The following is a 57,671-nucleotide window of genomic DNA, read 5'->3' on the forward strand; positions in this document are numbered from 1 at the left end:
TGTCGGCAATTTCGGTGTAGCTGTCATTTTCAAAAAGGGCAGCATAATACCATCCCGGCTGGGTAAGCCCGTTGGTAAAGGTATGCGTGCCGCTTACCTGCCCGCCAGTATATGTCCACAATTGCGCAGGGCTTGACGATCCCGGGGTTTGGTCGTTGCGGTACAGGCCTATCCAGTCGGTATTGTTTCCCGGCGTGTCTGAAAAGGAAACGATAATCGGCACATTCGGAAGATACGCCAATGTATCCAGCTGGATTTGCGTATTGGCAAATGTACTGTTGATCACATTAAAGGATTTCACCTCGCTCCATTCGCTCCAGTTCAGGTTGCGGTCGCGGTGGCGTGCCTTTACAAAATACTGGCCGTTCGGCATATCGCCGTTTGCCAGCGTAAGCTTGGTTATATCAACATTCAGGTTGACGTTAGCCGTTGTATCTACCTGTGTGCCTACAGGGCCAAAAAGGTCTTCAAAATCACGGTACACGTCTTTTTCGACGATGCTGAAATCCTGCGTTTTGCCGATCATGAATTGTGTAGAGTTCAGTTCCTGGTTGCTTTCTGTAGCATACGGCGTTGTCTGAAGGGTAAGCGGCAGCTCAACGTCGTTGCCCGTCAGCTCATTGATTATTTGCGGCTGTGTTGGTGATTCCAGGCCAAGGTAGCGGTGGAATTCATCCATCAGCTGGTTATTTTTCCATTGGTACACACTGCCTATAGAGTAGGCTTCCACATCAAACGTGCCGTTGTTCACATCAATATCGATAATCTGGTAAATCCAGTTGGAAATCGTTTTTTGCACGTCGTCAAAATTCTCCTCCACGGCCATGCCCCAGTACTGGTCCCATGCCACACCGCCGGAAATGATCTGGTATGTTGGCGTATTTTTAAGCTGCCCCCTGTGGTACAGGTGGTGGTGCGCGCCTATGTGCAATATGTGTTTGGATGAAGCGGTAAGCAATGGCATGGCGTTGTTGCGCACCCATGGCGAAATGTCGCCCACATACTGCTCTGCCTGGTAAGGCCTGTGGCCAAGGGAAATGATCCAGTCTACCGTATCATCATTATCGGCAGCTTCTACAACCTGGGCTACCCAGGCCAGCTGTGCTGCACCGGTATGCTCGGTATCCATTGCGATGAACAGGGTGTTACCCACCTGGTTGGCGTAGTAATTCTCGGTACCTGATGTTATGCCCTGGTACGACATACCGTCGAGGATGTAGTGGTCATAGTAGGCCTGCATGGCTAGAGTACCGTAGGTTTCGTGGTTGCCCACAAGCGTTTGGATAGGCAGGTAGCCGGACAACCCTTTGTTCTTTTTAAAGTGTACGTTCTCGTAGTGGTCAAGGGTACCCACATCTACCTGGTCGCCCACCATTACTGTAAGGGCAATATTATCGGCAGGGTCGTTTGCGGCACCCCATTTTTCGGCAATTTTCCTTTTGGCAGCCGAAACCAGCGAGTCGAACCTCGGTTCGTTGCGCATCTGGTTGTCGCCCAGCACCAGGAAACGCAGGTGACCGTCGGCAGTTGCAGCCTGGCCCGGAAGCGGAAGCGTTTTAAAGCTGTAGACCGCCGAAGTTTCATTGCCTGTCCTGATGCGGTAATAGTACTTGGTGTTGGCAGTAAGCCCCGTTACCTGCACGGTGTGGTAAAAATAGTTGGCCGGGTAGCCCGTGTCCGACATAATGGTGTTGGTACCGTTTACCGTGTTGGTAAGCGCATTGGCCGCAGCGCCATATTCCACTACGGATTCGGGATTGGACGATGTCTTCCAGTTGACATAAATGGAAGTTTGCGATGGCGCCTGGAGGTACGGGAATAAAGTTTGGGCCTTTACACCTATACCACAAAGCACCATGAGGAATAAATAGAACTTTTTCATGGATGTTGTGTGTTTTATTAATAGGCACAAAAGTATCCCGAATGAAAAAGAAGGCTATTAAGTAGTATTTATGTTTACTAACCGCCAATGCTAATAAAAAGCGCCCTGTGTTAAATTTTATTCATTTAACATCAAAAGGGCTTTCAGGACTCAGAAAAAATTTTAATAGGTATTCTCCCCGTTTTTATCAGGAACAATAACATAGTTGTAAATCACCGGCGGAAGCTGTGGCGGGCTCAGTATCTCATAATCCACGACTTCAATATCTTCCGGTTTTGGTGGATTTACAAAATTGCCATGCTCATCAAAACGTTTCATGAAAGGGTCCTGTTTCGGATCGAAACCGGGCTGCTGCCATGGATAAACCAGTTCCTTTTTATAATCGGGTGTCTTATATATTTTTGAAAAAAGCAGCCCTGTGACAAGACCGCCCAAATGCCCTTCCCACGATATATCCTGCTCTCCGGCATCAGGGAATACATACCATATCATGCCGCCGTACAGCATTATTACCAACAGCGAAAGCGCCACAAGCCGGTAATAGCCTGTTTGTATGCCTTTAAAAAAAATAAAGCTGACAAGCACATAAATAAGTCCGCTTGCGCCTATGTGGTACGATTCGCGGCCTATGAGCCAGGTAAAGAATCCCGAAAGCAAAATACCGTAGGCAATAACCTGAAACGATTGTTCCCTGTAGAAATAACGCAGCGCAGCAATTAACACCAAAAGGGGTATGGAGTTATTATAAAGGTGCTCCAGGCTTCCGTGAAGGAATGGGCTGAAAACAATTCCACGAAGTCCGCTTAGTGTGCGTGGCAATATGCCGTAATCGTTAAGGTAGATGCCAAATTTCACTTCCGCCCAATATACTATCCACAGCGTAAGCACAAAATACAAAGGCCACGCAAGTACCGACGGGGAAAATTTAAACTGGTTATCATCCATGTGGTAGTTATGTCAAAAACACAACCAAAAAGATTTTCCTGTTAAATTGTCAGAGTCGAATAACTATTGTTTTAACCCTATTTGGCAATTCCTTTATTAGAAAATAAATCAATAATCCGTAATTTTACGCTATGGAAGCACCTTTAGCCGAACGCATACGCCCGCAGCATTTATCCGAATACATAAGCCAGCAGCACCTTGTGGGTCCTGACGGCTCACTGACGCACCAAATAGCGAAGGGCATTATCCCGTCGCTGATATTATGGGGGCCACCCGGCACCGGGAAAACTACGCTGGCACAGATAATGGCGCAGGAAAGTAATCGCCCATTTTATGTGCTGAGTGCAATCAACGCAGGAGTAAAAGACGTACGCGAGGTTATTGATAAAGCCAAGCAGAGCGGGGGTTTGTTCACCGCTAAAAACCCGATCCTGTTTATCGATGAGATCCACCGCTTCAGCAAGTCGCAGCAGGATTCGCTATTGGCGGCCGTAGAAAAAGGATGGGTAACACTGATAGGCGCTACAACCGAAAATCCGAGCTTCGAGGTGATCCCCGCCTTATTGTCAAGATGTCAGGTATATGTGCTCAATCCTTTTACAAGAGAAGACCTCGAAGCATTGCTGCACCGTGCCATGGAAGCAGATGCCATGCTAAAGACCAAAGATATTAATCTAAAAGAAACCGAGGCACTGCTTAGGCTTTCGGGTGGTGATGGCCGAAAGCTCCTGAATATTTTTGAGCTTGTGGTAAATGCCAGCGAAGGTGACAGTATCGAAATTACCAATGATAGAGTGATGCAGCTGGCACAAAAGAATACTGTGCTTTATGACAAGACCGGCGAGCAGCATTATGATATAATTTCAGCCTTTATAAAATCGATGCGGGGGAGTGATCCTAACGGGGCGGTGTACTGGCTGGCACGAATGATAGAAGGCGGCGAAGACCTGAAGTTCATTGCACGCAGGATGCTTATACTTGCCTCTGAAGATATTGGCGTTGCCAACCCTACCGCGCTTATTTTGGCGAATAATGCTTTCCAGGCAGTTTCAACCATAGGGTATCCCGAATCACGCATCATATTAAGCCAGTGTGCGGTTTATTTAGCAACATCACCTAAAAGCAACGCCACCTATATGGCTATTGGTAAAGCGCAAAGCATAGTAAAGCAAACCGGCGACCTGCCCGTACCGCTGCACCTGCGCAACGCACCAACGAAACTGATGAAGGAATTAGGTTACGGCGACGATTATAAATATGCACATGACTTCGACAATAATTTTGCCGAGCAGGAATTCCTGCCGGACGCTATAAGCAATACCGCTTTTTACGAACCCGGTAATACCAGCCGCGAAAATGCCGACAGGGAATTTTTAAAGAGAAGGTGGAAAGGGAAGTATGGGTATTGATTGAGAAGTTGCAAAGTTTCAAAGTCGAAAGTTTCAAAGTCCTGCAATCTTGACTTTACAACTTTAAACTTTATGACTTTATAACTTAAAATTTAATATTCAGCTTCTCGGAAACCAGTTTATCATTTTGGTAATATTCAAAAAACCATTCGTTGCCTTTTTTGAATACAACACCATTTTTACCATCTCCCTGTGCTGTATAATTATCCTGTTGTGACGTCTTATACATTTTCAGTACCACTTTTGGCGTCATGTCAACCAGTTGGTAACCATTAGCAATTGGCTGTGCAAAAAGCTGGCTTTGGTTACTAACTTCAACCGGCTTTGCAACACTATTCTCTACAGGCATAGCATCCTGGGTTGGCGTTGATTTCATTTCATTGGCAACAGTCACAATATCATTACCCGAATATTGGTAATTAAGTGATTCAAGCGACCCAGCCGCCTGCCTCAGGGCGTCATAATAAGCCTGCTTAAAATCTTTTATCTTGCTTACGCCTCTTTGCGATTTAAACACAACCTTTCCGTCACAGTCCCTAATGGTTACATAAAGGGCAGTACTCAATACCCCTGAATCGGATTCTAAGGTACCATATAGCGCTTTGCACTTATTGAGCGCTACTTCATCAGGCAATTTCTGGTCTGACATGTAGGTCACGAAGCCGTATTTTTCAAACATTATTTTTGTAAGCGTATTCAGGTTGTATTTATTTTCCTCTCTCAGGAAATCAAATTTCACCGGAACGACCATGTACTTATAATCGTTTATATTTTGCGAAAAGCAAACGCCCGATAATAGCATCGAAAGCAGCAGTAGTGTTTTTTTCATAATTTAAAGTAAATCCTTAAGTTGCAGCAAATGGTGGACCTGTGTTACTGAGGGGTGCGCCTCTTTCCTGAATTCATTAAAATAAATAGCGTCAAGGCCAAAATCTATTGCGCCCTGCACATCGGCCTCAATGCAATCACCTATCATGATGCTATGGCCCTTCTCCGCATTGGCAGCCTTTAGGGCATATTCGAATATACCGGCGTGTGGCTTTTTGCAGCCCGCCATATCCGAATTGGTTATGGTTTCAAAATAATGTTCGATATTGGAATTCTTCAGTTTTCCTGCCTGTACTTCATGAAAACCGTTTGTGATGATGTGAAGGCTGTATTTCGGCTTCAGGTATTCCAGTATTTCTATAGCACCTTCAAAAAGGTGGTTGCTTTCGGGCAGCTGCCTGATATATTCGGTGGCAATTGTGTGCAGCAATTCGTCATTTGCTTCAAACCCAATTGCGTCAAAGCCCGCCTTCAGCCTGCCGTATCGCAGTTCTTCCTGCGTGATAAGGGCATCCCGGAAAAGTTTCCAGTACCTCTCGTTTATAGGCACATACAACTCTATAAACCTTTCATGGTCTAAATTTAGATTGTGCTTTGCAAAAATAGTCCTGAATGTGATTGCAGAATTTTTCTCGAAGTCCCAAAGTGTGTGGTCGAGGTCGAAAAAAACAGCTTTTTTACCGGCTATCCTCATTAGTTGCCTTTTGTAATAACAGCATTATCTACGTGGTAGATCCAATCGTCGACATCCGAATCATTGTACCTGAATGTGCCCGTGATAGTAACATACTGGTCGGTTTTCAGTTTCGTTGCCGGGTTTTTAAAGTGGAGGCCCATAATGGTTTCCGGACCTGCCTGCCCGCAAAAGAAGCATGATGCAAATACATTTTTGCTCAATGCGTAATTTTTGTTGTCAATAGGAATAATAAAGCCGCTCATTATTACCTGCTTTTTATTTTTTGCCTTAAGAGTAGTATTCACCACCGGATACATCACTCCTTCGGGATAATCGGCGCTTGGCTTTTTGATGTATTTTATCTGGCCCAGCAGCTTCCATGTAAGGGTGTCGGAAACGGGAGCAGTAGTGTTCTTTTGTATAGCGCTATTATCAGAAGGCGAACCAACAGAGGCCAGGAAAAATCCTGACAGTAAAAGTGCTGCAATGAAAAATGTCTTACGCATTTGCAAGTGTTTTTGAAATATTTAATCCGTATGCTTTTACAGCCGGTATAACCGCCGCTAAAATTCCCACAAAGATAGTGAGCAGAAATAAATATCCCTCTTTTTCCCATACAAACTCGAAGGGATTAAAGGACATTTTAAATTCATCTTCAGACGAGCCGGATATCAGGCTTAACGCTATCCTACCAACAATCGTTCCAAAGATGAACCCGGTAACGCACAAAAGCAGGCTTTCTATAAGCACCAGCGAAAGCAGTTGCAGGCGGCTTGCACCATTAACGCGAAGCAGGGCAAATTCATATTTTCTCTCTTTTAATGTATTGTACAACGCAATGAATATGCTGATACCACTAATAAGCATGATGCCGTATGCAAGATATTGCAGCGCATCCAGCCCGATACCGAACAGCGTGAACAACCTGTTGATCTCTATAGCCGGCGATGCTGCCTGCATTTTTGTATTTTGTGCAATAAGGCGCGGCCAGGTTACGATACCCATTTTGCTACGGAATTTTACCAGCACTGCCGTGATCTCTTTGCCTTCCTCGCTTATCTGTACTTCTTTATGGTCATGGCCATGTTCGGTAGTGGCTACGGCATCGTGGTCATGGCCATCTTCATCGTGATGCTCCACCCCTTCTTCGGCTGCGTGGTCGTGCTGGTCATGGTCATGCGCCTCCTCGGCAGTACCTTCATGGTCATGTCCTTCTTCTCCTTCAGCATGCTCATGGTCGTGCATTGCCCATACGCTTTGGATATTGCTAAGTATAAGGTTGTCGACCACTTTTCCTGTTGATGAAGCGATACCTGTCACTATATAGGCGTGATCTTCGTGCAGCTCTCCTTCGGCAGAATCACCGTGGGAACCGAAGAACTTATCTCCTACTTTCAATTTCATTTTTTCAGCGACGGCACTTCCAACAACTACATCAAAATTCTTTTCGAATGGTTTTCCATCGGTTATTTTAGCGCCGTATTTCGTTAGGTAATCGTGTGTAGTACCCACAATACGGAAGCCCCTGTAGTTGTCACCAAAAGCTAAGGGGATGGCAGTTTCCACCATACGGTTTTTCATCCATTTTTTTGCTTCGGTATAATCGATGTTACCCGTCGGGGCATCCACCTGGTAAACCGATGAGAGTATTAACTGCAACGGACTTCCCTGTGCACCAAGCACCAGGTCGATACCATCAATATTATCACTGAATTTCTTTTCAAATTGTTCCTCCAACAAGATGAGCAATGTTATAATGGCTACGCTCGCGGTAAGTAATATAATGCTGAGGGCGGTATTAAGCGGCTTGAACCAAATATTTTTCCAGGCTATTTTAGTGATCATGACAGGGAGATTTGGTTAGGAAAACGGTCTTTAAGCCTTTGGTCGTGGGTAACAATAACCAGTGCGGTTCCGTATTGCTTTGCAAGCGAATCGAGCATATCAGCCACCTTGAAGGCATTCTCGTCGTCAAGGCTGGACGTAGGCTCATCGGCCAAAAGCAGTTTCGGCTCATTGATGAGCGCCCTTGCGATAGATACCCGTTGCTGCTGTCCGATACTTAGTTGCGTAGGGAGCTTATGAAGATGTTCTGTAAGGCCAAGCTGCGCTAAAAGTTCTTTCGCTTTTTGGGTCGCCTGCTTTCCTGTAGCCAGCCACGACGCCAGTACTACATTCTCGAGCACATTGAGCGATGCAACAAAATATGCCTGTTGTAATACAAGCCCAATGTTCCTGCCCCGGAAATGGTCGAGTTTTTTCTCTGAAAGCGTGGCGATATTGGTATTCTCAATAATCACTTCGCCCTGCTGCGGACGAAGCAGGCCACCCAAAAGGTGGAGCAGTGTGGTTTTTCCCTTGCCGGAACCACCTGTTATCAGGAGGCTTGAACCGCCAGAAGCAGCGATGTCGGGAAAATTGAAATCGGTGCCTTTCCCATAGGAAAAGCGTATGTTTTTTGTGCTGATCATGCAAATGGTTATATGCCCTGCAAGTTAACGAAATTAAGGCAATTACAAAACAGCAATAGTGTTAACGCAAAGCGTAAAGCGGCCGGTGCCAAAAAAACGAACAACATAATTATTACAACGCAGCGGATGAAGCATCGTTTTTTTAAAAACAGCATCAAATTAAGGGAAAATTTATACCGCGGCACAAATTGGACCCATTTCGGACTGCAACTCCTCCATTTCTATGTAAATACGTTTTGTTATTACGTGCATCCATTCCTTAGTCAGCCCGTTTGGCTATAACTACCTTTCTTTTCGAAAACTATGAGGCTTTGTAACTGTCCCTGGCCAGGGTCGTCGTTTTCCTGTGCCCGGCTTAGCGACAACTCCCCATTACGCATGGCGTTGAGGCACCGTGCAAAAATGCACTCACGCGATTTCATGTCGGCACGTGACATATCAAGGCGTATCTCGAGTACCGACCGGTGCAGTGACGGATCTTTTATATAGGTATCTATAATATGTTTGTCATAATTCTCGGAAAGGTTAAAATCAACCAACTGAAACTGGCCACCTTCCATTTTACCAAGCACCATCTTTACTAGTTGCCTGTCGAGTGCATCCTGCGCATCCGGCAGATCGAAATCGCCGTCGTATATAAAGGTCATGGTGTAATTGTTCATAGCTATTTTTTTATTAAAATTACTTGATAAATAACATACTACCCTCGCGATTAACAGATCTCTATGCTACATTTATGAAAATCTTGGCAGCCGCACCGGGGCATATTCATTTTGGATACAACAACATTCAATTTGGATACTTATACAAATAGGATTGTGGTGATATTTGCCATTACAAATACTAAACAAAATACTTAAAACATGATAAAAGCTAAAGGGTATGCAGCCCAAAATGAAACAACAGACCTGGCACCATGGAACTTTGAGCGCCGCGATGTTGGGCCGCACGATGTACAGATCGAAATATTATATTGTGGTGTGTGCCACACCGACCTCCACCTCATCAAGAACGAATGGTTCCCGGGGATATTCCCAATGGTGCCGGGCCATGAGATCGTGGGGCGGATTGTTGCCACAGGCAGCCACATCAGCAAATTCAAAGTTGGCGATGCCGCGGGGGTTGGCGTTATGGTGGATTCCTGCCAACACTGCGAGAATTGCGGCAACGGGCAGGAACAATTCTGTCTTGACGGTGGCGTGCTTACTTACAACAACCTTGATAAAGAGGGCAATCCCGCTTATGGCGGTTACAGTAATACCATCGTTGTACACGAGCGTTACGTTCACCTAATTTCAGAAAAACTCGACCTTGCCGCTGTAGCGCCGCTGCTTTGCGCAGGCATTACAACCTATTCGCCATTACGCAAATGGAAAGTCGGCAAAGGGCATAAACTTGCCGTTGTGGGACTTGGCGGGCTTGGACATTTGGGAGTGAAGTTTGGCCTGGCTTTTGGCACCGAAGTGACCGTACTAAGCACTTCAGAATCAAAACGCGAGGATGCAAAAGCACTGGGCGCGCATCATTTTGTGGTAACTAAAAACCCTGAAGAAGTTGCAGCCGTTGCCGCTACGTTCGACTTTATCCTTGATACAGTTGCAGCGGACCATGAGATTGCGCCTTACCTTGCAATGCTCCGTACGAATGGCACGTATATTAATGTTGGTATGCCGGTAAAGCCGCTTGAGGTTTCTGCCTTTACGATTGCATCAGGCAACAAGACCGTGACGGGGTCCGGTGCAGGCGGAATGCCCGAGACTCAGGAGATGCTGGATTTTTGTGCCGAGCATGGTATCGTTTCGGATATTGAGCTTATTAATATTAAGGATATAATGAATGCTTTCGACAGGATGGTGAAAGGCGATGTTCGCTATCGCTTTGTGATTGATATGGCAACATTGTAATATTTACAAATAACACACCCCTAACCCTTTGAAATTAATTCCCTACGGGAAAAAAATCACTCACTTTCGGCATTAATTCTACCGAAATTTAATCCCGATGGGATAATTAAGTAACGATATTTCCCGTAGGGGATCCATTTCGGTAGTAAAAGTTGGATCAGAGAGCCGTATTTTCCCGTAGGGAATTAATTTTTGAAGATGTGTCCACACGATAGCTCTCAAGAGGGGAACAGCTTCACTCATGCCGATCAAAAACTTTTAAAAGTTTAGTAAACACGTCCAAGTGTTCAGCTCTTGAGAAGGGTTAGGGATGTGTCTTTTCAATTTGTAAATCCCTGAAAGTTCATATCATAAATAACCACCAGTAAAAGTCTATCTTTACGTTAGCTTTTCGGCTTTATAATTTTTTAAATATGAAAACAAACAACGGTCCCGTACATATCAATTCCGTTTCGGAGATGCACCGCTTCCTGAGGCTAAACGGCCCCGAGCATCCGCTTATCAGTATGGTAAGCTTTAAAGATGTGAACCCTGAACTTTCGGATTGGTCTAAAGGAATGGTCATGAACCTCTATATCATTGCCATCAAGAAAGATTTTAAGGGCAAGATGCGCTACGGGCAGGACTTTTATGATTTTGACGAAGGGATTATGTCGTTCATTGCCCCGGGACAGATATGCTACCAAAGCGAACCTGGCGAAAACCCGCTTGGCGGGCAGATGCTGGCGTTCCATCCCGATTTTTTAAGAAGCTATCCTTTGGGAAAAAAAATAAAGGAATACGAGTTCTTTTCGTATGATGTGACCGAAGCGCTGTACCTTTCGCAAAAGGAAGAATCGATGATAGAAGGCATCATGACGAATGTAGAGCAGGAATACCATTCGACACTCGACAAATTCAGCCAGGACCTTATCATTTCAAATATGGAACTGCTGCTCAATTACTCGAACCGTTTTTACAACCGGCAGTTCATGACACGGAAAATAGCCCACAGCGATCTTTTGGCCAAGCTGGAACATGTGCTCGACAGCCATTTCAATGCACAAAACAAGACATTGCCCACGGTAAAAGAAATTGCCGGAAAGCTCAACATATCGCCCGGCTATCTCAGTGATATGCTCCGCGCTTATACAGGGCTGAACGCCCAACAGCATATCCATAATAAGCTGATCGAGAAGGCAAAAGAGATACTTACCACTACACCATTATCTGTCAGCGAAATAGCATTCCAACTGGGTTTTGAGTACCCCCAGTCATTCAGCAAGCTGTTTAAATCCAAAACAAATGTGTCGCCTTTAGAGTTCCGTAAGCTTTTTAATTAGTGTAAGAGCCGGGCTAAAGCCGGATTATGAAAAGTTCAAATATTGAGATCATTTTACAATTATTTATGATTTTTGATTTCATATATATTTTTTTCATAATTTGCAGGTACAAACATTATCAAACACATGAATACTATCACCCGGTTATTTGATTTCCCATACTACCAGCTCGAAAAACACCCACTGTCCGATGCACTGGTTACCAAGTATGGCGAAAAATGGGTAAAGACCTCAACGCAGGAATATATTGATAAAGCCAATGCTCTCTCCAGGGGATTGCTTCGGATGGGAGTCAAAAAGAACGACAGGATCGCGGTCATTTCGTCGAACAACCGCACTGAATGGCATATTGTTGACATAGGCGTACTGCAAACCGGGGCTCAAAATGTACCCGTGTACCCTACGATATCGGAAGAGGACTACGAATATATCCTTAACCACTCTGAAGCGATATACTGTATCGTTTCGGACCAGGAACTTTATGATAAAATAATGTCTATAAGGGGCAACCTCCCCAAGCTGAAAGAGATTTATTCGTTTAACGATTTGTCCGGCTGTAAAAGCTGGAACGAAATACTGGACCTGGGCAAGGATACATCCAACCAGGGCGAACTCGAAAGTATTAAAAACAGCATAACCGAAGACGAGCTTGCCACCGTAATTTATACATCAGGTACAACCGGAAGGCCTAAAGGCGTGATGCTTTCGCACAAAAACATTGTATCCGATGTGCTTATGAGCGCCGAAAGGGTGCCATTCGGCGAAGGCCAAACACGTGCGTTGAGCTTCCTGCCCATCTGCCATATTTACGAAAGGATGATATTGTACCTCTACCAGTATTATGGCGTTTCTACCTACTTTGCCGAATCTATCGAAAAGGTAAGCGACAACATTAAGGAAACAAAGCCTTTCGTCATCACGGCGGTACCAAGGCTGCTTGAAAAAGTATACGATAAGATCATTGCCAAAGGCTCTGAGCTGACTGGCATCAAAAAGAAGCTGTTTTTTTGGGCTGTTGAAGTGGGGCTTGAATATGAGCCCTATGGCGCTAACGGCGCATGGTACGGCTTTAAGCTATGGATAGCCCGCAAGCTGATTTTCTCGAAATGGAAGGAAGGACTGGGCGGTAACCTCGGCCTTATGGTATCTGGAAGTGCGGCCATACAGCCAAGGCTGGCAAGGATATTCGCCGCTGCGGGAATCCCTGTTATGGAAGGTTATGGCCTTACGGAGACTTCCCCTGTTATATCGGTAAACGATGAGCGCAACGGTGGTTTCCGGATCGGCACGGTGGGCAGGCCGCTAAAAGGCGTAGAAGTGAAAATCGCTGAAGACGGCGAGATACTTTGCAAAGGCCCCAATGTAATGATGGGCTACCTGAACGACCAGGAAAAGACCGATGAAGTGCTGAAAGACGGCTATTTCCACACCGGCGATATTGGGATTATTGACAGCGACGGCTTCCTGAAGATAACCGACAGGAAAAAGGAAATGTTTAAAACATCGGGCGGTAAGTACATTGCACCGCAGCTGATTGAGAATGCCATGAAGCAGTCGCGCTTTATAGAGCAGATCATGGTGATAGGCGATGGCGAGAAAATGCCGGCAGCCTTTATCCAGCCCGACTTTGAGTTCGTAAAGCAATGGGCATCCCGCAAAGGGCTAAGCCTTACAGACAATAAGGCAATTGCAGAAAGCAAAGAGGTAAAAGAACGCATCCAGGAAGAGATTGACGGCATCAACAAAAAATTCGGGCACTGGGAACAGGTGAAGAAATTTGAGATAACCCCCGACATCTGGAGTGTTGACGGTGGTGAAATGACCCCTACCCTCAAACTAAAACGGAAAGCGATAAAAGAGAAATACCAGAAACTGTATGACAAGATATACAGAGAAGGTGAAAAATAAAAAACAGTTTAAGATTAAATGAGTCATACAAAGCCTTTTCATCGAAATTATAGACCTGTAATAGAAAGTACAAATTCCGGATATAGTGATTGGGCTTATATAATTGATCATTCTTATTCTCAGAATCCTCATCATTATACAAGAGCTTTTCTAATAATTCAGGAAGATATATTAAAACTATTTCAATATATCGAACCTGCAGATATTAATGAACTAACTTACTCATTCAGAATACATGAAATTTTAATGAGAACATGTATAGAAATTGAAGCAAATTTCAAAGCAATTTTAAAAGAGAACAACTATAAACCAACAAAATTTCATAAAAACAAAACAGAACTTCGCTTAGAAAAGGAGTGGAAACTTCATGATTTTTCTAAAGTAAATAAAACTCATCACCTTGACGATTATTCTATCCAACTACCGTTTTGGAAAGGTAACAACAATGTCCGAAAACCTTTTTTTAGAGTGGAAAACTAAGCAAACACTTTCTTGGTACCAAGCATATAATAATTCAAAACATGATCGGCTTAACAATTTTGAAGATGCAAATTTAAAAAGTCTTATTGATGCATATTCAGCATTATGCATTCTATTATCTTCTCAATTTAGACATGTGGATTTTCAGCCAGGCCCTGACAATCTTCAAGCTGAGGGTTATTGCTACTTTGGTGGAGGATTTGGTATAGGTGGTTACTTAATAGTAGACTATCCTGATAATTGGAGTGAAGAAGAAATGTATAATTTTGATTGGAGCAAATTAAAAAAAGAAGAGGATAGATTCGATAAAATTGATTACAATAAAATTTAATAATGAATGCTTTATTATTTAAATACAATTGAACTAACCATCTTTTTATATTAATAAAAATTATATTTCGCTTCACATTCAATAACCAATGAAAACACGATTACTCCTGCTCTGCCTTTTGTTTACAGTGTTTCAGGGCTGCATGTTCCAATCTGCAGATATCATATCGAATAATGACATTGACATCAAGTTGCGCGAAACGATAAAGGCCAAAAATGATAGCCTGATCGAAGCGATGTCGCACGGCAAACTAAAGATATTTAAAGCATTGGGGTCAGAGAATTTCGTGAAGCACCTTCAGGCGAATGTGCGCAACACCTCCTGGGCATTCCGCAATGGTTACCTCAAAAACAATTATACCGTATTTGATGAATACCAATGTCATCATTCGGTGACGAACAACAATATTGCCATTCCGTCGGAAGAACACTCTTACACTTTTAAATATGTAAATGAAGTAGAGGATACGTATGTTTCGTTATTAAAGATACCCTATTCTGAAGAAGGTTACCTGCTGGCAGTGATTTATGGAAAGGAAGGGGACGAATGGAAAATTGATGAGATAAAGATCAACATCATCTGGCAGCATGGCAAAAATGCGCAGGAATACTACGCCATTGCAAAAAAGAAGGAAGACGACGGTTTCCTGATAGATGCGCTTTTGTATGCAGAGGCAGCGCAGGCCTGCATTCAGGCGACTGAAAATTTTGTAGAATTCGACAATGCAAAAAGCATCCCGCTGTATTATAACAGGCTAAGGGGAAAAGTAGATGCCAAATATACTTTCCCTATACTGCTGGAAAACATCCGGACGAAGCCACAGGTAATGGGCATTAGCCTCGCACAGAGCGAAGACGGTACCGGAGCGCTCATCACCTACCAGACTATAATTCCTGTTGAAGAAAATATCACGCTGGGGCAGGAATTCGAACTTGTGAAAAAGGAAATGAAGAAAACATTTACAGATTTCGACTTCAACAAGCCCGGGATACATTACAGGGCCATTAACCAGTCCGGCCCCGATGGCTCGCCTGAAGTACATGACTTCGACGAAGGCAGATAATCAGCTACTCCCCTTTCCCGGGGAGTTTTTTATTACCCCAATTTTCGCTATATTTACATTACATCCCATAAATATCTTATGATCAGCGAAAACGACACAAAAAAACTAAGCAAATTCCTTAGCTACGTACTAAGGCACAATCCCGATGCTTTGGGAATCTCCCTTGATGCCAACGGCTGGACGGATGTAGCGAAGTTATTGGAAAAAATAAATAATTCGGGAACACAAATAGATGCCGTATTGCTGGAACATGTTGTTGAAACAAATAACAAAAAACGCTTTGCCTTCAACGACACAAAAGACAAAATACGCGCCAGCCAGGGACATTCAATAGAAATTGAGCTGGGCTATGAGCCGCAGGTCCCACCCGACATCCTCTATCACGGCACGGCAACGCAAAATGTTGACGCGATAATGAGGGACGGTATCCATAAAAGCAGCCGCCACCACGTACACCTGAGCCTTGAGAAGGGCACGGCATCGAACGTAGGCGGAAGGCACGGCAAGCCGGTGATATTAGAAGTAATGGCATTGCAGATGCACAACGACGGGTATGAATTTTTCCTTTCGGAGAATGGTGTTTGGCTGACGGACCATGTTCCTGCGGGTTATATAAAATGAATTAATACATATTTAATGGAAGATTCCAACATTATAATATACCAAACAGAAGACGGCACGACCAAAATAGAAACCCGTCTGGAAGATGAGACGGTCTGGCTAACACAGGCGCAATTAGCTGAGTTGTTTCAAAAATCAAAAGCTACCGTTAGTGAACATATAAAGAATATTTTTGAAGAAAACGAATTGGAAATAAATTCAGTTGTTCGGAAATTCCGAACAACTGCCGCAGATGGTAAAGAATACAGCACTAATTACTATAATCTGGATGTAATCATATCGGTAGGTTATCGGGTAAAAAGCCTGCAGGGGACGAAATTCCGCCAATGGGCTACCTCACGGCTACGCGAATATATTGTAAAGGGATTTACAATGAACGACGAATTACTAAAGCAGGCAGGTAGAGGTAATTATTTTGAAGAATTACTTCAAAGGATTCGCGATATACGTTCTTCGGAAAAAATATTTTGGAGAAAAATCCTTGATATTTATGCAACAAGTATTGATTATGATGCAAAATCTGATATTTCTGTTCATTTTTTTCAAACAGTACAAAACAAAATGCATTGGGCGGCGCATGGGCATACCGCTGCCGAAATAATTTATCAGAGAATTGATTCGGAAAAAATAAACCTTGGCTTAACCAACATCAAAGGAAGCAGGCCTACAAAACAGGAAATTGAGATCGCAAAGAATTACCTTGACGAAAATGAATTAAATGTTCTTAACAGGATGGTAACCGCGTATCTTGAAGTTGCAGAGCTTCAGGCATTGAATCGGAAACCTATGTATATGAAAGACTGGGCCGAAAGACTGGATGATTTTGTCCGGATGACGGGAAATGATATTCTTCAAAATGCGGGAACGGTGAGCCATAAGCAGGCACTGGAAAAAGCTTTTTCTGAATATGAAAAGTATAAAGAGAAAATAAAAGGAAATTTGTCGGTGGCGGAAAAGGATTTTATAAAACAAATAGAAATGACGGAAAAAAAGCTAAATGTAAACAAATCCAAAAAGTAGAATTCGCAAGAATCAAAAATCACTAAACGAATGAGAATACCGGCAATACACGGCTACATTGACAGAAGGATACTCATCAACTATACGATTGATGAAGATGTAGCGCGTAAAATGATACTGCAACCTTTTCGCCCGAAACTTTATGAAGGAAAGGCAGTCGGCGGTATCTGCCTAATCCGGCTAAAAAGCATTAAGCCAAAAGGTATTCCCGACTTTTTAGGTATCGGATCAGAGAACGGCGCCCATCGGTTTGCTGTAGAATGGGATGAAAATGGCGAGACTAAAGAAGGTGTGTACATTCCGCGAAGGGATACGTCTTCATTAGCAAATGCACTGGCAGGCGGCAGGATATTCCCAGGGAAACATTATCACGCAAAATTTGATGTTGCAGGAGGCGACGGCAATTATAAAGTAGGCTTTACCAGCGAAGATGCTACCGGTATCGCTATTGAGGCAAAAGAAACTGGGAATTACCCATCTGGTTCAATATTTAAGACGTTAAATACAGCATCCGACTTCTTCGAAAAAGGCTGTGTGGGTTTTTCGCCCAACAAAAATAAATTCGATGGCGTGCGGCTTAATACCTATAAATGGGAAATGATCTCACTCGAAGTTGCTTCGGTAAGGTCGTCTTTTTTTGAAAATGAAACGGTATTCCCAAAAGGGGTGGTCGTATTTGACAATGCACTACTAATGAAAAACATAGAGCACGAATGGCTTAACGTAAAAAGTAAATAGATAAATATACGAAAACAATTTCGTAAGAATAATTTTTTTAAAATTTAATATGCGTGCATACTATTTTTTTGTATATTTGAAATATCATAATTCATGAAAGAGAAAACAATAGATTACATACTGAGGGCAACATGGCAGGCAGTATCGAGAATGTACAACGAAGAAGCCTCGAAATATGGCGCCAGCATGTCGGTGGGTTTTGCACTCCTTTCTATAGACAAGGATAACGGGATACCTTCTACTGCACTCGGGCCACAGATGGGAATGGAACCTACGAGCCTTACCCGCACGCTGAAGTCGATGGAGGAAAAAGGCCTGATTGTACGAAAGAAAAACCCGGTAGACGGCCGCGGGGTACTGATACACCTCACCAAGCTGGGCAAAGAAAAACGGGAACTGTCCCGCGACAGGGTACTAAAGTTCAACGATGTGATACGCCAGCATGTACCGCAGGAAAAGCTGGATAATTTTATAGAGGTTGCAGAGCTTATCAACGACCTCATTGCTGAAAAGCTGATATTCACCGCTGACAGCGAAACTGAAAAAGCAACGAACAAATAAACATAATGCCTTATAGGCATCAAACAAAACTTACTATATATCAATGAAACGCACTATTAAAAAAGCAGCCGTTATAGGCTCGGGCATCATGGGATCGGCGATCGCTGCCCATCTTGCCAATATAGGTGTTGAGGTTTTGCTTTTGGACATTCCCCCAAGGGAACTTACCGAAGCGGAACAGAAAAAAGGATTGACATTGCAGGACAAGGCCGTCCGCAACAGGGTTGTGAACGAGCATTTGGCTAATTCACTAAAATCGAAACCTTCCCCCATTTACCACCAGAAATTTGCAAGCCGTATAACTACAGGCAACACCGAGGACGATATGGCCAAAATCGCCGATGCCGACTGGGTTATCGAAGTGGTTGTGGAAAGGCTCGACATCAAACAGAAAGTATTTGAGCAGGTGGAGAAATACCGCAAACCCGGCACACTCATTACTTCGAATACTTCAGGTATTCCTATCCACTTTATGAGCGAAGGCCGTAGCGAGGACTTTCAGAAACACTTCTGTGGGACCCACTTCTTCAACCCTCCGCGTTACTTAAACTTATTCGAGATCATTCCGGGTCCGAAGACTTCAACTGAAGTACTGGACTTCCTTAATAACTACGGCGAGCAGTTCCTTGGCAAGACCTCAGTAGTTGCCAAAGACACACCTGCCTTCATTGGCAACCGCATCGGTATCTATGGCATCATGAGCCTTTTCCACCAGGTGAAGGAAATGGGCCTTACCATTGAAGAGGTTGACAAACTTACCGGCCCTGTTATCGGCAGGCCGAAGTCGGCTACTTTCCGTACTGTAGATGTAGTTGGGCTTGATACCCTGGTACACGTTGCCAACGGTATCTATGAGAACTGCCCGAACGATGAGGTACACGAGCTTTTCAAATTGCCGGGCTTCATTGACACCATGATGCAAAACAAATGGCTTGGAAGTAAAACCGGCCAGGGTTTCTATAAGAAAGTAGACAAAGATATATTGTCGCTTGACCTTGATACAATGGAGTACAGGGCGGCAAAGAAAGCTTCGTTCGCCAGTTTGGAACTGACAAAAACTATCGATAAGCCTATCAACAGGTTTAAGGTATTGATAACGGGTACGGATAAAGCGGGCGAATTTTACCGCAAGAACTTCGCGGGGATGTTTGCCTATGTATCCAACCGCGTTCCTGAAATCACCGACGACCTTTATAAAATAGACGATGCCATGAAAGCCGGTTTTGGCTGGGAAAATGGCCCGTTCGAAATATGGGATGCCATAGGTGTTGAAAAAGGCATCGAACTTATAAAAGCCAATGGCGCTGAACCTGCGGCATGGGTAAACGACATGCTGGCAAGCGGCAACAAAAGCTTCTACACCCTTAAAGAAGGCATTAAATACTACTACGACCTTGCTTCCAAATCCCAAAAGAAAATTCCGGGACAGGATTCGTTTATCATCCTCGACAACATTCGCGAAAGCAAAAAAATATGGAGCAACGGCGAGGCTATCATCCAGGATCTGGGCGACGGCATCATAAACCTGGAGTTCCAGAGCAAAATGAACACTATTGGCGGCGGCGTGCTTCAGGGCATCAATAAAGCCATAGACCTTGCCGAGAAAGAATATGACGGCCTCGTGATAGGTAACCAGGCGGCGAACTTTTCCGTGGGTGCCAACATCGGTATGATATTCATGATGGCGGTAGAGCAGGAATACGACGAGCTGAATATGGCTATCAAGATGTTCCAGGACACTATGATGCGCGTGCGTTACTCCTCAATCCCGGTTGTGGTGGCACCGCACGGCATGACCCTTGGCGGCGGCTGCGAAATGAGCATGCATGCTGACAAAGTTGTGGCTGCGGCAGAAACGTATATCGGTTTGGTGGAATTTGGTGTTGGAGTAATACCCGGCGGCGGCGGATCGAAAGAGATGGCGCTCAGGGCATCGGACATCTTCCGAAAAAATGACGTGGAACTGAACGTGCTGCAGGAGTATTTCCTTACCGTGGCGATGGCGAAAGTATCGACATCGGCGTATGAAGCCTTTGATACCGGAGTTCTCCAAAAAGGCAAAGATGTTATTGTGGTGAACAAGGCCAGGCAGATCGCCGAAGCTAAAAAACACGCGAAACTCCTTGCCGATGCAGGCTACACGCAGCCTGTAAAACGCAAAGACGTAAAAGTACTGGGCAAACAGGCGTTGGGTATGTTTCTCGTGGGCACCGACAGCATGGAAGCCGGGCATTATATCTCGGAACACGACAAGAAGATTGCCAACAAGCTTGCTTACGTTATGGCAGGCGGCGATTTAAGTGAGGCGACACTGGTTAGTGAGCAGTACTTATTAGACCTTGAGCGTGAGGCATTTTTATCGCTTACGGGGGAAAGAAAGACGCTGGAGAGAATACAGTTTATGTTGACGAAAGGGAAACCTCTTAGAAATTAAAAGCCCCCTAACCCCCGAAGGGGGAATAGAAACGGCAACGACACATTTTTCGTTCTTAAAGATACAAGTACCATTGGTATAATTATAAATCCTACTGACCCCTGGTAGGAGTTCCCCCTTTGGGGGCTAGGGGGCCGATATGAAAACAGCATATATAGTAAAAGCATACAGGACTGCCGTGGGCAAAGCCCCGAAAGGAGTGTTCCGTTTTAAACGTCCCGACGAACTGGCCGCAGAAACCATACAGTTCATGATGAATGAGTTGCCGGAATTTGACAAAACCAGAATAGACGACGTAATGGTGGGCAACGCCATGCCGGAAGCTGAGCAGGGGCTCAACTTCGCGCGCCTTATTTCTCTTATGGGTCTTAAGATAGACGACGTGCCGGGTGTTACGGTGAACCGTTATTGCGCCTCCGGGCTGGAAACCATTGCGATGGCAACTGCAAAGATACAAAGCGGCATGGCCAGCTGCATTATTGCAGGCGGTGCCGAGAGCATGAGTTATATCCCTATGGGCGGCTACAAGCCGGTACCGGATTACCAGGCAGCAAAGAACGGCCATGAAGATTACTATTGGGGAATGGGCCTTACCGCCGAAGCCGTTGCAAAGCAGTTCAACGTATCGCGTGAGGACCAGGATGAGTTCGGTTTTCAATCGCACCAAAAAGCACTGAAGGCTCAGGCAGAAGGCAAATTTGACCGCCAGATTGTGCCTATTACTGTAGAGCAGGTATATGTAGACGAGAATGGCAAAAAAGCCACAAAGAATTATACCGTAACCAAAGACGAAGGCCCGCGTGCCGACACCTCTTTGGAAGCATTGGCCAAACTAAAACCGGTTTTTGCCGCTGACGGAAGCGTTACGGCGGGTACGTCATCGCAAATGAGTGATGGTGCTGCGTTTGTACTGGTTATGAGCGAAGACCTTGTAAAAGAACTGAAATTAGAGCCAATCGCAAGGATGGTAAGCTATGCCGCAGCTGGTGTGGAGCCAAGAATAATGGGCATTGGCCCGGTGAAGGCCATTCCTAAAGCCATAAAAATGGCAGGCCTTGAACTGGAGGACATCGAGCTTTTCGAACTCAATGAAGCTTTTGCATCACAGTCGCTTGCCGTGATACGTGAGTTGGGCATCAACAAAGACATTGTGAATGTTAACGGTGGCGCGATTGCAATGGGGCATCCCTTAGGATGTACCGGCGCCAAGCTATCTGTGCAGTTGTTCGATGAGATGAAACGCCGCGGTAATAAATATGGCATCGTGACCATGTGCGTGGGTACGGGACAAGGTGCAGCGGGGGTCTATGAGATTCTTTAATAAGACTGAAAGATAAGAGATAATAGATGATAGACACTTAGGATGGCTGAATTCAAAAGACACAATTTCAAAAAACTAAAAATATGGCAAATGCCCATGGAAATAGCAAAGATTGTTCTTGACCTCACAGATGCTTTTCATCCCCATGAAAATTTGGTTTAAAAAGCCAGATGGACAGGAGCGGTGTATCAATGCCTTCAAATATTGCTGAAGGCTCGAGCAGGACAAATAAATCATTCAGGCATTTTATAGACATCGCATTAGGTTCATCTTTCGAACTGCAAACACAGCTATTATTAGCACATCATAGAAAATATGTATCAAATGAGGCGACAGAAAGCCTTGAATATAAAATAGAAGAATTTCAAAAGATGACGATGGGATTCCAAAATACTCTTTCCGAGTAAGGTCTTTCATCTATCATCTATTATCTAAAAATCTAATTATGGAAACAGAAGAAAAACAACTCGCCCGTGGCGGCCAGTTCCTTGTTACTGAAACAAAAAGCGAAGATATATTTACTCCCGAAGATTTTTCGGAGGAACAAATTATGATGCGCGATACCGTAAAGGAATTCGTGGATCGTGAGATTTGGCCGAACAAAGACCGATTTGAGAAGAAAGACTATGCCTTTACCGAAGAAAGCATGCGCAAAGCAGGCGAACTTGGGTTCCTGGGCATTGCGGTGCCGGAAGCCTATGGCGGACTTGGGATGGGATTTGTCTCTACCATGCTGGTGTGCGATTATATTTCGGGTGCCACGGGTTCGTTCTCGACGGCTTTCGGGGCGCATACGGGTATCGGTACCATGCCGATAACGCTGTACGGGACCGAAGAGCAAAAACTAAAATACGTCCCGAAACTTGCTTCGGGTGAATGGTTTGGAGCTTACTGCCTTACCGAGCCGGGCGCGGGCAGCGATGCCAATTCGGGTAAGACAAAAGCAGTACTTTCTGACGATGGTACGCATTATAAAATTACAGGCCAGAAGATGTGGATATCGAATGCAGGTTTCTGCAGCGTGTTTATTGTGTTTGCACGTATTGGCGATGACAAGAACATCACCGGATTCATTGTGGAGAATGACCCGTCGAATGGCATTTCCATGAATGAGGAAGAGCATAAATTGGGTATCCGCGCCTCCTCTACCCGCCAGGTTTTCTTTAATGAGACGAAAGTCCCTGTAGAGAACATGCTGTCGGAACGTGGCAACGGCTTTAAGATAGCCATGAATGCCCTGAATGTAGGCCGTATCAAACTGGCCGCAGCCTGCCTTGATGCCCAAAGAAGGGTGACATCGGGTGCAGCGAAATATGCTAACGAAAGGATACAGTTCAACACGCCTATCGCGAATTTTGGCGTTATCCGCGCCAAGCTGGCCGAAATGGCAACCAACTGCTATGCCGGGGAAAGCGCCTGCTACAGGGCTGCCAAAAACATCGAGGACCGCATCGAGGCACGTGTTGCCAACGGCGAATCGCACCAGGCCGCGGAACTTAAAGGAGTTGAGGAATTTGCCATAGAATGCTCTATACTGAAAGTAGCGGTGTCGGAAGATGTACAGAATTGTGCTGATGAGGGCATCCAGATATTCGGTGGTATGGGCTTCTCTGAAGATACCCCGATGGAAAGCGCATGGCGTGATGCACGCATTGCGCGTATCTATGAAGGTACGAACGAGATCAACCGTATGCTTTCGGTAGGTATGCTTGTCAAAAAAGCCATGAAAGGCCACGTTGACCTACTGGGCCCCGCCATGAAAGTTGCAGAAGAATTGATGGGAATTCCTTCATTTGATTCCCCCGATTATTCAGAATTATTCGCGGAAGAAAAAGAAATGATAGGCAAGCTGAAAAAAGCGTTCCTTATGGTTGCAGGATCGGCTGTGCAGAAATACGGTCCGGAACTGGATTCGCACCAGCAATTGCTGATGGCGGCTTCGGATATCCTTATCGAGATATACATGGCGGAATCGGTAGTACTTCGTACGGAGAAGCTGGCTAAAAACAAAGGCGCTGAAAATGTAAAAGAGCAGATCGCGATGGCACAATTGTATTTATATAAAGCGGTGGATGTTGTGACTATAAAAGGTAAAGAAGGCATTGCCTCGTTTGCCGAAGGTGACGAGCAGCGCATGATGATGATGGGCCTAAGGCGCTTTACCAAATACAACAACATGCCGAATGTGGTGGCGCTTCGTGAGACCATTGCGGCTAAGATAGTGGCTGAGAACCATTATCCATATTAAGAATTTTTAGTTGAAGTTAATAGAACCGTTGCAGAGAAATTTGCAGCGGTTTTTTTTAGGGCCTCACCCCCAGCCCCTCTCCAAAGGAGAGGGGAGTGGAAACGTGCCGACAATCCGTTTTTATTATTGTATTTCCTCGCCCTGTTGAAAAAATTAATAATTGTACATCGTCTAACCCAACACTTAAATGCGGCTGAGTGTAGCTTCTCCCCTCTCCTTTGGAGAGGGGTCGGGGGTGAGGCCTGCGTGAGGGACAGAAGCGGCATCCCCCGCTTTTTTCGGCGGGGATACAGCGGATGGCCCGACGGCGGAGGCACGGAGCCGACACGCCCAAAAGAGATTATTAGATTATTAGATTATTGGACTTTTAGATCGTTGGATATTCCCTGGTATTCAAGACTGACAGAGTTTGTCATTTGGGATTTGTATTTTGGAATTTAAACAAAAAAATCCCGCTATCTGCGGGATTCTATATATCGATACAAAAATTTAGGCTTTTTCTTCTTTCAGCCTTTTTATTGCTCTTTTCTCTTTGATCAATTCTACTGTCGCGCCTGTTAACCAGTATCCAACAAAACTGGCAAGGAAAAGCATCAGCCAGAAACCGATTGTGAAAACGGTCAAAAATGCCAAAAACCCTAAATATTGTGTAAATTCCATATCTCTGCTTATTAATTGAATTGAGCCTCAAAGATAGGGGGAATTATTTTTTTTAGCAACATCCGGAAGCAAAAACACTAAAATATTTTACGAAATCATTTTTTATACGTTTGCGGAATGCTTAATTTTGGCAGGCTTTCACGATTGCCACACACTTGTCAGGCAATTAGAAAACCCCTAATTATAAACAAATACAACACATAAACATTCTGAAAAAATGGAATACAGGATTGAAAAAGACACCATGGGTGAAGTTAAGGTGCCTGCCGAGAAATATTGGGGCGCACAAACCGAACGTTCAAGGAATAATTTTAAAATAGGCCCTTCCGGCTCCATGCCGAAAGAGATCATAAACGGGTTTGCCTACCTTAAGAAAGCAGCTGCCTATGCCAACCATGATCTGGGCGTACTTTCGGCTGAAAAGCGTGATGCCATTGCACAGGTTTGCGAGGAAATACTTGAAGGCAAGCTTGATGACCAGTTCCCACTGGTTATCTGGCAGACAGGCTCGGGAACACAGAGCAATATGAACGTTAACGAGGTGGTTGCCAACAGGGCGCAGGTTTTGGCTGGTGGCAAAATTGGTGAAGGCGAACCGGTACTGAAAGCAAATGACGATGTAAACAAGTCGCAATCCTCTAACGATACCTACCCTACAGGTATGCACATTGCCGCTTACAAAGCAGTGGTAGAAGTAACGATACCGGGCGTTGAAAAACTCCGCGACACGCTAAAAGCAAAATCGCAGGAATACATGAACGTTGTAAAGATTGGCCGTACTCACCTTATGGATGCTACTCCCCTAACCCTTGGGCAGGAACTTTCAGGTTATGTTGCACAGTTGAATTACGGACTTAAAGCCGTTAAAAATACGCTTGCCCACCTTAGTGAAGTGGCGCTTGGCGGAACCGCTGTAGGTACAGGTCTTAACACACCAGACGGCTATGATGTGAAGGTTGCCGAGTACATTGCAAAATTCACAGGCATGCCTTTTATTACTGCTGAAAACAAGTTTGAGGCGCTGGCTTCACACGATGCTATTGTGGAGTCACACGGGGCTTTAAAACAGCTTGCCGTATCGCTTAATAAAATTGCCAATGATATCCGTATGATGGCTTCAGGGCCGCGTTCGGGAATTGGAGAAATACATATCCCTGAGAATGAGCCGGGATCGTCGATCATGCCGGGCAAGGTAAACCCTACACAGTGCGAGGCGCTTACCATGGTGTGCGCGCAGGTTATGGGCAATGACGTTGCTATTACCATTGGCGGCACACAGGGCCATTATGAGCTTAACGTATTCAAGCCATTGATGGCGGCAAACTTCCTGCAATCTGCAAGGCTTTTGGGTGATGCGTGCGTGTCGTTCGACGAGCATTGCGCACAGGGAATCGAACCGAACTACACCCGCATTAAAGAGTTGGTTGACAACTCGCTAATGCTGGTTACTGCGCTGAACACAAAGATCGGCTACTACAAAGCGGCCGAGATCGCACAAACCGCACACAAGAATGGCACTACCCTTAAAGATGAGGCCGTTCGCCTCGGCTATGTAACCCCTGAAGATTTTGATGCATGGGTGAAACCTGAGGATATGGTGGGATCTTTGAAATAATCGTTTCAAAATTTTATATAAAAGGCCGTCTTATGACGGTCTTTTTTTTTGGGCGTGCCACCACCCAGCTTCGGCCCGATCTGTGGCCGGGTTATCCGCTGTATCCCCGCAGAAAAAAGCGGGGGATGCCGCTCCTACCCCTCATGCGTCGCCCTTGCGGTAAGATTTTAAATTTTAAGTATATTTGAAAATGGAAACTAAAATTCGCCCTGCAACACCACAAGACCTCAACGGAATACTGGAAATAGTAAACCACAATATACTGCACAGCACAGCGGTATATGACTATGACCCAAAAGACCAGGAGTTCCTGCAGCAATGGTTTGATGACAAGCTATCAGGGAATTGGCCGGTAGTTGTTGCAGACGATAATGGCATCGTCGTTGGTTATGGCTCCTACGGCCCTTTCCGGTTTAAGCAGGGATACCGGTTTACCATTGAGCACTCAGTATATGCCGCGCCGGGACATACAGGCAAAGGCATTGGGAAACTATTGCTGACAGAATTGATACGACTGGCCAAAGAAAGTGGTTACCACTGCATGATAGGCGGTATCGATGCCAATAATGCAGACAGTATCGCCTTCCATAAAAAATTCGGATTTGTTGAGACAGGAATTATAAGAGAATCCGGATATAAATTCGGAAAGTGGCTGGATCTGTTGTTTATGCAGTTACTTTTAGAATAATTTCGGGGTTATACCACAGAGATTCACAGAGGAGGCAAAGAGATACACCGAGGCTTCTTTTTAGCCTTGAGAGATCACAGAGCAATTATTCTGCTTTGCAGAATTACCCTGAGTACTCTTTATTGCTGTATATGTTAGAAAAATCTCTGTGAATCTCTGTGGTACTTTCTCAATTTAAAACCACTTCTTCCGCCTGAAATAAATGACCATGAGAATGGTTGTAAAGATCATCACGCCCCACACCCAGTAATAGCCGTTTTCAGTACGCAGTTCGGGCATGTTGTCGAAGTTCATTCCGTAAACGCCAACTATAAAAGTTAGCGGCATAAAGATCACCGAGAAGATAGTCAGCGTCTTCATGATCTGGTTCATCCGCTGGCTCTGCATCGAAAAATGGAAGTTGGAAGCACTGTCGAGCGACATCAGGTCATACTCTATCTGGTCGAGCAGCTCGAGGCATTTTTGGTGCAGCCTGGCAAAATAGGTGTGTGTAGATTTTCGTATCGTCTCGTACTCATCTTCTTCCTTTACGCTCTTCAGGTTGTACAGCGCATCCCTTAGTGGGGTAATGGCGCGCTTAATGTAATTAAGGTCGTCACGCATTTTCTCTATACCCGAAATAAAGTGCGATTTGTATTTTTCTTTACCATTAACGCTGAATGACTCGATCCTGTCTTCGGAATTTTCTATGGTAATATAAAAGTTTTCCATGATGGCATCAAGCATCAGGTACAGCAGGTAGTCATTTTTCTTTTTACGTACAATGCCGGTCCCCGTGCGGATCCTCTCGCGGATATGGTTAAAGTAATCGCTCTTTTTTTCCTGGAATGATACGATCACGTTATCCTTTAGCAGGAAACTTACCTGTTCAGTTTTTACACAGTCCTCCTCCTCTTCCGGTAAAACCGATTTAATACTGAAAAACAGCACATCGCCAAGCTCCTCGATACGGGTACGCCTTGAGGTATTCAAAATATCACCAACAATGAGCGGATCTACCTGGAAAAGATCGCCTATCTGTTTTATAAGGCTTACGTCATGCAGCCCATGGACATTCAGCCATTTTACATCATTCACCTGCAGTTCATCCCTGCATTCCTTTACAACCCTTTCCAGTGATACATTGCGGTATTCCTCATATCCTTCCTCATCAAAAACAAAAAGCTGCATTTCAATAGGGTCGGTTTTATATTCGCCGGTATATTCAAAGTAATTGGGCTGCACTTTCCGCACCTGCCGGTATTTTATTCTTTTCACACTGTATTTCTTTACCCTAAATATAGGAGTTTTTAGTAAAAGACTAAAAAATTTAACCACATAGGCACATAGAATTTTGGCATCCCTATAATAAGTTAAAAAATATAGTTGCTCATAGTGAAGCTTCGCTTCATCTGTGTGAGACTTAAATGTAAAGAATTAATTCAACCCTAAACCTATGTATCTCCCGCCAAGGCGGGACAAGTTATGTGGTTAAATAATTCATTTAATTTGTACAGTTACCAAAATCCATTCTATTTTTACCAAAAGTTTAATTCATGGCGATTTTAATTACGAATATCAAAGAACTGCTGCAAATACGCGAGAGCGGGATGGCCAAAGTTTCAGGACGCGAAATGGCAGAATTGCCGCTCCTGCAAAATGCGTGGTTGCTACTAAACGGTAACCTGATTGAAGACTTTGGGACAATGGACAGCTGTCCGAACATACCGGATGCGCAAGTAATTGATGCCACCGGAAAAAATGTCCTGCCTGCCTGGTGCGACAGTCACACCCATATCGTTTATGCCGGCAATCGCGTGCAGGAATTCGTAGACCGCATCAATGGCCTTAGCTATGAGGAAATTGCCAACCGTGGTGGCGGGATACTTAATTCTGCCAAAAAACTGAATGAAACCGATGAGAATGAAATATACGACCAGTCCCGCCTCCGCCTTGAAGAAGTGATGCAGCAGGGTACCGGGGCTGTGGAGATAAAATCGGGTTACGGGCTTACCGTTGACGGCGAATTGAAAATGCTCCGTGTTATAAAACGCCTGAAAGAAGCATATCCCATTGCCATAAAAGCAACTTTCCTGGGAGCGCATGCTTTCCCTACAGCATATAAAGAGGATCATAGCGGCTATATTGACCTTATCATCAATGAAATGCTGCCAAAGATAGCTGAAGAAAAACTAGCCGACTATATTGATGCCTTTTTAGAAACCGGTTATTTTTCTGTGGAAGAAACCGAGCGCATCATGGAAGCCGGTAAAAAATACGGTCTGCAAGCCAAAATACATGTGAACCAGTTCACCGCAATTAATGGCATTGCCGCCTGTGTGAAGCACGATGCCCTGAGTGTTGACCACCTTGAGATCGTTACCGATGAAGACATCGAGGCGCTGAAAGGAAGCGATACCATGCCGGTCGCCCTGCCCACCTGTTCGTTTTTTATAAGCATTCCTTATACACCCGCACGAAAAATGCTGGACGCCGGGCTACCATTGGCATTGGCTACCGACTTTAATCCCGGCACTACCCCATCCGGGAACATGAATCTGGTTGTAGCCACCGCCTGCATCAAAATGAAAATGACACCCAAAGAGGCTATCAATGCCGCTACTATCAACGGGGCTTATGCAATGGGACTGAGCGACAGCCACGGGAGCATTACGAAAGGAAAACGCGCCAACCTCATTATCACCAAACCGCTAGCCTCCTACTACCAATTGCCGTATGCATTCGGGAGTAACCTGATTGATAGTGTTATTATTGAAGGGAAGGTGGTTTAGTTTCAGTAAAAGTCGTGCTTTAGAAATCTGCGGTTTAACTTGTAAAAGCAATCGGCGTGGTATCGTTTTGATTAAAAGATCCCGGTATCTACAAAACTCAAATACCCGTTTTCCGTCACGATAACATGGTCAAGCACATTTATGCTGAGTGTACGCCCTGCTGCCTTGAGCTCACGGGTTATCTGTTTATCCGGCTCGCTTGCCTGCAATACGCCCGAAGGATGGTTGTGGCAAAGGATAATACCGACCGCGTTATGCTCCAAAGCCATTTTGAATACAATCCGCACATCTACAACTGTACCCGTAATCCCGCCTTTGCTCAATTGTGATTTGTAAATAACCTTATTGGAGTTATTAAGATACAATATCCAGAACTCCTCATGCGGCAATTCGCCAATAATGGGTTGCATGATCTCGAAAACGGCACGGCTTGATGTGATTTTCTTTAAATCTACAACATCTTCCTCACGCCTTCTGCGGCCGAGTTCCATAGCAGCGGCAATACTGATAGCCTTGGCCTCCCCTATTCCCTTGAAGGTCATGAGCTGCTGCAGGGACTGCTTGCCTAAAGCGTTGAGATTGTTGTCTACACTGGAGAGTATGCGCTTACTGAGCTGTACGGCGCTTTCGTTACGGCTCCCCGAGCCAATGAGTATGGCTATAAGTTCTGCATCGCTAAGTGCGGCCTTGCCTTTTAGCATAAGCTTTTCCCGGGGCTGGTCGTCTTCGGCCCAGTATTTTATCGAGAATGTACCTTGTGTTTCTTCCATGGTTAAAGGGAGTTTCTACGAATTTAAGTAAATTCATAAACCATTGGCATACTATTACAAAATATTATACCGTTAGATTAAAAATCACCTGACCATGAAACACATTTTACTTTTATTGCTATTTGGATTCGCATGTGCTCCCACAGTTGAAAAGACCTTTTATGAAAAACTTTCCGATGCCGCCATTTCCCTAACGAAAGATGATGTAGAGTATGACGGCGCTTATTTCAATATCCCCTACCCGAACGGCGATGTGCCCAAAGGCAAAGGCGTATGTACCGATGTGGTGATACGGGCCTATCGTAAACTTGGCATTGACCTGCAAAAGGAAGTGCATGAAGATATGAAAGTGAACTTCTCCAAATATCCAAAAAGCTGGGGATTGAAAAGTACCGATACTAACATAGACCATCGCCGCGTTCCGAATTTACAGTTGTTCTTTACCCGAAAAGGAACGTCTTTGCCGGTAACCAATAAAGCCGCCGATTACAAACCCGGCGATATTGTTACGTGGCTGCTGTCGGGTAACCTGACGCATATTGGCATTGTGGTAAACAAGAAGTCTTTAAAAAATAATGGCGGCTATATGGTGGTACACAATATAGGTTCGGGGCAGGAACTGGAAGATTGCCTTTTTGATTATAAAGTGACGGGGCATTATAGGTATCAGAAGACGAAGTAGCTTAATTTAAGGCTTCTGCTTGCCAAATATTGGAACATTAGTCCGTTTTCTTTCATAATAAAATCTTAGAAATTTTGAAGCCTCCGGTGTTTTGAGTATCTTACATTAAGAAATTAAATATATTTAATGGTAAAATTCAGGACAATCTTCAATTTAAGCGAGGGCGAGGATGACAAAGTTAAGACCCTTGATACTATTTCCAGGAATATTACTTTCAAAGGCGCCAACCTTTGGATACTGGCCTGCGCCATCCTGGTAGCTTCGGTGGGCCTCAATGTCAATTCTACCGCAGTTATCATTGGTGCAATGCTCATTTCGCCGCTGATGGGGCCTATCGTGGGTGCGGGATTTGCACTCGGCATCTATGATTATACATTGCTTAAAAGATCATTGCTCAACCTGCTTATTGCAACAATTGTAAGCCTGAGCGTATCGACGATCTACTTCTTTATAAGCCCTTTTAAGGATGTGCAGTCGGAACTGCTTGCCCGAACCTCTCCGAATATCTATGACATACTTATTGCTTTTTTTGGCGGTATTGTTGGCGTGATCGCTATGACCCGTGTAGAAAAAGGCAACCATATTCCCGGAGTAGCTATAGCCACCGCATTAATGCCGCCTTTATGTACCGCAGGCTATGGCCTTGCCACAGGGCAGTGGGCATTTTTCTTCGGGGCATTCTACCTGTACAGCATTAACTGCGTGTTTATTGGGATAGCGACGTTCCTTATCATCAAATACCTGAAATACCCGCCTAAGAAGCAGGTGAACGAAAAGCAGCAAAAGCAGGTGAAATTTATAATCACTACCCTGATCGTTATCATGCTGCTGCCCAGCAGCTACCTTGCGTGGTCGCTGTACCGGGAGCAGCAATTCAAAAAAAGCTCCGATAAGTTTATTGAAGATGAGTTTACCTCAAAAGGATATACTGTGGTTTTTAAGAAAAGTGATTATACTACCGGCAATAAGAAACTGGAACTTGCCTTCCTGCAAAAAAGGTTCAGTAAAAAAGATATGGATTCACTAAAAGCCCATATCAACAGCTATAAATACCTCAAAGGCACAAACCTAATTATACGGCAGGATACAACCGACCGTTTTTCTGCACTGAAGGGCGATATAATGAATGAAATTAAAAGCTCTGAAAACGAAATTAATGTGCGTGATGCAAAAATTGTGCAATTAGAAAAATCGCTCGAACAAAATAAATTTGACACAAAACAATTGCTAAAAGAAACAAGGGCATTGTTCCCGCAAATCATTTCAATATCGGTTTCTAAAAATGAAATGCTTACAGGCAAAGACAGTATAATACCTTTTACGGCAGTAATTTATGATGCACCGAAAAACCTCACTAAAACTGATTCGGAGACATTCACGAACTGGCTCAACCAAAGGCTTCTGGTAAAAAATGTCGCATTGTTACGTAAAGAATAATTTATGAGAGGCAACCGGCAGCGCTAAATTAATGTCTTCACCTCATCAAAATTCAGCCCACCGTAATTACCGGAACTCATCAGCAGCAATGCGATGCCTTCCGTGTCATACTTCAGGTGGAAAAGGTATTCCTTAAAAGCGGCAGGATTGGTATAAATGATCAGGTCTTCACGGTTGAAGGCTTTGGCTATCTGCTCATAAGTTACTTCTTCAAGTTGTTTGATCTTTACCGCATCCGGGCTATAGAACACCACCGCTACATCGGCGGCATCCAGCGAACCTTCGTATTCCTTTAAAAATTCGGCGTTAAGGCTGCTGTAGGTATGCAGTTCCAGACAGGCAATAAGCGTACGGTCGGGGTACTGCTCCTTTACGGCTTTTGTCGTCGCAGCTACTTTGCTTGGCGAATGTGCAAAATCCTTGTAGGCTACATTCCTGCCATTCTCAGCGATCTTTTCCAGGCGTTTGCTAGCTCCTTTAAAAGTTGCAATAGCTTCATAAAAATCATCCTCATCAATACCCATATTCTGGCATATCCATTTGGCGCCTGCCAGGTTATTGAGGTTGTGCGCCCCAAACACTTCGATAGGCATAGGGCCTTCAGGCGTTTCAAGGTAGGTGGTGCCGTTATTCACAGTATATTCGGGCGTGTGGTACGGAAGCTTGCGTATTGGGTTGGTCGCTGCTTCGGATACCCGCTTTACTTCGGGGTCATTTTCGTTGTACACCAAAATGCCACCGTTGGTTATCTTTTCGATAAATATCTCGAACTGCTCTACGTAATTTTCATACGTCGGGAATACGTTGATATGGTCCCATGCAATACCACTTATCAGGGCGATATTCGGTTGGTACAGGTGGAATTTCGGCCTGCGGTCCATAGGTGACGACAGGTACTCATCGCCTTCGAGCACGATAAAATCGTTGTCTTCGGTCAGGTGTACCATGTTGTCAAAGCCTTCCAACTGCGCGCCTACCATATAATCTACCTCGCGGTTGTGGTATTTCATTACGTGCAGTATCATACTGGTGATAGTCGTCTTGCCATGCGAGCCCCCTATTACCACGCGGGTCTTATTTTTAGACTGCTCATATAAAAATTCCGGGTACGAATAAATAGTGAGGCCTAATTCCTGTGCTTTGAGCAGTTCGGGATTATCGGCTTTGGCGTGCATACCCAGTATGATCGCTTCGATATCCGAAGTTATCTTTTCGGGGAACCAGCCAAGCTCATCGGGCAGAAGGCCTTTCTTTTCGAGGCGGGTACGCGATGGCTCAAATATGGCATCGTCGCTGCCGGTTACTTTGTATCCTTTATCGTGAAGGGCCAGTGCCAGGTTGTGCATGGCCGCGCCGCCTATGGCTATGAAGTGTGTTCGCATGGTTGAATTTTTAAAGCCTAAACAGGCAGGTCAAAAATACTAAATTGGCGGCTATATTGTGCTATTATTTGCATGCCTGTTTTATGTAGCTTCTATGAAATGTCCGGATCATTTTACGAACAGCGTGTTCAAATACTCCATCATTTTTTCGGAAGTACCGGAACGGATAGCAGATGACAGTGCTTCTTCAAATCCCTGCTGCTCCTTTTTGTACATTGCAAAGAGGATTTCGTTCCCATGGGTAAGGCAAAACTCGGTATTGGCTATCCGGTCGGCAAGCTTTACAATGACTGCATCGGGATTCCGGGCGAGCTTTATATAGGTTTTGGCTTTACGTTCTTTGCGATTGGCACCTTCTTCATCGGTTACACAAAAAACTATTTGCGTAACCACAGCGCCAAATTCCGCCTCCAGTTCGGTATACGTGACAGGAGTGTCTTCAAGAACATCATGTAGCCATGCTGCTGTCAGCAGACAAATATTAGCTTCGCTCTCGGGCAGGATTCCAAAACGCATGAGCGCTGTAACCACATTTCCCAAATGTACCTCATAAGGGTAGTTGCCATATTTCTGGTCGCCGTGTTTTGTTAAGGCAAAGGCACGGGCTTTATATATTGGTTGGTAATTCATAGGTGGCAAATATAAAAATAATACCGTTCATAATTATCTGCGCCTCTGCACTAGTTCTGCAATTTCCGACTTTAACCTTTCAGTGAGCCAACCCTTTTGTAATGCTGTTATTTCGTCAAGAATACCATTGTTGTCGATAGTAAAATCATCGAGCACATCCCTGAGATATTCAGCATAAATGGCTTCAATACGCACGGGGTTAGTAAAGTCAAGGCTGCCGATCTTTGAAATTACACTATTAAGGCGATTGTCAGTTATATAGCCTCGCATCCCTTCCAGAAGGAAACCTATTTCTTCGGTATTAGTAGTAACCCCCGGGATGTATGACCACTTTTCCGCTTCATGGAATTTCTTTTCTTCATCGAATTCCTTATTTTTCAGTTTCAGGATAGGGCGTTCGCCACTTTCCGTATGCCTAAGGTGGCGAAGTGGTTTTATGACCACACCCTCAATCAGGTTGCCTTCTATTTCAGGCAGGCCGAGTTGCGACGGTACTTTTGAGTTTATCCGCGTATCGAAATTAAGGACTTCATTGAGCTTACCTGTAAACAGTACCTGCGCATGAAAGATACCGAAGCTTTTAAAATAAGCCACCGCATCCTCATAATCCAGATAGTCCTTTGTGCCATCCTTTTCAATGGCGATATCAAAAGCGCAAAAGTTAATATCCGGTGCATAGTATACACCCGTTTGTATCGCCTGTACATTTGGATGTGGTGCTACTTCGGGATGTGGATAGCTCCCCCCGAAAAGTTCGCCATACAGCATATACTTACCTGCCGGGATATCCAGCGATACTTGTTCAAAGAGCGCGAGCACTTTATCTTCAAGGTGATGCACTACTTCCTGGAAACCAAAGAAATCATCATTCCACGACAGGTATTCTTTCCTTTTGGCGAAGGCCAGTTTCCTGTCGTGATATATAAAGCTGAAATTGGCTCCATGCACCTTTTCGGTCACGACCCATTTTAGCTTGTTTAGCTCGTTAAATACTTTTGTGTCCTGCCCAAGCTTATTAAAATCTTTGGGCATTTTTTCATATTCTGAGAAATTGTTCACCTAATTTGTTTCATCTAAAATTCGTGATTTCCATAAAAATTCTCTCCATTAACTTGATATATAAATACTATAAATAATAAAAAATAGACTGAAACAATCTTTCGGAAGCTTTAGCATTATTCTTATAATACTTCAATTCCATTATAATGCTAATGGTTTTCCTCGCGGCCTCCTCTTCTGTCAGCAGCGGCTCATTATCATCTTCGTAGGTAATCAAATTTGAGTATCCGGGTTTGAAGGCGAAATACCATTGACTATTAATGTATCGACAACTGACAAACCGAACGCAATCAACACGCCTGCCGATCTTATCCACAATCCTGTTAAGTCCTAATACGACAACTTTTGTTTTGCTTTTATCAATAAGCACAGGGAAAAGTATTTTCATTTTTGCAGTTCCTTCCGACGACAATTCCGGATAATTTTTAGCCATATAAGCATCCAGCTTTTCCAAAAATTGCTTTTGTGAGTCACGTGATAGAAATGCTGACGAAGCGGTTTCGAGCTCGGCATATTGCTCAGCTAATCTTTGACCATCACGGCTAATTTGGTCTTGTTTTGAACTACTGCATCCACAAAATATAAGGCAAAGCAGCAATATTACAACAGTGGTGGTCTTTTGCATACAACATTTTATGTGAGATAATAAGTATCTCATGCTACAAATATAAAAAACCGCTCCTTATTCAGGAGCGGCTTGTCTTCCCGATAGCTATCGGGACTAACGTCTTTTATCTAATCGTCTTACTTCACGATCGTCATTTCGTCAACAATATGTTTTGCTCCTGAGAACCTGTCGATGATCCATAGTACGTAACGGATATCCACATTGATCGTCCTTTGCAGGTCTTTGTCGAAGATAACGTCACCGGCCATAGCCTCAATGTTACCGTCGAATGCCAGCCCGATAAGCTCGCCTTTTCCGTTAAGAACCGGTGAACCTGAGTTACCACCTGTGATGTCGTTATCTGTAAGGAAGTTTACCGGCATGTAGCCTTTTTTATCGGCATACTGGCCAAAATCTTTCTTCTTGTACATTTCAAGCAATTTTGCCGGAAGGTCGAATTCCTCATCATTCGGCTTGTATTTAGCTACTTCACCCTGCATTGTGGTGTAGTAGTTCTTTTTAGCATCGTTCCTTTTGTCTTTAGGCAGCGAGCGTACTTTACCATACGTAAGGCGCAGTGTGCTGTTGGCATCCGGATAGTATTTTGCTGTTGGGTTAGCCTCCCTCATACCTTCAACAAGAAGGCGGAACGATTTAGAGTACTCTGCATCAAGCTTTAACTGCTCATCCGATTTCGCCCTGTATTTTGTCAAAAGGTCTGAAGACAGTTTGTACAATTCATCTTTCTTAAGCACTTCAGTATTGGGGTTCTGAAGGAATGCCGTAAGCTTCTCTTTAGAACCAAAGATGCTTGAGTTGAAAGCGTCATTCACATAGGTTGTGAAGTTGTTGCCATTTTTAGCGCCAAGCTCAGCCACGTAAGGCGCGATTGGGTATCCAACTGCTTTTGTAGCATACAGGTTAAGCTGTGCAGCAAGCACGTCTTTTTCTATAGGCATATAAAGTGTTGCATAGGCTTCATCGATACCTGCCTGAAGGTCAGGAAGCATTTGAGCCCTGGCAGCTTCGTTGGCATTGGCATACGCCTCAAGGCCTTTGCCTAAGCTGTATGGAAGCGCTGCAAAAGTAGCCGTCCTCAGCATCCCTACAAGGTAGTTGTCATGGCGTGCCTTTTCGTTGGTCTTAGAATAGAAGTTATTGATAGTAGCGATTACAGTACCGTATTTTTCCTTATTCGCAGGCATGTTGGCCCATTTGTTGAATTTGTCCTCTGCTGCTTTCTTTTCGGCAGCGGTCTTATGTTTGGTAAGCGCGTCGATCATACCCTGGCGGTTCTTCCAGTAGTTAGCCACACTTGCATACTGCGATGCATAGTGAAGGTTTACATCCTCGCTTTTGTCCATGTGCACTTTCATTTTGTCCATACCCAGTTTGGATGATTCTACCCATGCAGGGTAAGCAAACTTCACGTTCTGCTCGATACCACCTGCAGGCATCCAGCGGTTAGTACGGCCCGGGTAGCCCAATATCATGGCAAAATCATTCTCCTGAACACCTTTAAGGCTTACAGGAAGGTAGTGTTTAGGCTTAAGCGGAACATTGTTAACCGAATATTCAGCAGGGCTTCCGTCAGGGTTTGCATAGACACGGAACATGGAGAAGTCGCCCGTGTGGCGCGGCCATTCCCAGTTGTCTGTATCGCCACCAAACTTACCGATGCTCTCCGGAGGCGTACCTACAAGACGCACATCTTTATAATCCTGGTAAACAAAATAATAATATTCATTTCCCTGAAAGAACGGACGTACAGAAACCACATATTTTCCGCCTTCATTGTTCTCTTTTTCGATAAGGGCCATTTCTTTCTGTATGGTTTGTTCCCTTTCGGCTTCGGTCATAGCCGGGTTTACTTTACCCAATATCCTTTTAGTAACGTCATCCATCCTTACAAAGAAACGCACTGACAGTTCTTTCGGCTTTAGCTCCCCGGCGCGGTTTGCTGCCCAAAAGCCATTCTTAAGGTAGTTAGCTTCGGGAGTTGAAAGTTCTGCAATAGCATCGTAGCCGCAGTGGTGGTTGGTAAGCACGAGGCCATCTTTGGAGATGATCTCGGCAGTACACCCGCCGTTAAACTGAACGATAGCATCTTTAAGACTGTGGTTGTTGATGCTGTAAATCTCTTCAGATGTCAGCTGCAAGCCCATTTTTTGCATATCCCTGTGGTTAAGGCGCTCAATGAACATCAAAAACCACATTCCTTCGTCGGCCCTTACAGGCAATACCATCAGCGACATGGTAAGGAATAAAATAAGTTTTTTCATTATAATTCGAATAAAGTTAATAGTTAGCCTGATAAGTCCACCGAAACACAAAAATGTTACAGTAAAATTATCGGTTCTTTGATTTAGTGCTGCGAAGATAACTGTTTTTTGAGAATTTCGTAAAACCTTCCCCGAATGTCACGATATTTTCCGGGCAGTATTTTCGTTATCCGCAAAAAATAAAATGTAAATTCGTCAAAATTTAACTCTGATGGAAGAGCTCGCTGATGCAATTTATGAGATTATAAAGGATTATAGAAATCATGATGGTGTTTTTATAACCCAAAAAGAAATTCTTAAATGGTCAGACCAATTTGGAAATGATAATATGTTTGTACTTGAAGAATTATTGCATTTACTTCCTGAAGTATACATTAGCAGGGTAATAGCTAAAAATTTACTCCGAAAAAGAATTACTAAGTGCATTGCAGATTCTGAATATAAAGGAATTGTACCTTACCTTACTGAAACAGAATTTTTAGATATGCAGCTTGCACATAAAAGCCAACCCGCCATACTTGAAATTATTGATGAAATATTGGTTGAAGATTATGGTGAATCTTACAAATCATACATTAGCTATCCTAAAACAAATTATATCTATTTTGACGACATATTGGCATCCGGAAGCACAGTAGGACGCCACGTTGTTCAGTGGCTTAATCAGGTTGATGAACAAGGGAAATCCTTTAATCAGAAGCTAGAAGATAATGAGATAAGGATTTCTGTGAGCCTTTTTGCCTTGCATAGTTGGGGTTATTCATTCCAAAAATACCGTATATTAAAAGAATTCAATGACAAGACTGTAAAAAAAATACAATGGTTTTGGGATTACGAAATTCAAAATCATGCAAAATACGCAAATCAGAGATTGAATATAGCCAAACCGGCAACAGGCAATAATGCTGTTATCAACAGTTACTACGCATCGCTTATCGCTGAAAAATATCCCGATTATGCGTTTAGAGATATTAACACACCTATAAAAGAAACCTTTTTTTCAAACGCCCAAAACAGGGATCGTTTTGAAAAAATATTAATCGAAAAAGGGATTAACATAATTGACATGATACAAGGCGACCCTAAACCAAATATCCGGCCACTTGGACTTATCAATCCGGCCTATAAAATACTGGGATTGGGAACCCATTTTTTCACATGGCGAAATATTCCTAACAATAGCCCGTTAGTATATTGGTGGGAAGTACCAGGACATGAATGGTTTGCATTATTTCCTGTTGCAAATAGAGGTTAATTAAAATTATTTTTATTACTTTGTATTATGAACTTAGCTGAAAGAGAATATATAAGCACTGAAGTAATCACGTTTGCAAAGACTGATGGCAAATATGGCGCACTTTCAAATATGGCTCCTCACTTTTCTCTTTTTATTAATGAAGTAAATATTCAAAGTTCTGAAATACTATACCAAGCATGTAAATTCCCATTGTTTCCTGCATTACAAGAGGAGATACTGAGATCTCAGAACCCAATGGATGCAAAAGCCATCAGCAGGCGATATAATGATCGTACCAGACAGGACTGGGATAGAGTTAAGTTTAAAATAATGCGTTGGTGTCTGGAAGTAAAATTGATACAAAATTTCGAAAAATTTTCAGGAATTCTGTTGAGTACAGATAATCTGCCAATAGTTGAGTATTCCACTAAAGACCCAATTTGGGGTGCACTTCCCCATAATGGCGGAATTTTAAAAGGAGTTAATGCACTTGGCAGGCTATTAATGGAATTGAGAGAGAAAGTACGGGAAGGGATTATTACTAACAATACCATTGTTTATCCACCAAATATAACTGCATTTATACTTTTCAATAAAGAAATTAAAGAAATTTATAATGACAGGTATTTCATCCATGATCTGGATGATATTTATGCGTATTAAGAATTTTCAATATTATTTTATTTAAGCTTTACGCCTAATAAATCCCTATTTATAAGGCGATAAAACATAAATTCGAAATGCCCGACCATTACAAAGCCGGGCAGGTTTTAGTTGGCATAAGATCGGCTTTGTATAAATAATCAGCTAATACTTTTTATATCATAGCAACTCCCTTAGTACATATTCCAGCGCATCCTCACTTTGCGGCAACAGGATGTCCGGCGTAATACTTTCATTATCAAGCTTCCCGTCCGGCCGTATATTAAGGCTTGTGGAAACCTGGAAGGTAATTTTACTATTAGGCAGCATATACCATATAAGCGGGTCGGCGTAAAAACTGGAGAGGTTACCGGTGGGCTGTCCTACGAGCGTGCCAAGCCTGTAATCTTTTACCATAGCTGCAAACATCGAACCGGCAGAAAAGGTATCATTATCTATGAGGAGGTATACATTTTTGGGATGCTTTAGTGCCGACCTGAAAGGTTTGTGTTCCTTATGCTCCACAACTGCTATAGCGCCGTCTTTGGTTTTCCGGATGGCACCGGCATGCTCGTTTATACCATATAGAAACTTTACCCAACGCAGGATACCCGGTATGTACATTAGTTCAAAATTTTTACGGAACTCCGGGGTTACCTTCCACAGCGTACGTGACGATATGCGGAATGGCTTATCGGCAAAGTAGCGCGCCATGTCTTCGCAGTAGCGGTCATCACCCCCGTCATTGCCACGCAGGTCGATCACAAGTTTTTTTATTCCCCTGCGGTTCAGCTCACGGAATGTCCTGCGATAGAATTTCCTGTAGTAACTCCGGGGCTTTGTATCAAAATCGGTAATAGTTATAAGGGCCGATGTTTCATTAGGGAATGACAGGCTGCATACCTCCTTCTTTTGCGAAGGCACATCTTCTTTGTTGAGCTGCTCGTAAGTAATGCCTTCGGTCATAACGGGCGTTTCGCTGTCGGAATATACAATACTATAAGGCGGTTCCCATCCGTAAACTTTCCATACATAATAAGGAAATGAGTTGCAAATGGCACGCTCATCCAAAAAGTCGAGTTCCTTTCCGCATTGTTTTGTCATTGCCGAATAAATAGTATCCATAGATATGCCGTTTATGCTGATGATCCGGCGCGAAGCATCAGCATGCAAATTGTCTCCTAAGTTTTGGAGCGGATAATAGCTGCCATCCTTTTTTTGGATGGTAAAAGGAAAAAACTTTCCGCCCCGGCTTATGTACTCCTCTCGATACTTCCACGGATAGGTACGCGTATGCGCATCGTTCATGAACACAAGCAACTGTTCTGTTTTCCGCCAAAAGCCGAAATTCGAAAGGCTGTCCGGCAGGCCTGATTTCATTTGCTTCACGAACACATCCCATTCTTCCCTGTTCCTGTAGTGATACGGATCGACGTGCGAATAATTGATTCCATATACCATGACATCAATATCCTGTATCATTTGCTTTCTCGTGAGCATTTCCTGCGAAAAGACACCCTGCACCGCACCCGCAACCAGCGTTATAATCGCAAAGACCAACTTTCTCATTTCAGTATATCTTTCAGTTCAACGATCTCGAAAGTGCTGTCATATTTAATGAACTCTCGAAGCATGGCTGTATGGCCAGCCCCAAGCATTACCATTACTTTGTCGTCTTTCGCTTCCGTAAGTCTTTGCAGTAAAGAATACATATAGAGATTCCTGCGGTACCATTCGGACACCAGGTAAGCGCCCGTGAAGTTGCCACTGCCGCCACCCCTGTTAGCGATACTCAAATACCACGAGATGTTTTCATGATCTTCTTTCGGCAGGTTGTGGTTAAGGAGTAATTCCGTCAATGTATAGGTCGCTATCTTTTTGTTTTCAGCGATCTCATATTCCTTCATTACGTCATCACTTTGCTTTATAAGGTTCTCCTGACCTGCCTTTTTCATTTCGGCCACAAGGCTGTCATACGGAAAAACAGTCTCGTTATAATCTATGCCGTACAGCTTTTTGTGGTTAAGCTTTTTTGCAGAACGCAACGCCACCTGTACGATCTCGTCAGCCTTGTTCGCTATCAGGCTGTCCGCATTCCTTTTATAAAACTTGTCGAGCGAAGCCTGTTTTTCATATGGCCATTCCACGAATATTTTATCCGGCGCAAAGGCTTTTATCTTATTACTGATATTTTCAAGCTCTTTCTGGCTTTTCGGTGTCATTACATTAAAGCTGTTAAACTGTGCAACATCGTGCCCCGGATTTTCAAAATGGAATGTGCCGATCACTAGTATCTGTTTCTTTTTCGCCTGTCCGTAAGAGATTAGAGAAGAAGCGAGGATAAGTAATAATGCTATTTTTTTCATGGTACTGGTTTTAAATTTGGTTCAAAACTACAGGCAGGATCATGGCAGTTTTAAAACTTTTGACGGATGGGCACCTACTTTTGTCAAAACACATTTTTATATATCTAAAAATTTCGGGTACTCATTTTAGGTCGTTCGTGTACCAAAAACCGCCGTTGGTGTAAATAATTAAGCTACCTTTATTGTTATGGATACCTTTGGCACATAATCCATAACTATGAAACAGAAGATCCCTTTTTATTACCACGTATTGCTATTTGTGGCGCTATTCCTCTTCTCCGTCGGTTGGGACATGGGTTCCAGGGCAGAGAGCCTTACGGTTACGCTAAGCTTCTACGGACTCCTTTTCGGGTTCACACATATCTTTACGATATTTATTATTTACCTCTTTAACTATTATCTCATATGCCCTGCATTGCTCAACCGCAGGCGCATTTTGCTGTATGCATTGTCGGTGCCTGTATCGCTGCTTCTGTTTACGGGCCTGCGCTATATGATAGAAGAAGTTGTGATATACAACCTTACCGGTTTCCACAACTACGGTCCGGAATCCTTAAAATTCCCTTTTTACATTTGGGACAATTTCTTTTTCGGGTTCCCGTCGATATTGCTTTCGGTAATAGTGTACCTCTCTTGGCAGGCGCATGTGTACCGGACGAGGAACCAATTATTGGAACTCGAAAACCGCCACGCACAGTTCGCATTGCTCAAGTCTCAGGTAAGCCCGCACTTTTTGTTCAATACCCTCAACTCCTTTTACAGCGAATGGGTAGAGAAAGACGAAGAAACCGCCGCCGACCTGCTTGTGCTTTCCGACCTTTTGCGCTACATTATTACTGAAAGCGACAAGGAGCGTGTACCTCTGGAAAGGGAACTGGAGTTTATCGAAAACTATATCAGCCTGCAGAAAAAACGGTTCGAGAACCAAATGTCTTTGGCGTTTTCCATCGAAGGAAATCCTGAAGGCCAAACGATATTGCCTGCGGTACTCATTCATTTTGTGGAGAATGTTTTCAAGCACGGGGTCATTAATGATAAGACTAAAGAGGCATCCATCAATATTGTTATTTCAGATGGTTCTCTCGAAATACGCACCCGCAACCATATCCAGCAGGGCGAGAATTATTCTTCCACAGGCATCGGCTTCAAAAACCTGAATGACAGGCTGGGCTATGCCTATGGCGATAATTTTGTACTGGATAAGACCGCGGAAAATGATATTTTTACAACTTATTTAAAAATCCCGCTCAACCGGCCATGAACCTAACCTGTATAATTGTTGACGACGAACCGCCTGCCATCCGCCTGCTCGAAAAGTATGTGGAGCGTATACCGTTTTTAGAAAAGCTTGCCGTGTTCAGCGATTCGCTAAAGGCTTTGGAATTCCTGAATAGCAATTCAGTGGATGTCATCTTTCTTGATATACAGATGCCGCAGCTCACGGGCCTTCAACTTTCCAAAATACTTCCGGAGGGGATAAAGGTCATTTTCACAACAGCCTATCCTGATTTTGCACTGGAGGGTTTTGACCTTAATGCTACCGACTACCTGTTGAAGCCTATCGCGTTTGAGCGTTTTTATAAGGCGGTATCGAAACTCAGCTCTGAAGCCAAAACAACCTCAGCGCCGGCCGCCCCTGCTACAGATTATATTTTTATCAAGACCGATGGAAAGAATAAATTCGCCAAGATCTTCCTGAACGATATCTTATATGTGGAAGCTTTGCAGAACTATGTGAGCATTCATACGGCGAATGGCACCATCATTACCCATAATTCGCTGAAGAATATCCTCGACCTACTGCCTGCGACCGATTTCATCCAGATACACCGCTCCTTTGCCGTAGCTATAAAACAGATCGATACCACTGATAGCTTTTCGGTTTTTGTAAAAGAAAAAGAACTGCCGCTGGGGAACACCTATAAGGACGCTTTCTTTAAAAGGATCGGGGAAGTTTAATTAACGGTTCCTTAGCGTTTTCACTGCTTTAAGCATAAACATTTGCTAAATGTAATTCCAACGTTTTTATGGCGCAGCGGGGTTTGTTAACTTAGTTGTTCACTAAAAACATACGTTATGAGCACAGTATCATTCATGAAGGAATTAGGCGAAAAAATATTAAGCGGCAATGCCCAGACCCCGGAGCAGGAACACAAAAATGCGAGTGACCTGATGGCATTCGTAAAAAAGCTTGGGCTTACTTATAAAAATATCCAGATATCGGCTACAGGCGGTAAAGTAGTGCTTGAAGGCGAAGTTGACACACAGGCCGATGCCGAAAAAATAGGCCTTGCTGTCGGTAATGTTCAGGGTGTTGAATCGGTAGAAAACAAAATGCGCGTAACGGTTTCGGAACCTGAATCGCAATATTATACGGTAGTATCAGGAGATTCTCTTTCCAAAATAGCAGGTAAATATTATGGTGATGTGCAGAAATACAATGTCATTTTTGAAGCTAATAAACCCATGCTAAGCGATCCTAACAAAATATATCCCGGACAAGTGTTGAGAATCCCTGCGCAGAAATAACGGTTTTACAACACATAAACATTTCGAAAAAAGGAGTATATTCGTCTCAAAGCCAGCTTATGAGAAAACTATACTCCTTTCTGTTTTTATTGTCCTTAACTATAGCTTCACCACCCCTTTCAGCACAGGAAATTCCGTTGCCGAATGGCTTTACGCAGGCTGAAAGGAACCTTGTTTCAGGATTTAGCTTTAGGAATGCGATGATGACCCCACCACCGCCCTCCGCCGTGCGCACCGCTGCCGAATGGGAAGAGGTGGAATACCTTGTTGTGACCTGGGATCCGTGGTACCCGAATATCCTTCGTCAGATCGTTCAGGCCGGTGTAGCCGAATGCAAAGTCATTATCACTACCGAGGATGAGGCATCAGTATCTGAATACCTCACCTCAAACGGGATAAGCCTTACCAATATCATCTTTATGAATGCACCTTGGGACAGCATCTGGACCCGGGATTACAGCGCCAATACCGTTTATGCCAACGACGTGGGCGAAAGAGCGCTGCTGGACTGGATCTATAACCGCCCGAGGCCTAATGACAATGTGATGCCTTCGGCACATGCGGCGCTGACGGGCATACCTATCTATGTAACCGATTCGGGACTGAATGACCTTGTGAATACCGGCGGCAACTGGATGTCGGACGGATTGGGCAATGCCTTTGCATCCGAACTGATACTTGATGAAAATAACGAAGGCAACCCGTATGGCGTTTCGGTAAAAAGCGAAGAACAGATCGACGGCATTATGGAGAGTTACATGGGCATTACGAACTACATTAAAATGCCAACACTGCCTTACGATGGCATCCACCACATTGATATGCACATGAAGCTGCTGAATGAGGAAACGCTGCTCGTAAGCCGTTATCCTGAAGGTGTTGCCGATGGCCCGCAGATAGAGGCCAATATAAATTATGTGCTTGCCAATTACCTGTCGCCTTTTGGTACGCCGTATGAAGTACGGTGGGTCGATGCGCCGCCAAGTACCTCGGGCAATTACCCTGACACTGATGGCTACTACCGCACCTACAGCAATGCGACTATCGTAAATAAAACCGTCCTTATCCCGCTTTACAGGCCGGAGACCGATGCCGCTGCCATCGCCCTTTATCAGGAACTCATGCCCGGTTATACCATTGTGGGCATTGATGTGGATGATCCTGATGAGACACTTATCGCATCTTCGGGTGCGATACACTGCATTACCCATACCATTGGTGTAGATGAGCCTTTGCTTATCGTACACCAGGCTGTGAAGGAAGCCGCCGCAGGAACTATGGTGAATATCCATGCGATGATAAAGCATGCTTCCGGAATCAGCAACGCGAAAGTATTTTGGCGCAATGCCGGAACTGTTGCATGGAATGAAACTGCAATGGCTTTGGCGGAGGGTGACTGGGCGGCAAATATCCCTGTAAACGAGGAAGGCGACGACGTGGAATATTACATCTGGGCGCATGCCAATTCGGGCAAAAGCCTGACAAGGCCTATGGTTGCCCCTACAGGATTCTGGACGATAAACAGCGAAGTGCTTTCTGTTGAGGAGTGGGCCGTTAAAGGAATTTCGGCAGCGTATCCCAACCCGGCGAAAGATGCGGTGAATTTCGACCTCAACCAAATTGACGGACCGGTTACGATTACTATAAAAAATTTATTAGGACAGCAGCTTTACAACAATACAATTCCTAATGGAAACGGAACAATAACCCTTAGCCTTGCCGATAACTGGAACGGGACGTTGTTCGTTACTTTTGAAGGAAGGTTTGGGAAAGTGGTGAGGAAGGTTCTTAAGACGTAGCGTGCTTTCCATTTCGACTGTAGGAGAAATCTCAAATAGAACGCGGATAATCGAAGATTTTTCACGCACCGTCATTGCGAGGCACGAAGCAATCTTTCCTTCTGGCAGTAAGTCGTTTTGGTGACATGGAAAGATTGCTTCGTCATTCCTCCTCGCAATGACTGGATGTAAAAAAAGCGCCTTTCGGCGCTTTCTATGTTTAGTTGTTAAGCATCTGCCACAACTTATCTTTCAATTCAGTCAGCCCCTGCTGTGCTACAGAGGATATGAACATATAAGGTATACCCTCAAATTCTTTATCAAGCACCGCTTTCATTTCGGCTTTAAGCTCATCATCCAGCATATCGGATTTTGAGACCACTACAAGCCTGTCTTTATCAAGCATCTCAGGGTTGTAGCGGCGCAATTCGTCAAGAAGTATCTCATACTGTTTCTTGATGTCTTCGGCGTCTGCCGGGACTAAGAACAGTAATGTCGAATTCCTTTCAATATGGCGGAGGAAGTAATGCCCAAGGCCTTTGCCTTCCGCTGCGCCCTCTATGATACCCGGAATATCAGCAATCACAAAGGATTGATAGTCCCTGTAGGATACGATACCCAGATTCGGCTTTAGTGTCGTAAACGGGTAATCAGCGATCTTTGGCTTCGCTGATGTCAGCACCGAAAGCAGTGTCGATTTTCCCGCATTCGGGAAACCTACAAGGCCTACATCAGCAAGAACTTTAAGCTCAAGCAGGATATCTTTTTCTTCTGATGGCATACCCGGTTGGGAATACCTTGGTGTCTGGTTGGTCGAGCTCCTAAAATGCCAGTTGCCCAGACCGCCCTTTCCGCCTTTGGCTATAATTTGTTTTTCGCCGTCTTCGGTTATCTCAAAAAGCACCTCACCTGTCTCTTTGTCTTTTACGACAGTACCCAGTGGCACCTCGATGAACTTATCATCGCCATCAGCCCCGGTGCTCCGTGCGCTACCGCCATCGCCGCCGTGCCCTGCCTTAATGTGGCGCGCAAACTTCAGGTGGAACAATGTCCACAACCCTTTGCTGCCTACCAAATATACGTGTCCGCCGCGTCCGCCGTCACCGCCGTCAGGGCCACCTTTTTCAATAAATTTTTCCCTGTGCAAATGCGTAGATCCCTTGCCTCCCTTACCGGAAGACACATATATCTTTACATAATCTACAAAATTTCCTTCTGTCATCTTTTTAGTTTAAAGTTTAAAGTTCAAAGTTCAAAGTTGCCAATCAGCACTTTTAACTTCGCCTGAAACTTGTTTTTATTCATACAGAACATTTAAACTTTCAACATTTAAACATTCAACTTTATTCCTTTAACGAACGTACTTTCACCTTATCGATCTTCACGCCGTCCATTTTTACCACTTCCAGTTCAAACAGGTGCCATGCCAGTTTTTCTCCTTCTTTCGGGATGTAGGACAGTTCGGTCATGATGAGGCCGCTTACGGTAGTCACTTCATAATCATTAGTCAGCTCATCCAGGTCGAAGTACGTAAGGAAGTCGTGCAGCGGGTAATGCCCGTCTACCAGCCAGGTGCCGTCTTCGTGGGCCACCAACTGGAATTCGTCATGGTAAAAGTCCGCCGCATCACCCACAAGGGCTTCCAATATATCGTTCAGGGTGATTATACCCTGGAAAATGCCGTACTCGTCTGTCACCAATGCATAATGCACCTTGGTTTTCTTGAAAATTTCCAGCGCCTTGTAGGCAGATGTGTGCTCTATCAGGTACACCGGTTCTTTTACAATATCTTTCAGCCTGAAATCGGGCTTGTCAAAATTAGCAAAAATGTCTTTCAGCAATACGATACCTATCACATCGTCAAGGCTGGTGCCCTCGCAAACCGGATAAACCGAGTGCAGTTCCTGAAGCATTATTTCGCGTATGCCGGCACTATCCGATTCCGTAGAAAGGAATGCCACCGATTTCCTGTGGGTCATCAGCGAGTTTACTTTCCTGTCGCCAATATGGAAAACACGTTCCATAATATCATGCTCTATCTCCTGTACTTCGCCACCTTCGGTACCTTCCTTAATAATAGCCTTGATCTCCTCTTCGGTCACTTTCCCGTCTGCCGTTGGGCGTATACTGAATATTTTCAGTAAGAAATCGGTGGTAGAGGTAAGCAGCCATATAAAAGGCGCGGTAATAATTGAAATATACTTCATCGGCAGGGCCATCGCTTTTGCAATAGCTTCAGGGTAGTTGAGCCCTATCCTTTTTGGGAGTAGCTCGCCCAGCACCAATGAGAAGAACGTCAGTATCACAACCACAATACCTACCGAAATATTTTCGGCATAAGGCTTCAGGACTTCAAATTGCGCTACAAAAACCCGCACATCGTCGGTTACTTTATCACCGCTGTAAATACCGGTCAGGATCCCGATGAGCGTAATGCCTATCTGTACCGTTGAGAGAAATTTATTCGGTGCGTTGGCAAGGTCGAGCGCGGCCTGCGCGCTGGCATTGCCCTTTTTGGCAGCCATTTCAAGGCGGTTCTTACGGGCCGAGATCAGTGCGATCTCACTCATGGAGAACACCCCATTAAGAATAATAAGAAATAATATAATGGCTATTTCCAATGGTGGAATTTTTAGTTAAGCGTATCGATTACCGAACTTAATCGATTTGTAATTTCGGCTATTTCGCCGGTGCCGTCAACGCCATGGAATTTACCCTGTTTCTTGTAAAAGTCCATAAGTGGCGCGGTTTTCTCATTATATTCCTGGTAACGGTTGCGTATCAGGTTCTCGTCCTGGTCATCCGCACGCCCGCTGGTCTTGCCTCTTTCGAGAAGGCGCTGTACCAATATCTCATCATCAGCCTCAAGTCCTATCGTAGCATCTACTTTCCATCCTTTCGATTCAAGAAATGCATCAAGGGCTTCGGCCTGGTTAATTGTCCTTGGAAAGCCATCAAAAAGAAAACCATCGGTATCAGGATTCCTTTCTACTTCGTCCTGCAGCATTTTTATTGTAACATCATCCGGTACCAGCATACCTTTATCAGCATACGACTGGGCAAGCTGGCCTAGTTCGGTATTATTGCTTTTATGGAACCGGAAAAGGTCGCCGGTAGAAATATGCTTCAGATTGTATTTTGTCTTTAAAAATTCGGCCTGGGTTCCTTTTCCCGCGCCCGGCTTTCCGAATAGTACAATATTGATCATTGTGTGTTTAGGTTGTGTTATTTATTGTAATTGATAAATTTCAGGTAAGTTGCGCCCCAGCCCGTCATAGTCCAGGCCGTAGCCTACTATGAACTTGTTAGGGATCTCGAAGCCGATATAATCAAGGGCAATGTCTTTGGTGTAGGCTTCGGGCTTAAAGAACAGCGTTGCGATCTTCAGCTGCTTAACGTTCTGGCTTTCAAACATTTTTTTAAGTTCAACAATGGTGTTGCCAGTATCGACAATATCTTCGATAATGACCACGCTCCTGCCCTCAAGGCTCTGGCTAAGGCCGATGAGCTGCTTTATCTCGCCGGTGCTTTCGGTACCTTCGTAGGAAGCCAGTTTTACAAAGCTCACTTCGCAGGGGCCATCGTAATGTTTTACAAAATCGGAAACCACCATGAACGCGCCGTTAAGCACGCCAATAAAAACCGGAATTTCACCCTTAAGGTCATTTTCGGCCTGCTTTGCCATCCGTGTTACCACCGCATCAATGTCATCGGCAGTAATAAATGGCACAAAATGTTTGTCGTGAAGCTGTATCAATCTATTAATTTAATGATTTGGAATAATTTGCAAATATACTAATTCGCTGACAGCTCCTTAACTATACTTTAGTAATTTGTAATATTTTTATGAATGTTAAAATACCGCTAATAGTCAAGGCTTTGGATTAGCAAATGGGTAAATTCGCTAAGCATTGAATAAACGAATTACTTTTACCATGAAAACATCTTATATCACATTTGCATTTATTGCTCTGGCAACGCTTGGATCCTGTAAAAAAGACCGTGTTACCAAAGAGGAAAAACAGGAAGCCAGGGCTGAAGGCAGCACTACAGTAAAAACGGCAATTGGCGACCTCACGCTGCCTGCACCATTCAGTTCTGAATCGGCAACAAAAAAGAACAGCATGGTCGACTGGCCGGAAGGGCAAACACCTAAAGCGCCTGAAGGATTTACAGTTACTAAATTTGCCACCGACCTGAAGAACCCACGCAACACGTATATCGCACCTAATGGGGATATTTTTGTGGCAGAGTCGGGCACGAGCGGAAGCGCCGACCAAATAACCGTGCTACGCGATAAGGATAAGGACGGAAAATTTGAGACCCGTGCTGTTTTTGCCGAGGACCTGAACCAGAACTACGGCATGCTGATCCTTAAAAATTATTTTTATATTGCCAATACCGACGGGCTTTACCGCTATCCTTATAAAGATGGCGACATGAAGCTGCAGGGCAAAGGCGAGAAAATTGTTGAGCTGCCCGGAAAAGGATACAACAACCACTGGACACGGAATCTTTTGGCGAACGCCGATGGATCGAAAATATATATATCAGTAGGGTCGTCGAGCAACGTAGCTGAGCATGGCATCGAAGTCGAAGCGAGACGCGCCAGTATCCTCGAGATCAACCCGGATGGAAGCGGCGAACGCATTTTTGCCAGCGGACTCAGAAATCCGGTGGGTATGGATTGGAACCCTTCTAATAAAGAATTATGGACGGCCGTTAACGAGCGCGATGAATTGGGTGATGAGTTGGTTCCCGATTATATTACAAGCGTAAAAGAAGGTGGTTTTTACGGATGGCCTTACTCCTATTATGGCCAGATCGAAGATCCCCGCATGAAGGGACAGGGTAAAGACCTTGTGTCCAAAGCTATTGTGCCTGATGTTCCTGTGGGAAGCCATACCGCATCGCTGGGGCTTGCCTTTTATACTAAAGATGCTTTCCCTGCACAATATAAGAATGGCGTTTTTGTTGGGCAGCACGGCTCCTGGAACCGCTCGATATTAAGCGGGTATAAAGTGATTTTCGTGCCGTTTAAAGATGGCAAACCATCTGGCCCACCGCAGGATTTCCTTACCGGTTTTATTGCCGATGAGAAAAAAGCCGAAGTCTGGGGCCGCCCGGTGGATGTAACCGTAATGAATGACGGTTCGCTATTGGTGAATGATGATAGCGGGAATACGATTTGGAAAGTAAGTGTTTCTAAATAAATTCCAAAAAGCAAATTTCAAATAACAAACTTAGCTACACTGTGGTAAAAGCACCAAAAGGCAAATACCAAAGAACAAACGTTAGCTACATAGTGTGTGTGTGTCATTCTGAACGAAGAGCAGCGGAGTGAAGAATCTCTATTCACGATCTTAGAGATTCTTCCTTCGTCAGAATGACAAATTGTGCACGAATTCCTTAGCTTTATACCATGCTAAAAAAACTACTTCCGTTACTTTTTCTTTTTACAATAAATGCTTTTGCGCAACAGCCCATTGACAGCCTTTCTGCCAAAAACACTTTGCAGGAAGTTATAATAAGCAACTACCATATCAATGACAGCCTTTTGAATGCCCCGGCATCAATTGGTGTATTGTCTGCTGCACTGATACAGCGCAATAACCTTTCGGATATTTCGCCGGTGCTGAATACGATCCCGGGTGTGTTCATGCAGTCGGGCGGCATCAATACCAACCGTATATCGATCCGGGGAATTGGCGCGAGGACACCGTATGGCACAAACAAAATACGGGCTTTTTATGGGAGTATTCCATTGACATCGGGCGATAGCGAAACAACCATTGAAGACATCGACCTTGAGATAATCGACCAGATCGAGGTTATCAAAGGCCCGCTTTCCAGCCTCTATGGCGCGGGGCTTGGCGGGGCTATTTTGCTTTCGCCAAAGCTGGCGTCGGCATCCGGAAGCACGACCCGAATCAGTAGCACACATGGGTCTTTCGGGTTGATGAAGAACACCATTGGCTACAGCCTGAACACCGAAACTGCCAGCCTGAACCTTAGCTACCACAAACTGGAGACCGATGGCTATCGCGACAACAGCGCGTATAATCGTGAGGGCGTGACCCTGGCAGGAGAATTGTTCCGAAGGAAAAACAGCAAACTGACTTATTTTGGGAATTATACTTACATGAAGGCTTTCATTCCCAGTTCTATTGATAAACAAACTTTTGAGAACAACCCAAGGGCGGCGGCCTTTACATGGAACGCTTCAAAAGGATATGAGCAATATGATTCGTATCTGGGAGGACTTGCGTATGACTGGCAGGCAGCGGACTGGCTGAAGAACTCCACTTCGGTATTTGTTAACTTTAAGCAAAGCTATGAGCCGCGCCCGTTTGATATCCTTAGACAGGACACCAAAGCATGGGGAGCGCGAACGCAGTTTTTTGGCGATTTTAAATTGGGCGAAATGAAATCGCAGTTCATTGCAGGGCTTGAATATTTTAATGACGGATTTAAAGGCGGCACCTATGCTAACCTTTACGCAGACAACAACGGACAGGGGTCACTTCAGGGAGAAAGGCTAACCGGCTCCGAACAAAAGCGCGATTTCATTAATGTGTTTGCGCAGTTACGGGTACAACTTGCGCGAAAGTTTGAAGTGCAGGTGGGACTTAACTATAATAAGACACAGTTTGAATTGGACAACACCTTCCCTGCTGATGCTGCATCTTCGGAAAATTACAGTTATGAAGGCATCTGGTCGCCGCAGGTATCATTGCTGTACAAGCCTTCAAAATTGGAAACAATTTATGCTTCGGTAAGCCGTGGATTTTCGCTTCCGTCAATTGAAGAAACGCTGACTGCCGATGGCAACATCAACCCGAACATAAAACCTGAGAATGGGTATAACTTTGAAGTCGGGGGCAAATTTTACCTTTTGGATAAAAACCTGTATGCCGAAGTTTCATTATATAGAATGCAGATAAAGGACCTGCTTGTGGCACAGCGCGTAGGTGACGACCAGTATGTTGGTGTAAATGCAGGCGAGACATTGCACCAGGGTATTGAGGCGTCCATAAACTACAACTGGCAACTGGGTACTGACTTAGCCCTACGACCTTATGCCGCTGCATCGATAGGAAAATATGAGTTTAAGGAGTTCCTTAATAATGGCACCGATTATTCAGGTAACGATTTGACCGGCGTTCCTAACAATAAGATCAACGCAGGCTTTACGTTGCTTATGCCAAAAGGGCTGTACCTTTCTGCTGACTATTATTATGTAGACAGGCTTCCGCTAAATGATGCCAACTCCCTTTATGCCGACAGCTACAATTTGCTTAACGCAAAAGCAGGATGGCGCCATGAGCTGTTCAAAGGGTTTCTGACACATATTTCCGCAGGGGTCAATAATGCTTCGGACACAAGGTATGCATCGATGGTCCTGGTGAATGCTACCGGTGTGAACGGGGGTTCGCCGCGGTATTATTATCCGGGGCTGCCGATGAATTATTATGGGAATGTTTCGTTTAGTTATAATTTTTAGTTCTTGTCATGCTGACGAAGGAAGCATCTCTCTAAAGGAATGAGATTCTTCACTCCGCAAGCTCCGTTCAGAATGACAAACCGTAAAATTTCGTATTTTCGCTTTCAAATCATTCCTCTTGAACGAGCAATTTTATAACAGCATCATAAACAGCACTGCCCACAGGCCTATCCGCGACCTGCTTTCTGGGCAGGTGCTGGGCAACCCGGAATTGCTGCCGGACCTGTTGCACATTGCGTTTGATACGAAAGATAAAAGCCACCATAAAGCCTGTTGGATACTGGAACTGGTTATGGAAGCAAAAATCGAATGGCTTATTCCCCACCTCGATGCATTTTGTGATACGCTCGCGAAATACCGTGATGAAAGCGCTATACGTCCTATTTCAAAAATATGCCTGTTTGCAGTTACCAAACAACAGAAAGAGCCGTTCCTTTCCCCTACCCATTCCGAGCAAATAACCGAAGCGTGCTTTGACTGGCTCATCGACCCGGATGGGAAGGTCGCCGCTAAAGCGTATTCCATGCGGACGCTTTATCTTCTTGGCAAAAAAGAAGACTGGATATACCCGGAACTACAGCGCATCTTATCGGAAGATTCGGTGAAGCATACGGCGGCATATAAGGGCGCGACGAAGGATATTTTGAGGAGGATAGCTCTTTAATTATTCCACAAAGATCCGCAAAGGATCGCAAAGACATATAAGAATTGAATTCATTTAGCAAAAGCCTTTGCGAATCTTTGTGCCTTCTTTGCGATCCTTTGCGGTATTTCCTTATAATCCTTATCTTCGGCACAATGAAACCGAATATCGACATCCCACAACCCAAACAAAGCCTGCTGTTCAGGATAACCACCAACCTTACTTTCTGGGTACTGATCGCGATACTTGCAGGGATATTGCTAGGGCATTTTGAGCCTGCGGCTGCCGTGAAAATGGAAGTTATCGGGGTATGGTTCGTCAAGGTCATCAAGGTATTCATTGCGCCTATCATTTTCCTGACGATCGTCTTGGGTATCGCAGGAATGGGCGACCTTAAGAAGGTGGGGCGCATCGGGCTGAAATCGCTTATCTATTTTGAGATCGTCACCACATTCGCACTGGCGATTGGCGTGACAGTTGCCTACTTTATGGAGCCTGGCAAAATAGACAAAACAGGTCTAAATATGCAGGACCCATCAAAATATACGGAAGGGGTAAAAGACTTCAGCTGGCTGCAATTCTTCCTGGACAACATTACGTTGCAGGTACTGATAGCTGCCATAATAGTAGGCGTAGCGCTGAATTATTACAGAAAACGTGAGCAGGCTATCGGCGTTTTATACACCTGCTCAAAATATGTATTCAAGGCCCTGAAGTGGGTAATGTACCTTGCACCGTTGGGAGCTTTTGGGGGAATGGCATTTACGGTTGGGAAGTTCGGGCTGCACACCTTAATTCCGTTGGGCAAACTGATGCTGACGGTTTATATCACAATGGCGATATTTATTTTTGTGGTATTGGGCGGTATCATGAAGTATTACAAACAGAACATCTTTACATTCATAAAATACATCAGGGCCGAACTGCTTATCGTTTTAGGCACCTCATCGTCTGAAAGTGCTTTACCCAACCTGATGGAAAAGCTCGAGAAGATGGGCTGCAGCAAGTCGGTTGTGGGGTTAGTGGTGCCTACGGGGTATTCGTTTAACCTTGACGGAACTTCGATATACCTTTCGATGGCGGTGATATTCCTTGCACAGCTTTATAATGTGCACCTGAGTTTTGGGGAGATTGTCACCGTAATAGGCCTACTGATGCTGACCTCTAAAGGTGCGGCGGGCGTAACCGGTAGCGGGTTTATCGTATTGGCATCTACCCTGACAGCCATTCATAAGATCCCTGTTGAAGGGCTGGCGTTCCTTTTGGGCGTGGATAAATTTATGAGTGAAGCTCGGGCGATAACTAATTTTATTGGAAATGGCGTGGCGACTATTGTTATCTCTAAATCGGAGAAGGAGTTTGTGGAAGTGGAATAAGCCTCTCCCCAACCCTCTCCCAAGGAAAGGGGGTAGCTTCACTCGGGTGTGCTTACTCTTACGATTGATCCTGATGCCTTCCGACAGCTATCGGAATCTCTCAAAGATAGCGTGACGGATTAAGTGGAATACTGATCGGGCGGATGACCATGATTTTTTTTTCGAAGAAACCGATTATTCATAATTTCAGGCAGGCACGAGTGAAGCTCCTCCCCTCTCCAAAGGAGAGGGGCCGGGGGTGAGGCCTGCGTGAGGGATAGAAGCGGCATCCCCCGCTTTTCAGCGGGGATAGAGCGGATAGCCCGACCCGTGCGGCGGCCTTTGCCGGGAAAAGGAAACGCACGCCCAGATTACGAATTATCAGGCACCAGTGAAGCTACTCCCTCTCCTTTGGAGAGGGCTGGGGTGAGGCCTCCTCATCATAGTTGAACTTCCGCAGTTTTGGTGCTCCGAAGAACGTGACTGCAACCACCCCGAGCGTAAGGCAGCCGCCAACAACCACCGCCCGGACTGTACCCAGCCAGTGTGCCATAACGCCGCTTTCGAAGTCGCCCAACTCATTACTGGAACTTACAAAGATGGTGTTTACAGAAGCTACACGGCCGCGCATATTGTCGGGTGTGACGAGCTGCAGTATCGTGCTGCGGATGACAACGCTCACAGCATCGAACATGCCGGAAAACAGCAGCATGAAGAACGATAATATAAAATTAGTGGAAAGCCCAAAGCCGATGATACAGAACGCAAAGCCTGTTACCGCTATGAATAACTTTCTTCCGGGATAAGTTTTTAAGGGTAAAAATGCGAGCAGCCCTAACGTGAGCAATGCCCCTACCCCCGGCGCTGAACGC

At 44.5% G+C, this 57,671-nt stretch carries 53 protein-coding genes (2 of these 53 running past the window's edge); 30 read left to right on the forward strand and 23 right to left on the reverse strand.

Translation table 11 applies throughout. The annotated features are described in order from the left end of the window. Positions 1–1,882, reverse strand: the 5' portion of a protein-coding gene (locus AAEO56_RS14495; RefSeq protein WP_341697778.1) for a fibronectin type III domain-containing protein. Its footprint begins 857 nt before the window's first position; 1,882 of the gene's 2,739 nt are visible here — the first part of the coding sequence; its start codon is at positions 1,880–1,882; its stop codon lies beyond the left edge, outside the window. 162 nt (positions 1,883–2,044) lie between these two features. Then, positions 2,045–2,827: a rhomboid family intramembrane serine protease gene (locus AAEO56_RS14500; RefSeq protein WP_341697779.1), complete on the reverse strand. Its 783-nt coding sequence runs from the start codon at positions 2,825–2,827 to the stop codon at positions 2,045–2,047. Between the two features lie 131 nt (positions 2,828–2,958). On the opposite strand from AAEO56_RS14500, the gene AAEO56_RS14505 reads away from it, so the two are divergent. Next, complete coding sequence (locus AAEO56_RS14505) at positions 2,959–4,236, forward strand: replication-associated recombination protein A (RefSeq protein ID WP_341697780.1); 1,278 nt, start codon at positions 2,959–2,961, stop codon at positions 4,234–4,236. A gap of 85 nt (positions 4,237–4,321) precedes the next feature. Here AAEO56_RS14505 and AAEO56_RS14510 read toward each other — a convergent pair whose 3' ends face one another. From AAEO56_RS14510 to AAEO56_RS14535, 6 genes are all read right to left on the reverse strand, one after another. Next, positions 4,322–5,065: a hypothetical protein gene (locus tag AAEO56_RS14510; protein ID WP_341697781.1), complete on the reverse strand. Its 744-nt coding sequence runs from the start codon at positions 5,063–5,065 to the stop codon at positions 4,322–4,324. A gap of 3 nt (positions 5,066–5,068) precedes the next feature. Then, positions 5,069–5,758, reverse strand: a complete 690-nt coding sequence (locus tag AAEO56_RS14515; protein ID WP_341697782.1) for a YjjG family noncanonical pyrimidine nucleotidase — start codon at positions 5,756–5,758, stop codon at positions 5,069–5,071. Next, positions 5,758–6,246 (reverse strand): hypothetical protein, encoded by a 489-nt coding sequence (locus AAEO56_RS14520; protein WP_341697783.1) that lies wholly within the window; start codon positions 6,244–6,246, stop codon positions 5,758–5,760. The genes AAEO56_RS14515 and AAEO56_RS14520 overlap by 1 nt, the downstream gene beginning before the upstream one ends. Continuing rightward, a complete protein-coding gene (locus AAEO56_RS14525) occupies positions 6,239–7,585 on the reverse strand; it encodes an FtsX-like permease family protein (RefSeq protein ID WP_341697784.1) in 1,347 nt (448 codons plus the stop codon). Before AAEO56_RS14525 ends, AAEO56_RS14520 begins: the two co-directional genes overlap by 8 nt. Beyond that, entirely contained in the window at positions 7,582–8,211 is a 630-nt protein-coding gene (locus AAEO56_RS14530; protein ID WP_341697785.1) for an ABC transporter ATP-binding protein, read from the reverse strand. Before AAEO56_RS14530 ends, AAEO56_RS14525 begins: the two co-directional genes overlap by 4 nt. A gap of 263 nt (positions 8,212–8,474) precedes the next feature. Next, the gene (locus AAEO56_RS14535; protein ID WP_341697786.1) at positions 8,475–8,873 is read right to left on the reverse strand and encodes a hypothetical protein; all 399 of its coding nucleotides are present in this window, start codon (positions 8,871–8,873) and stop codon (positions 8,475–8,477) included. A 201-nt stretch (positions 8,874–9,074) separates the two neighbouring features. Here AAEO56_RS14535 and AAEO56_RS14540 point away from each other — a divergent pair, with 201 nt between their 5' ends. The 14 genes from AAEO56_RS14540 (at position 9,075) to AAEO56_RS14605 (ending at position 24,162) form a co-directional block, all read left to right on the forward strand. Beyond that, a complete protein-coding gene (locus AAEO56_RS14540) occupies positions 9,075–10,115 on the forward strand; it encodes an NAD(P)-dependent alcohol dehydrogenase (protein ID WP_341697787.1) in 1,041 nt (346 codons plus the stop codon). A gap of 413 nt (positions 10,116–10,528) precedes the next feature. After that, on the forward strand, positions 10,529–11,437 hold the full coding sequence (locus AAEO56_RS14545) for a helix-turn-helix domain-containing protein (RefSeq protein WP_341697788.1): 909 nt from the start codon (positions 10,529–10,531) through the stop codon (positions 11,435–11,437). 126 nt (positions 11,438–11,563) lie between these two features. Then, the gene (locus AAEO56_RS14550) at positions 11,564–13,345 is read left to right on the forward strand and encodes an AMP-dependent synthetase/ligase (RefSeq protein ID WP_341697789.1); all 1,782 of its coding nucleotides are present in this window, start codon (positions 11,564–11,566) and stop codon (positions 13,343–13,345) included. Between the two features lie 18 nt (positions 13,346–13,363). Next, on the forward strand, positions 13,364–13,825 hold the full coding sequence (locus AAEO56_RS14555) for a hypothetical protein (RefSeq protein WP_341697790.1): 462 nt from the start codon (positions 13,364–13,366) through the stop codon (positions 13,823–13,825). Next, on the forward strand, positions 13,791–14,156 hold the full coding sequence (locus AAEO56_RS14560; RefSeq protein WP_341697791.1) for a hypothetical protein: 366 nt from the start codon (positions 13,791–13,793) through the stop codon (positions 14,154–14,156). Before AAEO56_RS14555 ends, AAEO56_RS14560 begins: the two co-directional genes overlap by 35 nt. Positions 14,157–14,244: 88 nt before the next feature. Continuing rightward, positions 14,245–15,219 (forward strand): hypothetical protein, encoded by a 975-nt coding sequence (locus tag AAEO56_RS14565; protein ID WP_341697792.1) that lies wholly within the window; start codon positions 14,245–14,247, stop codon positions 15,217–15,219. 78 nt (positions 15,220–15,297) lie between these two features. Continuing rightward, on the forward strand, positions 15,298–15,840 hold the full coding sequence (locus tag AAEO56_RS14570) for an RNA 2'-phosphotransferase (RefSeq protein ID WP_341697793.1): 543 nt from the start codon (positions 15,298–15,300) through the stop codon (positions 15,838–15,840). Between the two features lie 15 nt (positions 15,841–15,855). Next, a complete protein-coding gene (locus AAEO56_RS14575) occupies positions 15,856–16,860 on the forward strand; it encodes a virulence RhuM family protein (RefSeq protein ID WP_341697794.1) in 1,005 nt (334 codons plus the stop codon). A gap of 30 nt (positions 16,861–16,890) precedes the next feature. Further along, the gene (locus AAEO56_RS14580; protein WP_341697795.1) at positions 16,891–17,598 is read left to right on the forward strand and encodes a DUF2071 domain-containing protein; all 708 of its coding nucleotides are present in this window, start codon (positions 16,891–16,893) and stop codon (positions 17,596–17,598) included. 93 nt (positions 17,599–17,691) lie between these two features. Further along, positions 17,692–18,159 carry a MarR family winged helix-turn-helix transcriptional regulator gene (locus AAEO56_RS14585; protein ID WP_341697796.1) on the forward strand — a complete coding sequence of 156 codons (468 nt, stop codon included), beginning with the start codon at positions 17,692–17,694 and terminating at the stop codon, positions 18,157–18,159. A gap of 43 nt (positions 18,160–18,202) precedes the next feature. Beyond that, positions 18,203–20,593 carry a 3-hydroxyacyl-CoA dehydrogenase/enoyl-CoA hydratase family protein gene (locus tag AAEO56_RS14590; RefSeq protein WP_341697797.1) on the forward strand — a complete coding sequence of 797 codons (2,391 nt, stop codon included), beginning with the start codon at positions 18,203–18,205 and terminating at the stop codon, positions 20,591–20,593. A 139-nt stretch (positions 20,594–20,732) separates the two neighbouring features. Continuing rightward, on the forward strand, positions 20,733–21,914 hold the full coding sequence (locus AAEO56_RS14595; RefSeq protein WP_341697798.1) for an acetyl-CoA C-acyltransferase: 1,182 nt from the start codon (positions 20,733–20,735) through the stop codon (positions 21,912–21,914). Positions 21,915–22,084: 170 nt separating this feature from the next. Beyond that, positions 22,085–22,321, forward strand: a complete 237-nt coding sequence (locus AAEO56_RS14600; protein ID WP_341697799.1) for a four helix bundle protein — start codon at positions 22,085–22,087, stop codon at positions 22,319–22,321. Positions 22,322–22,359: 38 nt separating this feature from the next. After that, a complete protein-coding gene (locus AAEO56_RS14605) occupies positions 22,360–24,162 on the forward strand; it encodes an acyl-CoA dehydrogenase family protein (RefSeq protein WP_341697800.1) in 1,803 nt (600 codons plus the stop codon). Positions 24,163–24,651: 489 nt separating this feature from the next. Here the strand turns inward: AAEO56_RS14605 and AAEO56_RS14610 are convergent, their stop codons facing one another. Beyond that, complete coding sequence (locus AAEO56_RS14610; protein ID WP_341697801.1) at positions 24,652–24,822, reverse strand: hypothetical protein; 171 nt, start codon at positions 24,820–24,822, stop codon at positions 24,652–24,654. Positions 24,823–25,039: 217 nt separating this feature from the next. Here AAEO56_RS14610 and fumC point away from each other — a divergent pair, with 217 nt between their 5' ends. Beyond that, entirely contained in the window at positions 25,040–26,437 is a 1,398-nt protein-coding gene (gene fumC, locus AAEO56_RS14615) for a class II fumarate hydratase (RefSeq protein WP_341697802.1), read from the forward strand. 190 nt (positions 26,438–26,627) lie between these two features. Continuing rightward, a complete protein-coding gene (locus AAEO56_RS14620) occupies positions 26,628–27,125 on the forward strand; it encodes a GNAT family N-acetyltransferase (RefSeq protein ID WP_341697803.1) in 498 nt (165 codons plus the stop codon). Positions 27,126–27,299: 174 nt separating this feature from the next. On the opposite strand, the gene corA is transcribed toward AAEO56_RS14620, so the two are convergent. After that, on the reverse strand, positions 27,300–28,382 hold the full coding sequence (corA, locus tag AAEO56_RS14625) for a magnesium/cobalt transporter CorA (protein WP_341697804.1): 1,083 nt from the start codon (positions 28,380–28,382) through the stop codon (positions 27,300–27,302). A gap of 278 nt (positions 28,383–28,660) precedes the next feature. Here corA and hutI point away from each other — a divergent pair, with 278 nt between their 5' ends. Then, on the forward strand, positions 28,661–29,896 hold the full coding sequence (gene hutI, locus AAEO56_RS14630) for an imidazolonepropionase (RefSeq protein ID WP_341697805.1): 1,236 nt from the start codon (positions 28,661–28,663) through the stop codon (positions 29,894–29,896). 71 nt (positions 29,897–29,967) lie between these two features. On the opposite strand, the gene radC is transcribed toward hutI, so the two are convergent. After that, positions 29,968–30,666: a RadC family protein gene (radC, locus tag AAEO56_RS14635; RefSeq protein ID WP_341697806.1), complete on the reverse strand. Its 699-nt coding sequence runs from the start codon at positions 30,664–30,666 to the stop codon at positions 29,968–29,970. 94 nt (positions 30,667–30,760) lie between these two features. Between radC and AAEO56_RS14640 the strand changes: the two genes are divergently transcribed. Next, positions 30,761–31,348 carry a DUF1287 domain-containing protein gene (locus tag AAEO56_RS14640; RefSeq protein ID WP_341697807.1) on the forward strand — a complete coding sequence of 196 codons (588 nt, stop codon included), beginning with the start codon at positions 30,761–30,763 and terminating at the stop codon, positions 31,346–31,348. A 126-nt stretch (positions 31,349–31,474) separates the two neighbouring features. After that, entirely contained in the window at positions 31,475–32,785 is a 1,311-nt protein-coding gene (locus AAEO56_RS14645) for a DUF389 domain-containing protein (protein WP_341697808.1), read from the forward strand. 23 nt (positions 32,786–32,808) lie between these two features. Here AAEO56_RS14645 and AAEO56_RS14650 read toward each other — a convergent pair whose 3' ends face one another. The 5 genes from AAEO56_RS14650 to AAEO56_RS14670 all read right to left on the reverse strand — a co-directional run bounded on the left by AAEO56_RS14650 (position 32,809) and on the right by AAEO56_RS14670 (position 38,745). After that, positions 32,809–34,167 (reverse strand): UDP-N-acetylmuramate--L-alanine ligase, encoded by a 1,359-nt coding sequence (locus AAEO56_RS14650; protein WP_341697809.1) that lies wholly within the window; start codon positions 34,165–34,167, stop codon positions 32,809–32,811. Between the two features lie 108 nt (positions 34,168–34,275). Beyond that, entirely contained in the window at positions 34,276–34,797 is a 522-nt protein-coding gene (locus AAEO56_RS14655) for an HD domain-containing protein (protein ID WP_341697810.1), read from the reverse strand. A 33-nt stretch (positions 34,798–34,830) separates the two neighbouring features. Continuing rightward, on the reverse strand, positions 34,831–35,829 hold the full coding sequence (locus AAEO56_RS14660) for an RNA ligase family protein (protein ID WP_341697811.1): 999 nt from the start codon (positions 35,827–35,829) through the stop codon (positions 34,831–34,833). A 94-nt stretch (positions 35,830–35,923) separates the two neighbouring features. Continuing rightward, complete coding sequence (locus AAEO56_RS14665) at positions 35,924–36,481, reverse strand: hypothetical protein (RefSeq protein ID WP_341697812.1); 558 nt, start codon at positions 36,479–36,481, stop codon at positions 35,924–35,926. Between the two features lie 119 nt (positions 36,482–36,600). Continuing rightward, complete coding sequence (locus AAEO56_RS14670) at positions 36,601–38,745, reverse strand: S46 family peptidase (protein WP_341697813.1); 2,145 nt, start codon at positions 38,743–38,745, stop codon at positions 36,601–36,603. Positions 38,746–38,956: 211 nt separating this feature from the next. Here AAEO56_RS14670 and AAEO56_RS14675 point away from each other — a divergent pair, with 211 nt between their 5' ends. Together AAEO56_RS14675 and AAEO56_RS14680 are read left to right on the forward strand one after the other, a co-directional pair. Beyond that, positions 38,957–40,000 (forward strand): phosphoribosyltransferase-like protein, encoded by a 1,044-nt coding sequence (locus tag AAEO56_RS14675; protein WP_341697814.1) that lies wholly within the window; start codon positions 38,957–38,959, stop codon positions 39,998–40,000. A 27-nt stretch (positions 40,001–40,027) separates the two neighbouring features. Then, the gene (locus tag AAEO56_RS14680; RefSeq protein ID WP_341697815.1) at positions 40,028–40,645 is read left to right on the forward strand and encodes an NADAR family protein; all 618 of its coding nucleotides are present in this window, start codon (positions 40,028–40,030) and stop codon (positions 40,643–40,645) included. Between the two features lie 159 nt (positions 40,646–40,804). Here the strand turns inward: AAEO56_RS14680 and AAEO56_RS14685 are convergent, their stop codons facing one another. Both AAEO56_RS14685 and AAEO56_RS14690 read right to left on the reverse strand, forming a co-directional pair. Continuing rightward, positions 40,805–42,193 (reverse strand): S41 family peptidase, encoded by a 1,389-nt coding sequence (locus AAEO56_RS14685; RefSeq protein ID WP_341697816.1) that lies wholly within the window; start codon positions 42,191–42,193, stop codon positions 40,805–40,807. Further along, positions 42,190–42,990: a DUF5694 domain-containing protein gene (locus tag AAEO56_RS14690; protein WP_341697817.1), complete on the reverse strand. Its 801-nt coding sequence runs from the start codon at positions 42,988–42,990 to the stop codon at positions 42,190–42,192. The genes AAEO56_RS14685 and AAEO56_RS14690 overlap by 4 nt, the downstream gene beginning before the upstream one ends. Before the next feature lie 217 nt (positions 42,991–43,207). Here AAEO56_RS14690 and AAEO56_RS14695 point away from each other — a divergent pair, with 217 nt between their 5' ends. The 4 genes from AAEO56_RS14695 to AAEO56_RS14710 all read left to right on the forward strand — a co-directional run bounded on the left by AAEO56_RS14695 (position 43,208) and on the right by AAEO56_RS14710 (position 47,318). Next, positions 43,208–44,251 carry a sensor histidine kinase gene (locus tag AAEO56_RS14695; RefSeq protein ID WP_341697818.1) on the forward strand — a complete coding sequence of 348 codons (1,044 nt, stop codon included), beginning with the start codon at positions 43,208–43,210 and terminating at the stop codon, positions 44,249–44,251. Next, complete coding sequence (locus AAEO56_RS14700) at positions 44,248–44,949, forward strand: LytR/AlgR family response regulator transcription factor (RefSeq protein WP_341697819.1); 702 nt, start codon at positions 44,248–44,250, stop codon at positions 44,947–44,949. Before AAEO56_RS14695 ends, AAEO56_RS14700 begins: the two co-directional genes overlap by 4 nt. Positions 44,950–45,066: 117 nt before the next feature. Then, a complete protein-coding gene (gene lysM, locus AAEO56_RS14705) occupies positions 45,067–45,519 on the forward strand; it encodes a peptidoglycan-binding protein LysM (RefSeq protein WP_108776558.1) in 453 nt (150 codons plus the stop codon). A 59-nt stretch (positions 45,520–45,578) separates the two neighbouring features. Then, entirely contained in the window at positions 45,579–47,318 is a 1,740-nt protein-coding gene (locus AAEO56_RS14710) for an agmatine deiminase family protein (RefSeq protein WP_341697820.1), read from the forward strand. Positions 47,319–47,517: 199 nt separating this feature from the next. Here AAEO56_RS14710 and obgE read toward each other — a convergent pair whose 3' ends face one another. The 4 genes from obgE to hpt form a co-directional block, all read right to left on the reverse strand. Then, a complete protein-coding gene (obgE, locus tag AAEO56_RS14715) occupies positions 47,518–48,519 on the reverse strand; it encodes a GTPase ObgE (protein ID WP_341697821.1) in 1,002 nt (333 codons plus the stop codon). A 121-nt stretch (positions 48,520–48,640) separates the two neighbouring features. Next, positions 48,641–49,918: a hemolysin family protein gene (locus tag AAEO56_RS14720; protein ID WP_341697822.1), complete on the reverse strand. Its 1,278-nt coding sequence runs from the start codon at positions 49,916–49,918 to the stop codon at positions 48,641–48,643. Positions 49,919–49,929: 11 nt separating this feature from the next. Next, the gene (locus AAEO56_RS14725) at positions 49,930–50,505 is read right to left on the reverse strand and encodes an adenylate kinase (RefSeq protein ID WP_341697823.1); all 576 of its coding nucleotides are present in this window, start codon (positions 50,503–50,505) and stop codon (positions 49,930–49,932) included. A gap of 21 nt (positions 50,506–50,526) precedes the next feature. Beyond that, on the reverse strand, positions 50,527–51,054 hold the full coding sequence (gene hpt / locus AAEO56_RS14730; protein ID WP_341697824.1) for a hypoxanthine phosphoribosyltransferase: 528 nt from the start codon (positions 51,052–51,054) through the stop codon (positions 50,527–50,529). 178 nt (positions 51,055–51,232) lie between these two features. On the opposite strand from hpt, the gene AAEO56_RS14735 reads away from it, so the two are divergent. From AAEO56_RS14735 to AAEO56_RS14750, 4 genes are all read left to right on the forward strand, one after another. Then, positions 51,233–52,510, forward strand: coding sequence for a PQQ-dependent sugar dehydrogenase (locus tag AAEO56_RS14735; protein ID WP_341697825.1), 1,278 nt, complete (start codon positions 51,233–51,235; stop codon positions 52,508–52,510). A 209-nt stretch (positions 52,511–52,719) separates the two neighbouring features. Continuing rightward, a complete protein-coding gene (locus AAEO56_RS14740; RefSeq protein ID WP_341697826.1) occupies positions 52,720–54,801 on the forward strand; it encodes a TonB-dependent receptor in 2,082 nt (693 codons plus the stop codon). A 118-nt stretch (positions 54,802–54,919) separates the two neighbouring features. Continuing rightward, positions 54,920–55,465, forward strand: a complete 546-nt coding sequence (locus AAEO56_RS14745) for a hypothetical protein (protein WP_341697827.1) — start codon at positions 54,920–54,922, stop codon at positions 55,463–55,465. Between the two features lie 134 nt (positions 55,466–55,599). Then, positions 55,600–56,820 (forward strand): cation:dicarboxylate symporter family transporter, encoded by a 1,221-nt coding sequence (locus AAEO56_RS14750; RefSeq protein WP_341697828.1) that lies wholly within the window; start codon positions 55,600–55,602, stop codon positions 56,818–56,820. A gap of 376 nt (positions 56,821–57,196) precedes the next feature. Here AAEO56_RS14750 and AAEO56_RS14755 read toward each other — a convergent pair whose 3' ends face one another. Then, on the reverse strand, positions 57,197–57,671 hold the 3' end of the coding sequence (locus tag AAEO56_RS14755; protein ID WP_341697829.1) for an MFS transporter. Its footprint extends 803 nt past the window's final position; the window shows 475 of its 1,278 coding nt (coding positions 804–1,278); the start codon falls outside the window, past its right edge; its stop codon occupies positions 57,197–57,199.

This window comes from Flavobacterium arundinis, assembly GCF_038289855.1.
Classification (GTDB): domain Bacteria; phylum Bacteroidota; class Bacteroidia; order Flavobacteriales; family Flavobacteriaceae; genus Flavobacterium; species Flavobacterium arundinis.

Excerpts from the sequence above, each read along its gene's own strand:
- AAEO56_RS14500 (WP_341697779.1), bottom strand. The coding sequence starts at position 2,827 with ATGGATGATAACCAGTTTAAATTTTCCCCGTCGGTACTTGCGTGGCCT.
- AAEO56_RS14505 (WP_341697780.1), top strand. The coding sequence starts at position 2,959 with ATGGAAGCACCTTTAGCCGAACGCATACGCCCGCAGCATTTATCCGAA.
- AAEO56_RS14510 (WP_341697781.1), bottom strand. The coding sequence starts at position 5,065 with ATGAAAAAAACACTACTGCTGCTTTCGATGCTATTATCGGGCGTTTGC.
- AAEO56_RS14515 (WP_341697782.1), bottom strand. The coding sequence starts at position 5,758 with ATGAGGATAGCCGGTAAAAAAGCTGTTTTTTTCGACCTCGACCACACA.
- AAEO56_RS14520 (WP_341697783.1), bottom strand. The coding sequence starts at position 6,246 with ATGCGTAAGACATTTTTCATTGCAGCACTTTTACTGTCAGGATTTTTC.
- AAEO56_RS14525 (WP_341697784.1), bottom strand. The coding sequence starts at position 7,585 with ATGATCACTAAAATAGCCTGGAAAAATATTTGGTTCAAGCCGCTTAAT.
- AAEO56_RS14530 (WP_341697785.1), bottom strand. The coding sequence starts at position 8,211 with ATGATCAGCACAAAAAACATACGCTTTTCCTATGGGAAAGGCACCGAT.
- AAEO56_RS14535 (WP_341697786.1), bottom strand. The coding sequence starts at position 8,873 with ATGAACAATTACACCATGACCTTTATATACGACGGCGATTTCGATCTG.
- AAEO56_RS14540 (WP_341697787.1), top strand. The coding sequence starts at position 9,075 with ATGATAAAAGCTAAAGGGTATGCAGCCCAAAATGAAACAACAGACCTG.
- AAEO56_RS14545 (WP_341697788.1), top strand. The coding sequence starts at position 10,529 with ATGAAAACAAACAACGGTCCCGTACATATCAATTCCGTTTCGGAGATG.
- AAEO56_RS14550 (WP_341697789.1), top strand. The coding sequence starts at position 11,564 with ATGAATACTATCACCCGGTTATTTGATTTCCCATACTACCAGCTCGAA.
- AAEO56_RS14555 (WP_341697790.1), top strand. The coding sequence starts at position 13,364 with ATGAGTCATACAAAGCCTTTTCATCGAAATTATAGACCTGTAATAGAA.
- AAEO56_RS14560 (WP_341697791.1), top strand. The coding sequence starts at position 13,791 with ATGTCCGAAAACCTTTTTTTAGAGTGGAAAACTAAGCAAACACTTTCT.
- AAEO56_RS14565 (WP_341697792.1), top strand. The coding sequence starts at position 14,245 with ATGAAAACACGATTACTCCTGCTCTGCCTTTTGTTTACAGTGTTTCAG.
- AAEO56_RS14570 (WP_341697793.1), top strand. The coding sequence starts at position 15,298 with ATGATCAGCGAAAACGACACAAAAAAACTAAGCAAATTCCTTAGCTAC.
- AAEO56_RS14575 (WP_341697794.1), top strand. The coding sequence starts at position 15,856 with ATGGAAGATTCCAACATTATAATATACCAAACAGAAGACGGCACGACC.
- AAEO56_RS14580 (WP_341697795.1), top strand. The coding sequence starts at position 16,891 with ATGAGAATACCGGCAATACACGGCTACATTGACAGAAGGATACTCATC.
- AAEO56_RS14585 (WP_341697796.1), top strand. The coding sequence starts at position 17,692 with ATGAAAGAGAAAACAATAGATTACATACTGAGGGCAACATGGCAGGCA.
- AAEO56_RS14590 (WP_341697797.1), top strand. The coding sequence starts at position 18,203 with ATGAAACGCACTATTAAAAAAGCAGCCGTTATAGGCTCGGGCATCATG.
- AAEO56_RS14595 (WP_341697798.1), top strand. The coding sequence starts at position 20,733 with ATGAAAACAGCATATATAGTAAAAGCATACAGGACTGCCGTGGGCAAA.
- AAEO56_RS14600 (WP_341697799.1), top strand. The coding sequence starts at position 22,085 with ATGGACAGGAGCGGTGTATCAATGCCTTCAAATATTGCTGAAGGCTCG.
- AAEO56_RS14605 (WP_341697800.1), top strand. The coding sequence starts at position 22,360 with ATGGAAACAGAAGAAAAACAACTCGCCCGTGGCGGCCAGTTCCTTGTT.
- AAEO56_RS14610 (WP_341697801.1), bottom strand. The coding sequence starts at position 24,822 with ATGGAATTTACACAATATTTAGGGTTTTTGGCATTTTTGACCGTTTTC.
- fumC (WP_341697802.1), top strand. The coding sequence starts at position 25,040 with ATGGAATACAGGATTGAAAAAGACACCATGGGTGAAGTTAAGGTGCCT.
- AAEO56_RS14620 (WP_341697803.1), top strand. The coding sequence starts at position 26,628 with ATGGAAACTAAAATTCGCCCTGCAACACCACAAGACCTCAACGGAATA.
- hutI (WP_341697805.1), top strand. The coding sequence starts at position 28,661 with ATGGCGATTTTAATTACGAATATCAAAGAACTGCTGCAAATACGCGAG.
- radC (WP_341697806.1), bottom strand. The coding sequence starts at position 30,666 with ATGGAAGAAACACAAGGTACATTCTCGATAAAATACTGGGCCGAAGAC.
- AAEO56_RS14640 (WP_341697807.1), top strand. The coding sequence starts at position 30,761 with ATGAAACACATTTTACTTTTATTGCTATTTGGATTCGCATGTGCTCCC.
- AAEO56_RS14645 (WP_341697808.1), top strand. The coding sequence starts at position 31,475 with ATGGTAAAATTCAGGACAATCTTCAATTTAAGCGAGGGCGAGGATGAC.
- AAEO56_RS14650 (WP_341697809.1), bottom strand. The coding sequence starts at position 34,167 with ATGCGAACACACTTCATAGCCATAGGCGGCGCGGCCATGCACAACCTG.
- AAEO56_RS14655 (WP_341697810.1), bottom strand. The coding sequence starts at position 34,797 with ATGAATTACCAACCAATATATAAAGCCCGTGCCTTTGCCTTAACAAAA.
- AAEO56_RS14660 (WP_341697811.1), bottom strand. The coding sequence starts at position 35,829 with ATGCCCAAAGATTTTAATAAGCTTGGGCAGGACACAAAAGTATTTAAC.
- AAEO56_RS14665 (WP_341697812.1), bottom strand. The coding sequence starts at position 36,481 with ATGCAAAAGACCACCACTGTTGTAATATTGCTGCTTTGCCTTATATTT.
- AAEO56_RS14670 (WP_341697813.1), bottom strand. The coding sequence starts at position 38,745 with ATGAAAAAACTTATTTTATTCCTTACCATGTCGCTGATGGTATTGCCT.
- AAEO56_RS14675 (WP_341697814.1), top strand. The coding sequence starts at position 38,957 with ATGGAAGAGCTCGCTGATGCAATTTATGAGATTATAAAGGATTATAGA.
- AAEO56_RS14680 (WP_341697815.1), top strand. The coding sequence starts at position 40,028 with ATGAACTTAGCTGAAAGAGAATATATAAGCACTGAAGTAATCACGTTT.
- AAEO56_RS14685 (WP_341697816.1), bottom strand. The coding sequence starts at position 42,193 with ATGAGAAAGTTGGTCTTTGCGATTATAACGCTGGTTGCGGGTGCGGTG.
- AAEO56_RS14690 (WP_341697817.1), bottom strand. The coding sequence starts at position 42,990 with ATGAAAAAAATAGCATTATTACTTATCCTCGCTTCTTCTCTAATCTCT.
- AAEO56_RS14695 (WP_341697818.1), top strand. The coding sequence starts at position 43,208 with ATGAAACAGAAGATCCCTTTTTATTACCACGTATTGCTATTTGTGGCG.
- AAEO56_RS14700 (WP_341697819.1), top strand. The coding sequence starts at position 44,248 with ATGAACCTAACCTGTATAATTGTTGACGACGAACCGCCTGCCATCCGC.
- lysM (WP_108776558.1), top strand. The coding sequence starts at position 45,067 with ATGAGCACAGTATCATTCATGAAGGAATTAGGCGAAAAAATATTAAGC.
- AAEO56_RS14710 (WP_341697820.1), top strand. The coding sequence starts at position 45,579 with ATGAGAAAACTATACTCCTTTCTGTTTTTATTGTCCTTAACTATAGCT.
- obgE (WP_341697821.1), bottom strand. The coding sequence starts at position 48,519 with ATGACAGAAGGAAATTTTGTAGATTATGTAAAGATATATGTGTCTTCC.
- AAEO56_RS14725 (WP_341697823.1), bottom strand. The coding sequence starts at position 50,505 with ATGATCAATATTGTACTATTCGGAAAGCCGGGCGCGGGAAAAGGAACC.
- AAEO56_RS14735 (WP_341697825.1), top strand. The coding sequence starts at position 51,233 with ATGAAAACATCTTATATCACATTTGCATTTATTGCTCTGGCAACGCTT.
- AAEO56_RS14740 (WP_341697826.1), top strand. The coding sequence starts at position 52,720 with ATGCTAAAAAAACTACTTCCGTTACTTTTTCTTTTTACAATAAATGCT.
- AAEO56_RS14750 (WP_341697828.1), top strand. The coding sequence starts at position 55,600 with ATGAAACCGAATATCGACATCCCACAACCCAAACAAAGCCTGCTGTTC.